This is a genomic window from Shewanella sp. 1CM18E (genome assembly GCF_023161665.1).
Lineage (GTDB): Bacteria > Pseudomonadota > Gammaproteobacteria > Enterobacterales > Shewanellaceae > Shewanella.
In genome coordinates this window covers 1-57,671 of sequence record NZ_JALNTW010000011.1, presented here as the reverse complement: position 1 = coordinate 57,671, position 57,671 = coordinate 1, and the positions used below count along the sequence as shown (strand labels likewise).

Genomic DNA, 57,671 nt, shown 5'->3' with positions numbered 1-57,671 from the left:
CTAAGTGATAAGAACAATAAAAGGATCCCCATGAGCGACAATAAAGACCCGCAACTGCCAGATTCAGTAAACATAGATCCCATAGAGGATAGCCACCATACGCCCGCTACATTGTTTGATGCACTCATACCTATTATCGCCCTGGTGATGATGCTTACCGCAGCTGTTTATCTATTCTCTTCTGATAGCTCTTTTGGTGCTAACCAAATCGCACTGATCATGGCGGGCTGCATTGCGCTATTAATCGGTTGGAAAAATGGTTACAGCTGGGCTGAGATGGAGCAGGGCATAGTTCGCAGTATTGGTGTCGCGACAGGGGCGATATTGATTCTGCTATCAGTTGGCTCACTTATCGGCACTTGGGTGTTAGCGGGCACTGTGCCGACCATGATTTATTACGGTATGTTGATCCTTAATCCCGAGTATTTCTACGCTGCCTGTTGCCTATTATGTGCAGTAGTTGCCATCAGTATTGGTAGCTCTTGGACTGTGGCTGGTACCTTAGGTATTGCCTTGGTTGGCGTCGCCTCAGCAATGGGGTTAAGCATTGAAATCACTGCCGGTGCGATTATTAGTGGTGCTTACTTTGGCGATAAAATGTCGCCTATGTCAGATACCACCAACTTAGCGCCAGCGGTCGCCGGTACTGATATTTTTAGCCACATTCGCCATATGGTGTGGACCACAACACCGAGTATTATTATCGCCATGATAGGCTTTATAATTCTTGGTTTTAACAGCGAAACTACCATTGATAACAATAGCTTTGAAGCCACATTATCGCTGATAGATGTTCAGTTTAATCCAGGCGTTCACTTATTATTACCACTGCTGGTGGTATTGATTTTGGCCTATAAAAAGTTACCCGCTTTTCCAACTGTGATTATCGGCACGATTGCTGGCGCAGTGTGCGCGGCATTGTTCCAATTCGATAATGTGGTGGCCTTTGCTGATGATGAAAGCCTAATGCCGTTAGTGGCATTAGTTAAAGGCATTTGGGTCGCTATGTTTAATGGTTATACCGCCGCTACGGGCGATGAAGTATTGGATAACTTATTAAGTCGCGGCGGTATGAGCAGTATGATTAACACTGTGTGGCTTATTCTCTGCGCAATGGCATTTGGCGGGATCATGGAGGTTACAGGTCTACTTAAACGTATTTTGAAGAGCATTCTTGGTCTCGTTAAATCAAGCGGCAGTTTGATTATGACAACCCTTGCTAGTTGTATTGGCGCCAATTTAATTACCGCTGACCAGTTTATTGCCATTGTACTACCGGGGCGTATGCTAAAAGTTGAGTATGCTAAGCGCGGCCTTGCACCAGTTAACTTAAGTCGCGCGTTAGAAGATTCTGCCACTATTACTAGCCCACTTATTCCGTGGAATACTTGTGGCGCCTATATGGCGAGTACCTTAGGTGTGGCAACGGTAGCGTATCTGCCTTACGCGTTTTTCAATTTGGTCTGCCCGTTGATCAGTGCTGCTTATGCAAAGTATGACTTTAAAATTGAGCGTATAGCTGAGCAAGAGCAGGCATTCGCATAAATTATTGGTATAAGGCAAAAAAAAGCCTTGTCGGTCAGGGAAGACAAGGCTGGTTGGCGTAGTGATTAATATTGTTTTCAATATAACTATCAAACAGGCATTAACGAAGCCAAAGATCACCATGGAGAGGTGAAAATCATAACCCACCGAAATGGGCGTTTAGCGAGGAAAACAGGATTAAAATCATTTCAGGACCTAGAACCTAGGACCTAGAACCTAGAACCTAGAACCTAGGACCTAGGACCTAGAACCTAGGATTAACGCTGAGCATACTTAGCGGTAAGCTTCTCAAGGTATGGTTGCACCTCTTTGTCGCCCCAGTCTAAATAACCGCGTAAAAAGCCGACAAGGTTGCCTGAACCATCAAATACATAAGTGGCAGGCACTACATCAGCAGGCATAATTTGGTCGATAGTTTTCTTCGGGTCTAACCAAGTTTGGTAGTGACCTAAATCATGGCGCTCTAAAAACGCTTGTACCTTGTCGCTCTCTTCATCAATAGAAATCGGTACTACCACTAAATTTTTATCTTTGTTTACCTGACGGATATTCTCCATCTGTGGGATCTCTTTAATACAAGGTGCACACCAAGTCGCCCATAGGTTAACCAGCACTAACTTACCCTTGTATTGTTTCAGGCTGATCTGTTCGCCTTTGGTGTCAGTAAACATTACTTCAGGTACTGAACGAGCCGATTGCATTTCAATAAAGCGCGACATAATCAATGGTTTTTCAATTGCTTTACCAGTGTTGTACACCTTGGTTGAAGCGACCTGAGCATGGGCTGGTATAAGTAAAGATGAGAGAACCAATAAGCCGCTCAGTAGATATGTTTTATTCATAGGTATTAGCCTTAGTGTTTACAGGTTTACGTTGTTCGCGGATAAATACGGCTGCAAAGCCGACAATGCCGATTAAAAGTAGAATTGGCCCAAACCAAAGGATTGCGGTGGCACCAGAAAAGCTCGGTTGATAACGGATTTTTTCACCATAACGCTGCACTAAAAAGTCGATGATTTCAGCTTTTGATTCACCTTGCTCCAGCATTAAAAAGATTTGCCCTTTAAGCTCGCTGGCAATAGGGGCGCCTGAGTCAAAAAGATTCTGATTGACCGACATAGGGCAGCGCAGTTCGTGGGCGATTTCAAAACCCAAGTCACGAATTTGATCTGGGGTGTAATGGATTTTATCGCTTGCTGCTTGTGCAGCCCCTTGCAGTGAAAGGCTAATGCATAGCAACACGGCAAACCCGGCTAATAAACGCATTAGCGTTGAGGTGTAAGCTTGACTCATGCTGGCTCCTTAACCGCAAATTGCGCTGTAGTGAGCGGCTTAGTTGCAGCGACTTGTTGGCGGCGTAAGTTATACAGCCCAGACATCGCCGCAATGAAGCCACCTAACATCATCATTAAGCCGCCAATCCAAATCCAACACGCTAATGGTTTATGACTAATACGTACTAAATATTCTGTGTCACTTAACTGCTGACCACTTGATACATAAAGGTCGCGCACTAAGTTACGTATAATGCCTGCTTGGGTTGTCTCCATGGCATTGGTCTTAAAGGTTTGGCGCTGCGGCGTGATGTAACCAACAAAGTTATCGTCACTGTCAGTTACTCGAATATTGGCTTGAATCGCAGTGTAGCTTTTAGCGTCTACATCCACAGTGTCTTCATAGACAAAGGTGTAACCGGCTACTACTTTGCCTTGCCCCGGTCCCATTCTTAATAGTTCTTGGGTTTCAAAGTTAGACACCGCTGTTGCGCCAATAATGCTGATAGCTACGCCAAAATGGGCGATTAACATGGCGGTTTTTTTAGCGATAAAACCAGCGCCTTGAGAGCGTAAGCTAAACACCAAGTAGCTTAAGCTTAAAAATATCCAGCTAGCGGATGTTGCGCCAATCCATACCCAAGGGTCAAAGCCGTCTCGGGTTTGCAGCGCGACTAGTACGCCAATTACCGCTGACGCAGCAAACAACACTGCGAGTGGGTATAAGCGATTTGATGATTCATGTTGCCATTTAACTAGCGGCGCAGCGCCCATCAGCAATACAGCGACAAAAGTCAGTGGTACAAAGATACTGTTAAAGTAAGGCGCACCAACTGAGAGAGTGCCTAAATCTAATAGCTCAAACAATAGTGGGTAGAAGGTGCCTAATAGTACAGATATTGCTGCAACCACTAACACGATATTACCCAGTAGCATGACAGTATCGCGCGACACGAGTGAGAACTCTGATTTAGATTTAATCAAGCCCGCTTTTAGGGCGAACAAGGTGAGTGCGCCGCACACAAATACCCCAAGCAAGAATAAAATCGACATGCCGCGAGTAGGATCTGAGGCAAAAGCATGTACCGATTGCACAATGCCAGAGCGGACTAAAAAGGTGCCCAATAAACTTAACGAGAAAGCTAATAAACACAGTAATAAGGTGGTGACCTTAAAGCTGCTGCGCTGCTGACTCAGTACAACGCTGTGCAACAAGGCTGTTGCCACTAACCAAGGGATAAACGACGCGTTTTCAACCGGGTCCCAGAACCACCAACCGCCCCAGCCAAGTTCGTTATAAGCCCACCAAGAGCCAAAAGCATTACCGCCAGTTAAAAATACCCATGCCATTAATATCCAAGGACGTAAGTAGCTCGCGTGCTGCTGGGTAAACTTGCCACCGATTAATGCGGCAATAGCGGCAGCAAAAGTCACTGTTAAGCCCACATAACCTAAAAACAGCATAGGTGGGTGGAAGATAAGCCCTATGTCTTGCAAGATGGGGTTAAGGTCGCGGCCTTCAATCGGAAAGTTAGGTAACAGGCGTGCAAACGGGTTAGAAGTAAACAGCATAAACAAGTTAAAGCCGGCAATCACAAAGGCCAAAATGGCGATCATGCGGCCGATATAAAGCTGATCTTCATAGCGCGATGAGAACACAATCATGCAGCCCCAAATCGCAATCGACACCACCCAAAACAGCATCGAGCCCTCATGACTACCCCAAACAGCGGCCACTTTATATAAGGTCGCGAGTTGGGTATTGGAGTGGTTGGCTACGTAAGCAACTGAAAAGTCGTCAACAAGAAATGAAATAAGCAAACATAAAATAGAGGCGCTAATAGTAAATGTCATTAATGCAGTTAATGTTTTTACATAGCTAAATAAATAGTGATTCTTTGAGTAAGAAGCATAGAGTGGAATAAAAGAAAGTAACACAGCGGTAACTGTGCTTATTATAAGGAAAATAAGTCCGAGCTCTGGAATCATCTATTAACTCTCTATTTATTAACTTATCTACGTTTAAAATTTATTTTAAATTAGTTATTCACTTGCAAATGAATTGCCTATTATTTAAACCAGCATATTGTTTCTTTATATATAAGTTTTATGCTGTCTACTAAACGTTTTAATCTATGCTTTGCTTGAACATGAATTGCTTATCAAGCTGTTTCGCCTAAGGGTAGGTTATATTAGTAATCTATTTTGTGACCTCTCTAGCCTTTATCAAACCTAGTCTTCCTACTGATATTTTTTCACGTCTAAATCGGTTGTTTTTAGGTTCTTTTAGATATCAAAAAACGCCATTACAAGTGAAAAACAAAACTGCTAATCCTTCTCAAGTTGTTGTTTTAATTTTGATTTCACTGATTTTTTACTATCTGTGTTTTTCTAGATCTCATTTCTTGCAGTGCTTCATATTTTTCGCAAAAAAGATGTGGAAAATAGCTGCAACTCAATTGTTCAGTGCATATGTGCAACAAGCGAGTGGCTTAAGAGAATGATGATAAAAATACTATAACTAGATATTTCTAGGAGTGATGATGAAAAGTTGGAAACTTAAAACAGTCGCGAGCGTACTGTTTTGTTTCGGCGCAATAGGTAACGCTAGTGCTGCTGGTGATAAGTACAATAGTATCCCAGAAATGGGTGCATCTGCTAAGAACGCAATTGCAAACTATCAAGGTACAGAACAAACTAAAGGTGTTAAGTCACTACACGATTATATTGTTCAAGAAGATGAGTTATTTGATTTCTTATTTCAAAACCATCCAATGTTCAAATACCAAGAAGAAGGTAACCTAATTGGTGATTACCATATTAGTGACCGTGGTGAAGAATATTTAGATACCGGCGGAAGCCAGGCATACAGTAAGCGTGTTGGTCGTCCAAGTGCTGTTCAGTACCGTTTAGGTGCTAAATCAACACTGGATTTCCCAAACAACTTCGTAGGTCCAGAGAAGTGTGCTGAATGTCACGCGACTCAATATGAGAAATGGCAACGTTCGCGTCACGCTAACGTAGTTCGTTTCCCAAGTGAAATTACAGATAAAGAAGTACCAAACGGCGACTTGAACGCGCCACTATACGGTAGTGAAGCATCAATGCTACCTGATGGTGTTCGTGCAAACGACGTATACGCAATCATCGGTACTCCACGTACTAAGTATGGTTTCTTAGATTCATGGCTAGTTCGTGGTACTTACCACATTCGTGACGGTCTACTATCAGAAGGCACCGGTAAAATGGTTGCTGGTGGTAACCAGTTCTCACGTGGTTGGGCTGAATGGTTAACGCCAGAAATGGCTAAGAAAATCAACAAAGCTATCCCTGAGTTCCCAGTAACACTAGAAGAGTTTGGTGATACAGGTTCACACAAGTGGGGTATGACTTCATACGGTGCTAAGTACGAAAAAGAGATGCTATTCCAACCAGGTAGCTCTTACTGTGAAATGTGCCACACCTACAAGTTCGACTTCCAAAACCAGCAAGAGTTCTTTGATGCACTTGGCGACGCTGAGAAGCTACAGAAGCACACTATCTCTAAAGGTATTGCTTGTGAAGAATGTCACGGCGCGGGCGGTCACTTAGATGGCGGTACTGGCGGCATGCAGTCTAACTGTGAACGTTGTCACCAGCGTTTCTTCTTCGTGGACTCACTAGCTGATACTGAGCAAGCTCAAGAGAAAATGGAATACGCATTCGGCGTATACATGAAGTCTGCTTGTCCATCTTGTGGTACTGAAGGTTCACAAATGTATGCTTCTGCTCACTACGAGAAAGGTATGCGTTGTACAACTTGTCACGATCCGCATGAAGTAACAGATGGCGATTTCCTATCTGGTTTCTCTACGCCAAAGCTGAAGAAAGACTGTGTTGACTGTCACGAAGCGCAAGCGCACATCGCTGACAACACTGACACTCACAGCAACCAAACTTGTCAAAGCTGTCACATGCCAAACATGGGTAGCTGTGAGAACTTCGCTGCGATTCAGTTCCCAGACAACGCAGGTTTTGACGCGGTTCGTCGTACTCACATGTGGAAGATTGATATCCACCCAGAGCGTAAGACACTTAACCCACCTGAAGGCAAGCCACGTGATTCAAGCGTGAAAGGCTGGACTGTTGCTAAGAACGAAGAAGATCACAACTACCTAGACCTTATGTGGACTTGTGCTCGTACCGCGATTTCTGACAAAGACGTAGTGGATAACAAGGGTTGTCACAGCCCATTCCAGTCTGAGCTAGAAACTGGCCTACATTACGACGACCAGATGGAAATCTACGGTGAAGTAATGAAGATGCAAAAGCCTGTTAAAGAGGTGTTTGCACAAGTTGAACAAGCTCTTGAGCGCATCGATATGCTACTTGAAGTGACTAAGCTGTCTACTGCAGACAAGACTGAAGTCCTAATGCTAGCTGAGAAAGCACAAGAAACGATTGAGCTAATCAAAGAAGACGGCTCATGGGGTGTTCATGGCTTCCGTTACAGCCAGAAGCGTCTAGACGCTGCACTAACTTATGTTACCCAAGCTCAAAATATTCTTGATGGTGTTGGTTACAGCGCTGCAAAAATGTAATTGAGTTGATATCGACCTCAACTTAGGTACGCCTAAGTTGAGGTAACTAAGAGAGAAATTATGAATAGAGTACTGGGAAGTGTCGTTTTCACCGTCTTGTTGTCAATGCTATCAACCAGCAGTCATGCCGGTGGTGGTCAAGAGATGGGCCCGGCTACATATTATGCTGAAACGTTAAAAACGATCACCATGATGGAAGCACAAACCTTAGTGGGCAAAGAGGGAGTTTACTTCTTTGATGTCAACACCTTGGAACTATGGGCTGAAGGATTCATTCCAGGCGCTGTTTATTTCAACGTAAAAAATTGGAAAGACTTGCTGCCAAAAAACAAAGACGCACTCATGGTTTTCTACTGTGCAAACCGTCTTTGTAATGCCAGTGAAATTGCTGCTCGACACGTGATGAAGTTGGGTTACACCAACGTTCTACAAATGCCTGATGGGATCTACGGATGGCGTTTAGCGAATCGAGTAACAGAAAAGCCATAACGGATTATGTAAATTTATTTTTAGTGAGATTGATAGTATGAAAAAGCTTAAAAAAAGTGTCTTGGCCGTTGTGTCTTGTCTAACCATGTCAGTGTCTATGTTTAGCTTCGCAAGTGGCGACTTAACTACTGATGTTGAAAAGGAATCGTACAGTATTGGTGCGTCATTTGGTCATCATATCTCTAGTCAGGTATATAACCAGTCTCAGCTAGGTGCTGAAGTAGACATGGGTCAAGTTGTTAACGGCTTACTAGACGCGTTAAAAGACGAAACCAAAATGTCTAAAGAAGACATCTTAACCTACCTTAATCAACGCGCTGAAACATTAAACGCTGCTAAGCAAGCTAAGTTAGATGCACTAACTGCAAAGAACATTGCAGCGGGTGAAGCTTTCATGGCTGAAAACGCTAAGAACAGCGATGTGAAGCAAACTGAATCAGGTCTGCAATATGAAGTGATCACCATGGGTGACGGCGAAATGCCAGAAGGCAATGACGTGGTAACCGTGCACTACAAAGGCACCCTGATTGATGGTACTGAGTTTGATAGCACTTATGACCGCGACGAACCTAACCGTTTCTCTTTAGTTACCGTTATTGAAGGCTGGCAAGAAGCACTTGCTCTTATGCCTCAAGGGTCAAAATTCAAGTTAACTATTCCACCTGCACTTGCTTATGGCGACCGTGTAGTTGGCATGATCCAACCTCACTCGACATTGGTATTCGAGGTTGAGCTTGTCAAAGTTGAGCAGCCTGGTGAAGGTTCTCACGGCATGGGCCTAAGTGGTATGGGCATGGGTGGAATGATGGGCGGCATGATGGGCGCCAATCCACACAATTAAATTTGATATTAATTATTGATATAGAGCCAAAATGAATACGCTACTTATTTGTATCTCACTTATCTTATTTTGTTCGCTGGCATTTCTTTTTTGTCATCATTACCGATACGACAATGAAGTTGCCAGTCTCGAAAAAGAAGTGGGGCACTTTTTTGGCTCTAATATAAGTATCGACAGCAATGATACTCAACAACACAATAATTATTATTTTGGATCAATTGGCTTATTTATTATCAGTGTTTCGGCATTACTTTATTTAACAATTGGCAGTTATGAAAAGTTGGACTCAGCGCAAGTTGATTACAACATTGATTACCTGTTAGTTGCCGATATCAATAAAGGCCTTAAGCTTGCTGAAGATAATCCCGGTGATCCAGTCGTGCTATTAGGGCTAGCCCAGTCGTATATCGATGGTGGCTTATACAATGATGCACTTGCAACGTTAGAGCTGTTATTGGCTATCGATGCTCAAAATACAGAAGCTTTAGGGCTTAAAGCAACGTCTATGTACTACCGCGATGACCGGGTAATGAACATGGACACTTCTTTAGTGATCGCGAGGGCGCTAACTCTACATCATGAAGAATTAAATACCCGTTTATTACTGGCTAACGATGCTTACCTAAATGGTGATTATCAAAAAGCGATTAATAACTGGGAGATTGTTTTAACCAATAAAAAGCAAATATTTAATCGAGACGCCATTAATTATGCAATTAACAAGTCCAAGGGCTTATTAATTAAAGCTAAATCTGCAGTGGATTATTAATCCTAATTTCAGCGCAATAAAAATATTAAATTAAAAAAATAACGTGTCGGTTTTAAACCGACAATCGGAGGATGCTGTGAGTGAAAATCTAGAGAGACGGAGGTTCCTTAAAGGTCTGGGAGCCAGCTCTTTGATATTGGCACCACTAGGGTGCAGCTCGGTCAAAGAAAAGGAAAATGCCTACACACCGCATTACGTAATGGTTTTCGACCAAAACAAATGTGTTGGTTGTGGTGAGTGTAAGGAAGCTTGTAACAAGGCTAACCACTTACCAGAAGGCAAGTCTCGACTGTTAATGGAACAGCAATCAGGTGCCGTTGAAGGTCAACCTTGTCCACACTGCGGCAAAACTACAGGCTGTGGTTGTGAACGTAAGTTTGTTCGTGTTTCTTGTCAGCAATGTAAAAACGCACCTTGTGTAACAGTATGTCCTACGGGCGCGGCTCATCGCGATCCTAAGACTGGTATTGTGACCATGGATGCGGCGAAATGTGCTGGTTGTAAGTACTGTATTGGTGCTTGTCCGTACGATGCACGTTTCATCAACAAAGAAACCGATGTAGCCGATAACTGTGACTTCTGCTTAAACAGCAAGCTTGCCATTGGCGAGTTACCTGCATGTGTGCAGCAGTGCCGTTACGATGCATTGATTTTCGGTGATGCTAACGATCCAACTTCTTATGTCAGCAAGTTATTAGCTGTTAAGGATTCGGTAAGAATTAAGCCTGGTTTCGGTACTGAACCTAGCTTGCGTTACATACCTATTGTTAAGCTGGGAGTGTAATCATGGACGGTAATATTGAATTTACAATGGGCCTTTCACAAGGCATCGCGTGGCCTTGGCCAATCGCGGTTTACCTGTTCTTTGCTGGTATTTCTGGTGGTGCATTAGCTGTTGCCCTGTTCATTCGTTTCTACAAAAAACAAACTGAAAACACACCTTTTTTAAAGGCGGCGTCTTTAGTGTCGTTGGTAACGATTGCACTGGGTATGATCTGTCTGGTTTTAGACTTAACTAATCCGCTGTTCTTCTGGCGTATTTTGGTGTTCTACAACCTAAACTCAGTGATGTCAGTGGGTGTTATTGCGCTATCTGCATACATTCCATTAGTTGCGCTAGTAACCTTGTTCGCAATGGAAGAAGAGATCAAAGCTTACAAGCCTTTGAACTTCTTACTACCCATTATCGACAAGTTACGTGGTCTACGTTCACCATCTGAAAAGCTAGTACTTGTACTTGCTATGTCAGTGTGTGCTTACACCGGCTTCTTGATCTCTGCGTTAATTCGTTTCCCAATTATCAATACTTCTGTATTACCTGCGCTATTCGTTGCGTCTGGTCTTTCAGCGGGTGCTGCATCAGCAAAAATGATTGCAGTATCAGTATTTAAAGAAGACCTACACAGCAAAGATATGCACACATTACACGGCCTAGAATGGCCAGTAATGGCTGCAGAAGCGCTGTTCCTATTCATGATTATCATGTCTTTGGCAACAGGTAATGCTGGTGCACAAGCAGCATTCGCTGGTTTCCATACTGGTGTGTGGGCTAACGTGTTCTGGATTGGTGTTGTTGGTATTGGTTTTGTTGGTCCATTGCTACTTAACTTTGCAACAGGTAAAGCCTTTAGCCACTCAGCTAAAGCCTTCTACATGTCAGGTATGTGTGCAGTGGTTGGCATGATGTGTCTGCGTTTGTTCATCATTTACGCAGGTCAATTGAATGCCATCTAGTCGATATTAGTCGTTTAAACTTACGCTTCCCCGAGCAAGTGATAACGACTGATAAGACTGAAATAAGTGGCGAACCTGCGGTGGAGTCTCGATAGGAAGAGAGGCGTCGCCAAAGGTTCAACACTAATGATGTTAATTAAGATCTCAATTGTCATGACTGGCGAGTCTTTGAAGGCTTTCCCTATGAGCATTCAGTGGCGCTGAGTAATTAATTAACTACGAGTAAGCTAGCCCTTAAAGATGCCGCCCTGCAAGGCTATTTAAGGGCTAGCAGAAAGTACTATAGAGACTGAATTACTATGAAAAAGTTAATCGCTTTACTGCTTCTTATCCCATTTTTAACTGCCTGCGGCGAAAGCAACGCTGAAAAAGCGCAAGTTACAGCGCAAGCGATCCATGAGCATGATCGCTGCCATCTTTGCGGCATGATGATCACCAAATATCCGGGTCCTAAAGGCCAAGTTCATCTTAAAGGCCAAACGGTCGTGCCTAAGTTCTGTTCTACGCGCGACATGTTTAACTTTGCGCTACAGCCAGAAAACAAGCGCCAAATTGACGCTTTATTTGTTCACGACGCAGGTGCAACTGATTGGGAAAAACCAACAGACGATGCATTTGTTGATGCTAAAACGGCTTGGTATGTATATGGCACCAGTAAAAAGGCGGTAATGGGGCCTGCAGTTGCTAGCTTTAAAACTCAAGAGGCAGCTAAGCAATTTGCCCAAGACTTTGGCGGTGCAGTGCTTACCTATGAGCAGATTGATATTAGTTTGTTAGCTGGCGAATAAGCCAACTACTCACTTAGTCACTAATCTCAGCCAATAACTCAATCACTAATAAAATTTGCGTTTGATGATGTGAGCTAAGGCTCACATCTTGAGTGTGTATATGAAAAGAGTCACCCACAGCCCAATGCTTCCCTTATTTAATTGCCCCGCAAAGTGTATCGCTGCATTAACCTTGCTGTTTAGTCCACTTAGTTTGGCGGCTAACTATTCAGTTACCAGTGCTGACGCATTAAAAGCGCAGCTATCACAGGTTGCTGCGGGTGACACGATTACCCTTAAACCGGGTGTGTACCTAGGTAATTTTGAGGTGCAACAGGCAATTCACTTAACCGGTGAAAATGGCGCTGTTATTGACGCTCAAGGTGTTGGTAGCGCATTAAGTATCCATAGTAGCGACACCAAAATTAGTAATCTGCAGATCCAAAACTGGGGCGCTGACCTATACGAGCTTAACGCCGGTATCTTAGTGAAAGACAACGCCAATAGCGTGCGTATAGAGGGTTGCCGCTTAAAAGGCGATGGCTTTGGGATCTACTCTGAAAACTCACGCAAAATTACTGTGGCAAATAACGTCATTTCAGGTAATCCAGAGCTATACAAGCTTGATCGCGGTGACGGCGTTTATCTCAAAGGCGTTGATGAACCTGTGGTCTTTGAAAACAAAATTTCAGATGTGAGAGACGGGGTTTATCTTGAAACCAGCACTAATAGCTTAGTGTTTAATAATCGTTTCCACTCACAGCAGTACGGCATTCATTACATGTACACCAAGTACGATGAAGCCTACGGCAACGAAGTGGATAACGTTGATGGCGGTTATGCCATTATGAGTTCTCACTTTGTAAACCTACACCAAAATCAAGCCTCTAACGCCCTCGATTTTGGCGTTTTGCTCAATATCAGCAATAACTCCATTGTTAGCAATAATCGCATCTCATTAGCGCACAATCCCCAAGGTAAGTCTGAATTAGGTAATGAGGGCAAAGGGATTTTCATCTATGGCGCGCGAGATAACGAAATTACCCATAACCTATTTGCGACCAGTGACATTGGCATTTATATGGCCATGGGCGGCGAGGGCAACAAGGTTTATGGCAACCAGTTTGTAAATAATCAAATTCAAGTCAAATACGTTGGCGACTCGCTTTTAGAGTGGAGCCATGAAGGCAAAGGTAACTACTGGAGTGGCTATATGGGCTGGGACGCTAACCATGACGGTATAGCTGACGCGCCATATCGCCCTAACGACAGTCTCGACAAGTTATTTTGGCTTTACCCTGAAGCCGAATTTTTAATGAACAGCCCTGTAGTTGCAGTACTTCGCTGGGTGCAGAGCCAGTTTGCGTTTGGTCCATCGACAGGCATTGTCGATAGCTTTCCTTTGCTTAACCTTGAAAGAGCCTTGTAAAAATGGGGACTTACATCGAGTTAACAGCCCCTTTAGAGTCGGATGATAAAGAGAACGTAATGGTGACACCCTCAGTAAAGCTAACCGATGTTAGCCTTAAATATAACGATTTTACTGCACTTAACCATGTCAGTTTTGAGGTTAATGCGGGGCAAACTATGGCGCTGCTAGGCCATAACGGTGCCGGTAAATCTAGTCTGATTAAAGTTATTCTAGGTTTGATTACACCAACAGCGGGCAAGGCTGAAGTGATGGGGCAGTGCGCCCACACTAATCATCAAAAACGCAGTATTAATTTGGGCTATTTGCCAGAGGATGTGAGCTTTTACGACAAGCTAAGTGGACGAGAAGTGCTGTGTTACTTCGCCGCGTTAAAGGGCGTAGGTCTAGCACGTATCGAATCACTGATTGAAGAGTTTGGTCTAGGGTACGCTCAGCATCGGCAGTTAAAAACCTACTCAAAAGGCATGAAGCAACGCCTTGGTGTGGCGCAAGCTATTTTGTCAGAGCCAAAAATTCTACTGCTCGACGAGCCCACCGTTGGCCTCGATCCACAAGCCTCACAGTTTCTCTACGGCAAAATCAACGAGCTAAAAAATGCAGGTTGTGCAGTGGTGATTTCAACCCATGAGTTGTCGCTAGTTGAGTCCCACCTAGATACCGCACTGATTATGGCGCGGGGCAAGCGCAGAGCTCTAGGCACTTGCGCCGAGCTAAGCCGAGCTAGCGCACTGAAATCTAGCATCCAATTTGATGAGTTAACCGAGCAAGTCAAAAGTAACGCTTACCTACAGCAGTTCTATCATCAAGGCATATTGCAATTTGACTCAGAGGATAAAGCAGAGATCGTCAAGCACTTGGTATCTCAGTGCCAAGTATTCGATTTTGAGATTAAAGAGCCAAGGCTCGAAGATATATATCATGAATTAATGGGGCAATCTTTGTGCTCCCCAGTGGAGCAGGCTTAACATGTTCATCACTCGACTCACTTCGCCAATTCTAATTATCGCCTACAAAGAGATCTGCGACAGTTCGCGTAATCGCTGGCTGACCTTTATGGGCAGCATGTTCCTGTTATTGTCGTTAAGCGTTAGCTTTGCGGGCAGTGCGGTTACAGGTAGCTTGTACCTACCAGAGCTTGATAGCTTGATGAGCAGCCTATCGACTATCTCAGTATTTATCATCCCATTAGCGGCCATTTTACTGTGTTACGACAGTTTTGTAGGTGAAGATGAATCCGGTACCTTGCTGTTATTACTGTCTTACCCGCTGACACGGATGCAAATTCTGTTTGGTAAGCTGTTAGGCCATGTCACAGTAATGCTAGTGGCTACTGGCGCAGCGTTTGGTCTTACTGCAGTGTTGTTGCTAATGCTTGGCGAGCACTACCAAAAGGGCGAGTTAATTAGTGCCTTCGTACAGTTTTTAATTAGCAGTAATTTGCTAGCACTCACGTTTATTTTAATCAGTTACATAGTGAGCCTAAAAAGCACAGAAAAGGCCAAAGCCATAGGCGGCTTACTGCTAATTTGGTTCCTGTTTGTGCTGATTTACGACCTATTACTGCTAACCATATTAGTGTCTGACTTTTCATTTGCGAACCAGTATGTGATTAACGCGCTTATCGCCATGAGCCCAACGGATCTGTATCGCGCCATCAACTTAGTTGCAATAGATGGCAATCAAGCTAGTGGTAGTTTAGCTATGTTAGCCAATTCAGATTGGGGACTACCTGGCATGTATGGCTTACTCTTGCTTTGGATTGGCTCATTAACAGCTATATCTCATCGCATTTTTAAATATAAGCCATTGTAACGACGTTATTTTAGTCATAAGAGCATAAAGCGATTAGAGAAAGCTCATTTAGGTAACGCAGCTAATATTATTCAGTTCTTAAATTGTGAACATTAGCTGCAAATACCCATCTTAACTACCTAATTTGAGTTAATTATCACATTCTACTTAAGCACTTAACGGTAGAATTTATCCGCTTGTACGCTTGCCCCCAAACGACCTTATCCGTGTTTTACCTGCCTTTTGAGGTTGCTTAGGGATACAACAATTACGCAAAAGAATTAAAAGAGGTTAATTGTGTTGAAAATCACTCCTTATTTGGAGTTAGATACTGAGGCTAACCAGCTCGTTGATCACGTTAGTGGCAAAAAAGTCAGTTTAACGTTCTCAGAATCCGCAGTACTGCACCGACTTTTGTTGTCGTCAAAGCCAGTGTGTTCCAAAGAGGAATTACTCAGCGCAGGCTGGCCCGATCGTGTTGTTGCCGTAACCTCCTTAACTCAATGTATTAGTACCTTGCGTAAAAAGCTCGATCCTTATCGAGAAGTGCAGCTAAAAACCATCGCTCGCCGTGGTTATCAATTACATATCTCAACCCAATCCCATGTAAAAATGCTTGCGGTAAATGACGCCGAGTCGATGAAAGCCGCCATATTTGATGTTTCACTATTAGTGAAAATATCAGGCATAGTCGTGTTACTGGCATTAGCCTTATGGGCTTGGTATTGCAGCGATTATCATAAAATAAAGCAGAACCTCTCTCGCTGGAGCGCCGACACTCAAGTTGAGTTACAAATCGGTGGTTTGAAGGGCAATGCCCAGCTGCTTTATAAAGACGAAGCCCAGCATTTGCATCCGTTTATGTGGGAAAAGCATCTAGAGCCAGACAATAACTTTATGACCTGTCATAAAGGTTTTAATGCATTTGCCGCTACCGACGGTGAAAACTACTCGATGGCGATTTGCCCGGGGACCGACCAAGAGCAATGTGCAGGTAAGGGCTTAATTAACATCACTTCAGTAGACTCAGAGCCGGCGAATCTAAACATGCCAGAGTTTATGGAGTTATCGACAGCCATGGAGCAGCGCATTCGTTATAACCGCGTGATGCTGCCAGAAAGTACTGACACCAGTGGCGCACTCCTTGAACATAACTACCAAGCTGACGTGTATTTTCCAGTTAAAGACGAGCTGTTAATTCGCGCCGATATCAATATGTCGCTGATTTATGATTCAGACGATACCGGCGAGTTTCACTCATCGACCTGTATTACCGATGAGGACTGTTTAACCACGCCGATTAAGTACAAGGTGCGCGGTAAGTTCAAGCAATACTCAGGTATGGTTGATGGTTTAAAGGCTGATATCTTCCAAGTGCGAGTACAGCAAAAAGACCTGATTAAACCGGATAAATTGAATGACTCAGCGGTACGTTTTTATCGCGATTTACGTAAACGCGATATTAAGGATGAAGAGTTGTATTTTATTCGAGTACATCAAGATCATAAAACCGCGGTGTGGACTATCCCACTGTTTGGCCAAGTTACGGCTTGGTACCATTATGAGAGATTCGATATCTAACTTGATATCGAGGTTAAGTTTGGTGATGAGTTCTGAGTGTATGGTTTAGCTCTGAGTATCACTTTAGAAGCCCACGGTTATGTGGGCTTTTTTGTGCGTTTTGTTTGATTGTGGTGCTCCACACTAAGGGCATCAGGCTGGGCCTGACTTCTCAGTTAGACTGCGTCTAACAATCAACGTCGTGGCGCTTCGCCCACACCCGAGTCAAGGGGGAAAGCGCTTGTCCCCCTTAACAAACCCTCAGCGCCCCAAGCGAAGTTGTTGATCCTCATACTCCAATGAAAATCGCCTAACGGCTCAGATGGGACATCCATGTCCCCCCGAGCCTGAACCATCATCCATGATGGTTCCACGGCATTTTTATTTCCGTATTTCGGCAACTTCGATGGGGAAATGGTGTTTTCTGTGAGTTCTGCATTACATCAAGGTCATCACCAAATTAGTGGCTATAAAAGAACATTGTGCTGTATGGATAATGTGTTTGTTTTTATTTTTTTTGCGCTTTAAAACGATGAGTTGTAGTTTGCTGGGGAACATTATCAAGACGCATCGACAATATTTTAAAATGTAGCATCGATAACAATGTTATCGCAGCTGCTGTTTAATAAGCCGTTAACCACTATTGATTGAGCTATATCATCTTTCATTTATAAGTATAGGTATATCATCGTTGGCGAAAATATTTGTATAGGTTACGTAATTGATGAGTACTGAAGTTGTTCTGTTATTGGAGCGTTTGGTTGAAGTTAATGAGAGAGTTTTAGAATCGTTGGACGATATAAAACATGAGTTGTCAGAAATCAAAACTGAGTTGAATTGGACTGACAAATATTCTTTTGCCCGCATGATTAAAAATGAACTTAACTGGACTGAAGAGCATTCTTTTGCTCGCATGATTAAAGATGAGTTTGATTGGACAAATCCACTTTCCCATAGCGGAATGCTATCGGAACGTCTAGAAGCTATAGAGTCTAAGTTGTCGGATATAGACATAAATACGACCCCTTAAATTCCCGCATATAACGAATAAGGATAGGCCGCGCGCAGCCGCGTCCTTATCCCGAGTGTTGAACAAGCCCGGGTTTGTAGGAAGTGATACCTTTATATAGTAAATAGCGGCGTGAGAGATCACGCTGGTTTAGGTCAGGGAACTTAATTTACACTTTTGCTAGCCATAGAAATCCCTTAGCACCGACAGCCAATAAGTAAGTCTATATTTTCAAAGTTTAATCACCTCCTGCGTTTCACTTCTAGAGATCTAAAATTTCAAAATTCTGCTATCTTACCGCTTAAACAGTGGCGTTAGATTGCTAAGTGCTCCGGCTATGAAAAGTTGGGTCAGAGTAAGATAATTATTCTGAGCTAATTCAACACGCAAAACTCACAGAAAACATCATTTCCCCATCGGAGTTGCCGAGGTCATTGAAGATAAATCGCGTGAGCGAGGCATGGATGCCGAGATAGCCTTAGGTGAGCCATGGACGGCGAATATGAGGCGATAGTGATTTTCGAAAATGACTGAGGATCAACAACTTCGTCGGGGCGGCAGGGGGGATCCAAGAGGGGATTGCTGTTGATCCCCTCTTGGCCGAGTGTGAGCTGGAAGCTCATGACTTTGGTCAGGCGCAGCCTGATGCATTACTAATGTAGCGCGAAGCACTACGACTTTCCTCGGCCGATAGGCCGCATTTTGAGGCGTTGCCTCAGCATATATTTGAGTAAAAACATGATCGATCACGTTACTATTGCCGTTAGTGATTTAGAGAAAAGCCGACAATTTTATGAGCAAGCTTTTAAGCCATTAGGCTTTAAATTGGCATTTGGTGAAAAAGAAAAGTTTTGGGCTTTTGACCTTGGTAAGGGCTTTTTATTTGAGATCTGTAGTGCCAAGAATACCGCTGCAATAACCAGTTTCCATGTGGCTTTTCGTGTTGAAAACCACCAAAAAGTGCATGAGTTTTATGACGCCGCTATTCTCGCTGGCGCGTCTGATAACGGTGCTCCTGGGCCTCGTCCTCACTATACCGAAAACTATTATGCCTGTTTTGTTCATGATCCTGATGGGCATAACATTGAGGCGGTTTTTGATACATGGAAATCTTGATTTAGCTTGCTAGAAAAGTGGCGTCGAAGTCTGATTATAATCTTGCTCAGGCGCTGCCAACTGCATTACCAATCGCTGCAATCGCAATGACTTGCCTTTACCGATATAACTCGAACTCTGGCTGATAATTAAATGATTAATGAAGAATATTACGTTTGGACTGAAGACTGTCAGTTTGGCTTGCTTGATGCCGTGAATGAGTTGACTGAAACCGTGCAAAATAAAAGAGAGTTGCTGTCGGTTGATGAGACTTTAGCGTACAGGATAACAACTCAAGGCGACTGTAAGTCGTTAGCCGATGTTTACTACTCGCCCAAATTTTTATTGAGTGAAAAATTGTACGCTCTGCTGCACCCGCTTGATTTGCCGTATGTGCAATTTATTCCTGCCAATATTGAACAGCTATCAGCAAAATTTTACCTATTAAAAGTCATCAATTTTATCTCGTTGATTGATGAGAAAAAATCAAAAGTGACCATCAGAAGAGGTAATATCAAAAATGTTGATCGGTTTTTATTATCAAGCGAGCTGGCCAATATCAATCTTACTGATAGGTTGATATTTAAGGTTGGTCATAGTCCTGTGACTGTAGTGCACAAATCCATAGTCGACTCTTTAAACGCAGATAACCTGCAAGGCGTACACTTTGTTCCTGTGACAGCTTGGAGCGCTTGGGCTGGTGCAAGATAAGCTGCATCTTTGAGCGTAGCTTAATGATTTTAGCTGTTAAGTTAATCCATTCTTATTCATTCAGCGTATAGCAAGCCACTGTACAAAATTGGCTGCGATCGGCAAGTGCTGCAATATCTAAGCTGTCGATTAAATGCGACAATGAATGGAGATAAGCTGTGTTTTCAATATTTAAACGAGACCCCGCCAAGAAACTTAAAAAGCAGTATTTTGCCAAGCTTGAGCAAGCGATGCTTGCGCAGAGGAAAGGCGATATAAGAACCTATTCTTTGCTCACAGCTGAAGCTGGTGAAATCGATAAACAAATAACCAACCTTAATCATTCTGCAAATTAGTTAAGTTGCAGACAGCAAATACTCAGTTTGTTGTTACGGCATTTTGATTTTTTCTAATCTTTTGATTTCTATCAGTGTAATACTTGTTTTAATGCTCAATATTATGTCCTGAACAAGCTTTATCTAACGGCAGATAGCCCTTATAGTCTCAGGGGCAAGTTGTTGGCCGCAGAAAAATCAGGGTTTTAGTGATAAAACCCGACAAGGAATAATATGCGTTATTACATAGAACAGTCAGTTAGAGACCCAAGCCCGGGGTTAAGGATTATTGAGCGTAATCCTGATGGTAGTGAGACAGTTATCTGGTATCTGCAAACTCAGCATAGCCATCTTATATTGCAAGAGATCCGTGGCGATTATCTGCTATTGGGAGATTGGGACGGCAAGTTCAGTCGTTTTCATATTCCGAGCCAAACATTGACCCACACTCAGCGCTTGGCGGGTGAAGTGAGTATTGGTGCTGTTGTTTCTAGTGGTGGTTTTACCATTATGGTGACCATGAATAACGAGAATGACTATAACCTCCCGACCTTAGTTCGCTTAGATTGCAATAACCTGTCTATTCTCAGTGACTTTAGATTGCCGTTCGAACTCAACAATGAAGATGACGAAGAAGATGAAGATAGCGAACTAGACACTGATGAAGAGTTTGAGCCGCAAATCGACTGCTACAAACTTGATGTCTATCGTCCGAGAGAGCCTATAGCTGGGCAATTGTGGTTATATGCCTGTAATACCAATAGCAGCTGGGATAAGCCTAAACCCCATGAGTTTTATCGACTGGATATGCTGGCGCAGCAAGAGTCTTTACTTGCACTGCCTGGGGTAGGTAACGCTGATAATGAGTTGTGCATGCCAGCGCTGAATTTCGCTGCCAATCTAGGCGTTATGCTGAGTTGGGATGCTGCACCAATGATAGCCCAAAGTGCAGAGCATAATGGTGAGCCAGCTATTCAACTGCAGTTAGAATTGTTTGATATCGAGCAGTGCGAGATTATTCGCAAGTTACCGCTACGCTGCTATAGCTTTGAGCAATTACAAAATTTTCGAGTCGATATTGATGTATTGCAGGAAGGCCCTGATGAGGATGCTGAGCAATATTTCGAGGAGTTATCTGATCTCTACAAAGAGCTTAAAGACATGTGTTGGCAGGATGACAAGCTGCTGCTGACCTTTGAAGATCAAAGTCTGTTACTCGATATTAACGGCCATGCAGAGCCATTTACTGCTGCAAGCAAAGCTGCGAATAGTCATCCAGACATAAAGCGCAGTTACTTGCCTGAGGCAATATTGGCTGAACAGTTGGCAGGTTGTCATCTGATTAAAACTGATGACATTCCTCAGGCTATGCAACAAATGCTGGCGTTATGTAAAGATGTTGGTTCAGCCCGCTATGGCAATCGGTTCTCATTCGCGCTAGTTGACAATGCCGGTAATCGAGTGGAACCAACAGCTTTCTATCAGCAAGCTGTGCAACAACATGCTGAAGTCATGCAGGAGATGGTGACTGCCTATTGCGATTATCTCGACACCACTAGATTAAAAAACAATTTGTGGGAAAGGGATTATTGTACGGGTTCCTTATGCCATGTTGTTTATGCGCTTGTGTCCACAGGTGACGAAGCTAAGCTGCCTTTAATTGATCGTTTTATCAGTTACATTGACCCCGATCATGAGAGTTTTGTTAGAGATGATTTGCTGCCTAAGTTAGCTGTTGTATTTGATGAAAACTTGCCTTTAGTGCAGAACATCAGAGGCTGGTATGAGGATGACTGGGAAGACGATTGGCAACAAGAATAAGCGAGTTTTAAAGGGCGTTATATCACCATTTTATCTGTACCGGGAGGGCTTGTTTAGCCCTCCATTGTTCTTCCGTTGGCAGTTAAATCAGTTGTTATTGTTAGTGCTGAGCATTCATCCATGCTGTCACTCGGTCAATCTCTTGCCTGTATAGGCTTTACACTGATTGGTATTAACTCATCTCGCATTAGCTAGAGCCACATTCAAAGTGTCTATTAAGCCAGTATTCAACCATGCACTGGCAGCCATTTTCATAAGAATTATTCGCAATTATTTTAATGGCGCGCTAACCTGCGGTCGCTTTATCTATTTGTTTTCTTATTCTATTCAACCGCCAAGGATGTTGTATGGCTCAGTTTGATAAGCATGTTTCTATCGTTGTAGATCCTAAATCTCCTCAAAGTATTACCGCAGCACTTGCTGAGTATCGTCAGCGCTTACAAGATGGCTCAGCGCTGCGCTTAACCATGAATTTGATGCTAAATGTGCAGTTTGTTAAGGCGGATGGCACAGTGTTAACTCTGGACGATGCCGGTGATAATCGTGCTTTGGTAGAGCAGGCGATTAACGCTTGCCGCTTTGATGAGCAACATGCCTTTATTACTGAACCCGTGGTGTTTGCCGCGGCGTTAAACTTGCCAGAGTTAATGCCAGAAGTGGTTGAAACTATTGAGGCTTTGGTGGCGTTCTCTCGTAGCCGCAATGACTCCAACGATCTTTGGTTAGATGATTACAACGCTTTTGGTGTCGAAGCGATTTATATGCTGATTGAGACTGATGCAGCTTATAGCTCTATGCTTACTCGCTTCCTTGTGCCGTATTGGGATACGCAAACCATGACGGCGCCGCTTTGTTTACTGAGTGGTTTAGTTGCTAAACATGGCTGGACGCGAGATTTGATTAAGGCTTATGTTTACTGTGATAGTGCTGAAGTGCGACGTTATTTTTATGAAGACGCTTTTGTTGAAGAGCAGGGCTGTGATGCCGTGCAAGCAGACTTGTTATCACATCTGAAATCTCACCATGATGACTATCTTTATTTTAAAAGCGAGCTAATAGCGCGGCTGCAATCCACGCCTATTTTACAAATGCCAGATGAGCCTAGCTCAGTAACGCAGCTACTGGTTGAGTATTACAGCAGCATGGGTGCGTGGCCTGTGGGATGTGAGCGCTGGGAACTTGAAGATGAGCCTGATGAGTGGAATGACCGAGTTAAGCAGCAGCTAATTTGTGGCGTTAAGGTTGAAGATGAAATCACAGCTTTAGCGGCAACGCTTACCGAGACTCGTGATGAGTCCACATACTTCTCGGTTGCTGAATCGCAGTGTGGCGAAGTCGAGGATAGTTATAAGAGCTGGAGAGATCTTGAAGCAACAGAGATAGCTGCCGCTCCAGTTATTGAAGACCAGAATGCAGATAAACCTGAGCCTGAAGTTGAACCAGAGCTTGTAGTTGAACCTGAACCTGAAATTGAACCTGAGCAAGAACTGCCTGCTATTGCTTGGAATGAAGCAACAGCGCGTAAGATCTTTAGCTGCCTAAATCCAAGAACGGATTTAATCACCCAAAGTCGACTTGAGCACCTTAACAATGAGCTTGGCTATCGTGACGGCCAAGAGCTTATTTATGCGCTGCCATTTATGCCATTGCATTTAGGTAGCAGTACTTATTTAGCCCTGCGCCTACACCAAGATCCAAGCGATGATGAACTGACGGCAATTGGCCAGTGGTTTGAACAGCATATAAGCCAGCTGCTGAGTGATTTTGTGCTTAAGTTTTGCAAGGTTGCCGATGAAGATAGTGAGCCGCTGCGCCAGTGGCTTTGTGCTACAGAACCTGATTTAGAGCAAACTCTTGCCGCCGATATTGACGTCAAAATGATTGAACTAGTACGCAGCAGATTGGCAAAAGATGGTGGTAAGTCAGGGCCTGAAATCAGTGCTAAACAAGCAGCCTACTGGAACTTGTTTACCCATGATGCAGGTCAGCGCTGCATGTTAACCTGCTTGCTGCTGCAAAGCGCTAGTCGATTAACTCAATGCCAGAGCACAGATCTGCTTACGCCGTCGAGCCCTGTTGTTCAACTTGCAAAACGTCACTGGCAACTGTGGTTAGCCATCGCACCGCAGCGAGCGATTAATCGCATCGTTAAATTTAAAGCCAACTATGGCTTATATGCGGCGATTGATGATCAAGGTGCTGAGGCATCGTTATTCGATTTATTGCAGCAATTCGGCGTAACAGACTCTATGTTGGAAGCCTTCACATTAATGGCTGATCAGCAAGTTGCCGATTATCGCCCTGCTGCTCCTCGCTTTGCCCAGCGTTACGCTGCAAAGGTGATGCAATATGCCGACTTAGATCCAGCTGATACTTCTATGATTGGCCGCCAGCAACTCAAGCAGTTCGATGCCTTATTACAAGCGCTTGAGTATTGCCGAGAAGATCAAGTATTGGAGTTTTTCCAACACCTTAAAGCATTCAACCCTGAGCTTGAGTTACCGATTATGCCTATGTTTGAACAAGCTTTACTCAATACGCTGAAAGAAGGTTTTGACGACGCTAGCGCGCAAACTCTGTATGGCAAAATCATGGCGTACCTTGCTAGCGGTGAAGGCTTAGATAGCTTGAGCCCAAAGGCGCTGAATAAACCAAAGTTGCAGGGCTGGAATCCTTACCCTATGTATCGCAGTAAGGTGGGGCCGGCAGACTTTGTCTGGTTGTTGCCGCCAGAAATGGCTCAGCGTTTAGTACTGTTTTTAGCGCAATTGGGTAAACGTGGTTTACATTGGTTAGGGCGTTCTTCGATGGAAGAAGCTTATGTGGCTAGTCGTATGCAAGCGGGTGAGATCACCATGGCCGATCGTTGGCATCACCCAGAAGTTGGTAATGAGCGTCACGGCGACAGTGATATACGCGATGTGCTCGATATCGCTAAGCAAAGCTGGGCACTCAATTGGCTTGATAACGCCGGTGTACCTGAGGCTGCATTAGTGTATTTCGCAGTGCATGAGGGTTATGAGCAGCAACAATTTGTGTGTAAGTTAGCCGCTGAAAACCGTTTGCCAGATCTGCAAGATTGGTTAACAGCCAATGAGCGAGTGCAGTTACTTGAGATGCTCCAAGGGGCTGAATCATTGCCTGAGGCGACCACACATAGCTTTTTACAGGATTGCTCCAGCGCGGTAAAAAGCCTAGCTAATAAGTTATTTGCCAATCGCCAATAGACTAATCTTATAGCCTTTTGAATAAGGGGATTGTGGATAATCCTCTTATCACCCTATAGTGACCAACTAGCTATTATTCCACCTAATTTCCAGCCTTTTATCCCCCGCAGGCTAATCACCTCGGGGGATTTTTTTATGTCTGAGCCTTAGCTAAGCTCGGTTAAATCGAGTCTAGTCTACGAGGCTATCTACCGGATTTTCTATGGCGTTTTCTGTGGGAGAGGTTATAGGGCTTGGAGGAGGATTTTAACCTGTCGATATTTATCTGTTTAACCATCTAAATAGGCGCTGTAAAACGCCATAGAAAGCTTCTAAAGCATTACTAAGCTATCAAGCTCCGCCAAACTTACCTTTTTGCTGTCAGCCATGCTCTTGTTTCTATCTCTTAATCGTTAGCCCGCCACAAACCCTTAGCACGACTCGCTTTGCGTTAATGACTGCAATCACTCCGTGGTTGTTCGTCCATTGTTTTTGTAAATTTTTTGCGCTTAAAAAAACGTAAAAGGATGGTTTTTATATCTAAAAAGATCTTTTTGTAGCTGCTTATCTCGTTGTTTTTAAATGCTTATATGTTTTTTATATCTAATCGGTTCTGATGGTTTTTTAAGTGTGCTGCAGCGCAGATTTTTAGTGTTTTTTATGTGGAGAATAGTCCTTGCTCAGTTGTTTAGCTCAATCGGTGAACGGTTAGTTTTTAAAAAAGTGTGCTTATAAAAGCACGCAAAAACAGTGAAAAAATAAAATAATATAAGTAGGAGTGAATGATGAGACGGTGGAAACACAAGGTAGCATTAAGCGTGCTGTTTTGTTTTGGTGCCATTGCCAATGCGAACGCTGCTGGAAAATATGACAGTATTCCTCAAATGGGTAAAACCGCTAAAGGGGCTATAGCTGAATACAACGGTATGCAACAAGTCAACGGCGTTAAAACGCTTCAAGACTATATCGTTCAAGAAGAAGAGTTATTCGATTATTTATTTGAGAACCACCCAGTATTTAAATATCAGCAAGCCGGTAACTTGATTGGTGATTACCATATCAGTGACCGTGGTGAAGAGTATTTAGATACCGGCCATAGCCCTAACTACAGTGAGCGCGTTGGTGCGCCTCGTGCAGTTCAGTACCGTTTAGGTGCTAAATCAATTTTAGATTATCCAAACAATTTCGTTGGTCCTGAAAAGTGTGCTGAATGTCATGCGACTCAATATGAGAAATGGCAGCGTTCGCGTCACGCTAAAACAATTCGTTTCCCTGGTGAACACCCAGAAGTGGACAACGACATTGAAAAGACCATGTATAACACTAAAGACACTTCAATCTTGCCTGACGGTATTACCCCAGACATGATCTATGCAACTGTTGGTACTCCACGTACTAAATACGGTTTCATCGATGCATGGCTAGTACGTGGTACTTACCACATCAGAGACGGTTTGTTACGCGACGGTACCGGTAAAATGGTAGCGGGTGCTAACCAGTTCTCTCGTGGTTGGGCTGAATGGTTAACCCCAGAAATGTCTAAGAAAATTAACGACGTTATCCCAGAATTCCCAACAACCTTAGCGGGTTTCGGTGGTTCAGGTTCGCACCAGCAAGGTATGAGTTCATACGGTGCTAAGTACGAAAAAGAGATGTTGTTCCAACCTGCAAGTTCTTACTGTGAAGTTTGTCATACGTTCAAGTTTGACTTCCAAAACAAGCAAGAGTTCTTCGATGCGTTAGGTGACCCTAAGAAGCTACAAGAGCACACGATTTCTCGTGGTATCGCTTGTGAAGAGTGTCATGGCGCGGGTGGTCACTTAGATGGCGGTACTGGCGGTATGCAGTCTAACTGTGAACGTTGTCACCAGCGCTTCCAGTACGACCCAACACTTGCTGACACGCCTCAAGCACAAGAAAAGCGTGAATACGCTTTCGGTGTGAAGATGAAGTCACTATGTCCATCATGTGGTACTGAAGGTTCTCAGATGTATAACTCTGAGCACTACGAGAAGGGCATGCGTTGTACTACATGTCACGATCCACACGAAGTGACTGACGGTGATTGGCAGTCAGGTTTCACTACTCCAAAGCTGAAGAAAGACTGTAAAGACTGTCACGAAGCGCAAACTTTGATTGCTGAAAACTCTGATACTCACAGCAACCAAACTTGTCAAAGCTGTCACATGCCTAACATGGGTAGCTGTGAAAACTTCAAGGCACTGCAGTTCCCTGACCAAGCTGGTTTCGATGCAGTACGTAAGTCTCACATGTGGAAGATCCAAGTTGATCCAACACTGAAGACACTAAACCCACCAGAAGGTGAGCCACGTACTCAAGGTCCTAAGGCTGGTAAAGGCTGGACTGTTGCTAAGAACGAAGAAGGTCGTAACTACTTAGACTTAATGTGGTCTTGTGCTCGTACCTCTATCTCTGACCACGACGTGGTTGAGAACAAAGGTTGTCACAGCCAGTTCCAGTCTGAGCTTGAAAAAGGCCTACATTACGAAGACCAGTTAGAGATCTACGGTGAAGTAATGAAGATGCAAACACCAGTTAAAGAAGTGTTCTCGAAAGTTGAACAAGCTCTTGTACGCATCGACCAACTATTAGAAGTCACTAAGCTGTCTACTGAAGACAAGACTCAGGTACTTATGTTGGCTGAGAAAGCGGCAGAAACTGTTGAACTAATCAAGAAAGACGGTTCTTGGGGGGTGCATGGCTTCCGTTATAGCCAGAAGCGTCTAGATGCTGCACTAACTTATGTTACGCAAGCACAAAACATTCTAGATGGAACAGGTTACGCAGCTAAATAAGCCGCATAACTAGTTAACCGCCTCGGCATGAATTGCGTAGCAATGATTGCCGAGGCAATAAAGAGAAAGATTATGAAAAAAGCACTGGGTCAAATTCTGTTAAGCCTGACGTTAATTGCAAGTTCTGCTAGCTGTCTAGCAGGTGGTGGTTCTGAGATGGCACCCGCTCATCGCTATGAGCACCAGCTAACCACAATCAGCATGATGGAAGCTGAGTCCTTAATCGGCAAGGAAGGGGTTTATTTCTTTGATGTGAATACGCTTGAACTTTGGGCTGAAGGTTTCATTCCAGGTGCTATTTACTTCAACGTTAAAGATTGGAAAAAGTTACTGCCAGCTAAGAAAGATGCAGTGATGGTGTTTTATTGTGCTAACCGCCTATGTAATGCCAGCGAAATTGCGGCACATGAGGCGTTGAAAATGGGTTACACCAACGTTTTACAAATGCCTGATGGAATTTACGGATGGCGCTTGTCGAATCGAGTAACTGAAAAACCATAACAGCAGGATGTTAGGTCATAAACCTAGTTCGTACAGAATTGATTTAAAGAGATAATTATTATGAAAACATTTACAAAAACTACCCTAGCTGTTGTGACAGGTTTCACCCTGTTTATGTCTGCCAATTCAATGGCCGCAACCGATTTAACTTCTGACGTACAGAAAGAGTCATACAGTATCGGTGCTTCTTTAGGTAAATACATCTCAGGCCAAATCTATAGCCAAACAGAGCTTGGTGCTGAAGTGGATGTAAACCTTGTTATTGAAGGCGTGGTGGATGCACTTAAAAACAACCCACAGTTTTCAGATGAAGAAATTCTGACTTACCTCAACCAGCGTGCAGAGCAACTCAACACTGCTCGTGAAGCAGCTGAAGCTAAGATCGCCTTAGCAAACGTTACTGCTGGCAATGAATACCTAGCTGAAAACAAAAAGAAAGATGGCGTAAAAGAGACTGAGTCTGGCCTGCAATACCAAGTGATTAGCGAAGGTGAAGGCCGTAAGCCTAACCCACAAGATGTGGTCACTGTGCACTACAAAGGTTTCTTAATCGACGGCACAGAGTTTGACGACTCTCATAAGCGTAACGAGCCAAACCGCTTTGCACTAATGAGTGTGATTGAAGGCTGGCAAGAAGGCATTCCGTTGATGAACGAAGGCTCAACTTACAAGTTCGCTATTCCTGCGGCCCTTGCCTATGGCGACAAGCAAGTTGGCATCATTCCACCAAGCTCAACGTTGGTATTTGAAGTTGAACTAGTAAAAGTTGAAGCACCAGGTGAAAACGCTCATGGCATGGGCCTAAGCGGTATGGGCATGGGCGGCATGATGGGCGGCGGTCACTAGTCGCTGCGCTTAACTGATACATAGAAAAGATTTTAAGTTTTTGTTTGAGTTAGTTTCGTTTGTAGAGAGTCACTATGAATAGTTTAGCTATCGGCATTGCTGTCACCTTATGTGCAGTTATCACCTTTATTTGGCGTCATCATCACTCTAGTCAAAAACATGGTGTAACCCCGATAGTTAAGTCTAGTGACGACGGATTAAATGAGCACTCCGTCAACGCTAAGGTACCTATGGTGCTATCTGTAGTGCTCTTTACAACGACGCTAATGATTTACTCACAACTAGGCCATTTCGATGGCTGGAACAAAGGAGTAGTAGACAGCAATATTGATTATCTGATCACCGCAGAAATCAATAAAAACGCTAAGAAAGTCAGCGAGCAACCTAGCAATGAAATTGCATTATTAAATCTGGCTCAATCCTACGTGGATGGCGGCCTATATAGCGAGTCGGTGCAAACACTTGATGAACTACTCAGCCTTTCTGGCGACAGTGCAAGCGTACTTGGCATGAAAGCCAATGCCATGTACTACCGCGATCAGAGACAGATGAGTTTAGACATTGATTTGGTTATCGCTAGAGCCCTAGCGCTTGACCAATACGAACCGCAATCTCGTCTATTACTTGCTACCCACGCTTACCTTAATGGCGAGTTTGAAAAAGCCATCGAGCAATGGCTGAAACTACTCGAAAGCGACAAGCCCAACATTAATCGAGCTGCAATTAATAATGCAATTTTACGAGCAGAGCAAAAATTAGCTAATCGTTCAGTGGCTGCATCTGAGTAAAGTCACGTAAAACCTAATAAGTATAAATATGTCAGCTAAATAGCTGACAGCTGGAGGATGCTGTGAGTGAAAATATAGAGAGACGGAGGTTCCTTAAGTGCTTAGGAGCCAGCTCTTTGATAATAGCGCCCCTAGGGTGCAGTTCCGTCAAAGAGGGTGAGTCAGATGCAAACAAGCCCCATTATGCGATGGTGTTTGATCAAAATAAATGTACTGGCTGCGGCGAGTGTAAAGAGGCATGTAATCTAGCCAACAACTTACCAGCAGGTAAGTCGAGACTGCTTATGGAGCAGCACTCAGGTGGGTTAGAAGGGCAGCCTTGTCCACACTGCGGTAAAACCACTGAATGTGGTTGTGAACGTAAGTTTGTCCGTGTCTCATGTCAGCAATGTAAGAATGCCCCTTGTGTTACCGTTTGCCCTACAGGCGCGGCGCATAGAGATGAGAAGACCGGCATTGTTACTATGGACGCGGCTAAGTGTGCAGGTTGTAAGTACTGTATTGCAGCTTGTCCTTATGACGCACGTTTTATCAATAAAGAAACTGATGTCGCCGACAACTGTGACTTCTGCCTAAACAGCAAACTTGCCATTGGTGAGCTACCTGCTTGTGTACAGAAGTGCCGTTACGATGCACTGATTTTTGGTGATATTAACGACCCGACATCCTATATCAGTAAGCTACTACGAGTAAAAGATTCTGTGCGTATTAAGCCAGGGTTTGGTACTGAGCCAAGCTTACGTTACATACCTATTGTTAAGCTAGGAGTATAGATATGGACGGCAATATTGAATTTACAATGGGTCTGTCTGAGGGACTTGCTTGGCCTTGGCCGATTGCTGTGTACTTGTTCTTTGCGGGTATTTCCGGTGGTGCGCTAGCCACTGCGTTATTCTTGCGATTCTACAAGAAGCAGACAACCAACACGCCATTTTATAAAGCTGCAGCATTAATCTCATTTGTGACGATTAGCTTAGGTATGTTGTGTCTGGTTTTAGACTTAACTAACCCGCTATTCTTCTGGCGAATTTTGGTTTACTACAACCTAAATTCAGTGATGTCGATTGGTGTTATCGCGCTATCGGTTTATATCCCGTTAGTAGCGTTAATCTGCCTATTCGCATTCGAAGAAGAGATCCGCGAGATCCCAGCACTGAAAGTATTAGTGCCAGTAGTTGAAAAGCTACAAGGTATCCGTCGTCCATGTGAAGTAACCGTATTAGTACTGGCTTTAGCTGTGTGTGCTTATACCGGTTTCCTTATCTCTGCTTTGGTACGTTTTCCTATCATCAATACCTCTGTATTACCGGCGCTATTTATTGCTTCTGGTATTTCAGCAGGTGCTGCAGCAGCCAAAATGGTTGCAGTATCGATGTTTAAAGAAGACCTACATAGCCAAGATATGAAGATCCTTCATGGCGCTGAGTGGCCAATTATGATTGCTGAAATGCTATTTATTTTCATGATTGTGACTTCGCTAATGACAGGCAACGCTGGTGCACAAGGTGCATTCGAAGCTTTCCATACTGGTGAGTGGGCTGCGGTGTTCTGGTTTGGTGTTGTGGGTATCGGTTTTGGTGGTCCATTACTGCTTAACTTTGCCACAGGTAAAACCTTTAGCCACAGCGCTAAAGCCTTCTACCTATCAGGTGTTTGTGCCGTGGCAGGCATGATGTGCTTACGTATGTTTATCCTTTACGCAGGCCAAATCTTTGCAGTTTAACCAGCAGGTTATATCGCAAAGCTAGCAAGATATTCGCTCCTAATACCCCGTCCCTGCAAGGCCAGTATTAGGAGTTGAACTGACGGCTAAGCAACTAAGCTCACGCCTTGCCACACTAGCTGGCAAGGCAGTGAGTGCCTCTTTAAATTCGTATTCTTTCCAGTTGGGTTCGCTATGAAAAAATTACTACTCACCTTGTTATTTATTCCGCTTATGTATGCTTGTAGCCAAGGTGATGCAGCGTCGCAATCGACCGAAGCGCAACCTATTCACGACCACGACCGCTGTCATTTATGCGGCATGATGATCACTAAATACCCGGGACCCAAAGGCCAGTTAGGCTTGAAGGGTGAAACCATAGTGCCAAAGTTCTGCTCTACGCGAGATATGTTTAATTTTGCGCTGCAACCTGAGAATAAGCGTCAGATCACGCATTTAAAGGTGCATGATATGTCGGTTACAGATTGGGAACATCCTGATGATAAGAGCTTTATTGATGCAGCCTCGGCTTGGTATGTTTATGGCACCAGTAAAAAAGCAGTTATGGGCCCAGCTGTCGCTTCGTTTGCAACTCAAGATGGCGCAACCCAGTTTGCTACCGAGTTTGGCGGTGCAGTACTGACTTATGATCAAATTACTATTGAACTACTTGCTGGAGAGTAGTGGCGTTTCACTTTATATAAAGTGAGGTGTGGAGCGTATCAAAGCAGATGAGTAAATTAACCTTATCTAGTTTCCAACCCGCGAGCAGAGTTAGCTTATTGCGCTTGGCATTGCTGACTCTGTCGCTTGGTTTTGGCACGATGTGCCAAGCCGAGATCATAGACGTTGAAAATACTGAAGAACTGACTCAGGCCTTAACTAAAGCTAAAGCGGGCGACCGAATCGCTTTGGCTGCTGGGCGCTATCAAGGTCCGCTGCAAATCCACCAATCTATTATTCTTTCCAGTCGCGGCGACAGTATTATTGATGCCAATGGCGTAGGCAGTGCCATTCAGGTATTTGCCGCCAATGTCGAAATTGCCGGGCTTAAAATTGAAAATTGGGGCAACGATCATTACGAGCGTGATGCGGGAGTATTGGTTGAGCCGGGTAATGATGGCGTTGTTATTCATAACAACCACTTTCGCGGTGACGGCTTTGGTATTCGTGCTGACGAGCTGCAAAACATTACTATCCATGACAACGTGATTATAGGCAATAACAGCTTATACACCTTAGATCGCGGCGACGGCATTCATCTAATGCGCGTTAAAGGCTCTGAAATATACGGCAATACCATTTCTCAAGTACGCGACGGCGTTTACCTCGAATCAAGCAGCCACAGCCGCGTGTACGGCAATCGTTTATTCGATCAGCAGTACGGTATCCATTATATGTACACCTCTGATGACGAAGGGTTTAATAACCAGAGTTATCAAGTTGATGGCGGTTACGCTGTGATGAATGCCAAGCGGGTTTACCTGCATCGTAATCAAGTGTGGGACGCCATAGATTTCGGTATTTTGCTCAACATGACCGAAGACTCAATTGTAGAGTCTAATCGCGTCGAGCATATTGTTAACCGCAGTGAAAACCAAGTCCAGGGCCAAGAAGGCAAAGGGCTCTTTGTGTATGGCGCTCGAAATAATACTATTATTAACAATCACTTTGCCTATTGTGACATCGGCTTTTATATGGCGATGGGTGGCGAGGGCAATCAAGTTTATCAAAACCAGTTTATCGACAATTTCTCCCAGGTTAAGTACGTCGGCGATGCCCTTTTAGAATGGAGTCATAACGGCCGTGGTAACTACTGGAGCGGTTATTTAGGCTGGGATCATAACGCCGACGGGGTAGGTAACAGTGCATACCAACCGAATGACAATATCGATAAGTTATTTTGGCTTTATCCTGAAGCGAATTTCTTAATGGATAGCCCTATTGTGGTGGTATTACGTTGGGTCCAGCGCCAATTTGAAATAAGCGCTGCTAGCGGCATTATCGACAGTTATCCATTACTTAATAGCAACCCGGCTTTTCTTGATTAATCTTTTTCTTGATTAATCAACGCCGATTATTTTGCGGTGCACAGTGTAGCGATTGCTTACAAAAGTAATCAGTTTGGAGAGTAAATGAATTCTTGTTTAGCTGTTTCTGCCAGCCATATACATCATCAGTTCGCTGATTTCGTCGCTTTAAAAGATGTTAGTTTTGATGTTATGCGTGGCCAAACTATGGCATTGCTAGGCCATAATGGTGCAGGTAAATCTACGCTGATTAAAATTCTGTTAGGCCTGATTAACCCAAGTAGCGGTAATGTGAGTGTGCTGGGTAAACAGCTCACAGCAGTAAAAAATCGCGCCGAACTTAAAATTGGCTATTTGCCTGAAAACGTCAGTTTTTACGACAAGTTAACCGGCAAAGAGATTTTAAATTATTTTGCAGCCCTTAAGGGGATTGGCAAGGTTCGAGTTGCACAGCTCTTGGAAGAGTTTGGTTTAGAGTACGCCCAAGACCGAGCCTTAAAAACTTACTCTAAAGGTATGAAGCAACGCCTGGGTTTTGCCCAAGCGATATTGTGCCGCCCTGAGCTATTGCTGCTCGACGAGCCAACTGTGGGCTTAGACCCAGTGGCTTCGCAATTTATGTATAGCAAGATTGATGAGCTTAAACAGCAAGGCTGTGGCGTTATTGTGTGTACCCATGAGCTTTCATTGATTGAAAACAACATCGACATTGCGTTGATTTTAGCTAAAGGCCAAGCGCTGGCATCGGGCACGTTGGCGGACTTACGTCTTGCGAGCGGCTTAAAAACTCGCTTAACCTCGCCGCAATTAACAGAGGCGATTGCACTGGAGCCTCAGTTAGCTGCGTTACTGCAGGGCGATGGTTTATTGGTAGATAAGCAGTCTAAGTCTGAGGTGGTTAAGTTATTAACTGGCGAGTGTCAGGTATTTGATTTTAGTCTTAAAGAGCCTGCTTTAGCTGAGATCTATCATTTTTACATGGGCCAATGCGCTCAACTTGATGAGGTAAGTTAAGGCTATGCGGATATCTCCTGTGTGTGTGATTGCGAAAAAAGAGATCCAAGATAGCCTGCGTAACCGCTGGGTGTTATTTATTTCGTTAATCTTCCTAATCTTGTCTTTGAGTGTCACCTTTGCGGGCAGTGCTGTGGCGGGCAGCTTATCGTTACCGACACTGGACGCATTGATCTCAAGCCTATCAACTATCTCGGTGTTTATTATTCCGCTCGCTGCCATGCTGGTGAGTTATGACGCGTTTGTTGGTGAGGATGAGTCCGGCACTTTGTTGCTGTTGCTGTCTTACCCTATTAGCCGCTGGCAGATTTTAATGGGGAAGTTATTGGGCCATAGCCTAATCATGATCGTCACCATTGGTTTTGCATTTGGCTTAACCGCAATTTTGTTATTGGCAGTTGGTGGGCAATATGAGCCACAGGTGCTATTGAGCCAGTTTGGTCAATTCATTCTGAGTAGCATTATGTTGGCCATTGCTTTCATTTTATTGGGTTATATCGTTAGTTTAAAGTCGACTGAAAAAGCCAAGGCTGTTGCCAGTATTTTGTTTGTTTGGTTTGTGTTTGTGCTTATTTACGACTTGATATTGCTAACGATATTAGTTGCAGACTTGGCCTTTTTTAATCAATATATTATCAATGTCTTAATTGCGCTAAATCCGACGGATCTCTACCGCGCGATTAATTTAATAGGTATGGAATCAACTAAGGGCAGTTTAGCTATGTTCTCTGCAGTAGCGTGGGGCAAGCTGGCACTTTATGCAGTCATGTTGTTGTGGATTAGCGTTTTAGTGTTTATTGCTAGTCAGATATTTAAACGCAGAACCTTATAATTAATACCCGATTATTTTTGGATTAATTGAGTTAGCTGTTTAGCGTTTGGTTGTTGATTTAAAAGCTATTTTATATGTTCTTTTTACAGTTTTAAGTTTGATTTGAGCTTTTTTAAACTATAAAAATGTAAGATATGTGAGCACTAACGTACAGATTTTAAATGGCTGATTTGATTTCAGGACAAAATCACGTTTTTAATAAATTATTTTAGTAAACTGAGGTTAAGTTTTGTTAATCATCGATTTGAAGATAATTTAGAGGGAGCTAAAGGTGCTGAAAGTTACTCCTTATTTGGAGTTAGATGAAGAGGCTAAGCAATTAGTCGATCATGCCAATAATAAAACCATCACACTGACAGTCTCTGAGTCTGCGGTTTTACATCAACTGATTTTGGCGCTCAGTGCGGTTTGCTCTAAAGAAGATCTGCTGGCGGCAGGTTGGCCCGATCGCGTCGTTGCGGCTACATCACTAACTCAATGTGTTAGTACGCTAAGAAAGAAGCTCGAACCCTACCCAGAAGTCATGTTGCGCACCATAGCCGGTCGCGGTTATCAGCTTAACGTTTCTACTCGCTCCCACATTAAAATGCTTGCGGTTAACGATGCCGAATCGGTACGTGCCGCGCTGGTGGATGTGTCGTTACTGGTCAAACTTAGCGGCATTATTATTGCGACCTTAATCGGTTTATCTTTTTGGTATTTCAGCGACTACCACGGCGTAGTCAAAGCGAAAAATAGCTGGGATGCCAATAAACACATTCCGATTAACATTGGTGGTACCAAACAAGATATTCAACTGATCCATAAAGATGATGTTAGCCATTTGCATGCCTCTATGTGGCAAAAGCATTTAGCGCCAGAATCTAACCATTTAGCTAATTTGAATAAGTTTAATGGTTTTGCGGTGACAGACGGTAACTATTACTCGATGGCGGTTTGTCCTGAAGCGGATAAACAAAAATGTTCCGGGAATGGCTTAATCAATATCACAGCCATTGATTTAACGCCTGCGGGTTTGAATATGCAAACCTTCACCGATTTAACCCGCAGAATGGAACAACGCATTCGTTATAACCGGGTGATCATTCCTCATGATGAGCCGGGTACCAGTGGCTTTATCGAGCATCATTACCATGCCGATGTTTATTATCCGGTTAAAGACAATATGCTGGTGCGCTCTGATATCAGTTTGTCGTTAATTTATGATGGTGAGAACACTGGTAAGTTTTACTCTGCTGCGTGTGTGACCGATGAAGAGTGTGAAACCACGCCAATCAAATACAAGATCAAGGGTGACTTTACCCAGTATCAGGAAAAGATAGATGATCTTGATGTGGATGTATTCCACGTTAAAGTGTTGCAAAAAGAGCTAATGAAGCCTGAGCAAGTGAGCTCGTCGGCGATGCACTTTTATCGCGAGATTCGTAAACATGAAATTATTGATAGCGACCTGTACTTTTATCGCATATACAAAGATGCTGATACTGCAGTTTGGATTGTACCTATCTTAGGTAATCTAGTGGCTTGGTATGAGTACGATAAGGTTAAGCTTTAATAAGTGCAGGCTAAAGCTAACATGTCATTATAGGTCGGCATTTATGCCGTCAAACTCGGTTAAAGCAAAAGTGAATAAGCAGCAAAGGTGCTGCTTTGGCTTTTGCTGTTCCTAGCAGGGCGTAGCTCGTTCTTGCAGCGAAGCGCTCTAGGAACTAGGTACTTCTTTTCAAAAATTCTTTTCTTCCCCAGCATCCGCAACTGTTTTTGTTAGTTAGATCACAATTAAATACTGATCATCATGCATGATCGAAACGTTTCGATTAGTCTTGCCTCGTGTTATCGAAACGTTTCGATAGCTCGTTCTATAAATTTTAGCTCTGTAATGTTTTAGCTCAAGGTTTTCTGTTAATGGGCAAGTTACAGGGCATGACGTCAATACTTTGGGTCTTTAGATGAATAAGCACGCTTTAATCAATGCTGATATGAACTACCTTGCGGCAACGTTGGGTCATACCGATGAAGTTACTATTTGTGACGCTGGTTTACCGATCCCTGCAGAGGTTAAGCGTATTGATTTAGCCCTGACTCATGGCGTACCTAGCTTTATTGCAACAGTGAAAGTGTGGCTAGCATCGTCGCAAATTGAAGGCGTTATAGTGGCAGAGGAGTTCGCTAAGGTGAGCCCTGAATGCCATCAAGCATTGCTGGCAGAAATTGATGCCGAGCAGCAAGCAACCGGTCGCACATTCAGTATTGAGTACATCTCTCATGAAGCGTTTAAACAGCGTACTCATAACAGCCGCGCGGTGATCCGCACAGGCGAATGTACGCCTTACGCCAACGTTATTTTTAAAACCGGTGTTGTATTTTAAGCGTCGCGGAGTCTGTTATGACCGAAGCTATTTTGCAGTTACAAGCCATTGAAAAAGCTTTCCCCGGGGTTAAAGCCCTAGATAAAGCTAGCCTGAATGTTTATCCCGGCCAAGTAATGGCACTCATGGGAGAAAACGGTGCAGGTAAGTCAACCTTAATGAAGGTGCTTACCGGTATTTACTCATTAGATGCAGGACGGATTGTTTACCAAGGTGAAACGCGCAGCTTTAACGGCCCTCGTGATTCGCAAGCTGCTGGTATTAGTATTATTCATCAGGAGCTTAACTTACTGCCTGAGCTGACCATCGCAGAGAATATCTTTTTAGGTCGTGAAATGACCTCACGCTTTGGGCGCATTTTATGGGATGAAATGAATGCAAAGGCGGCGGCACTGCTTAACCGTCTTAAAATTTCCCACGCGCCTACAACTTTGGTTGGCAGTTTGAGTTTAGGCGAGCAGCAAATGGTAGAAATCGCCAAGGCTATCTCGTTTGACTCAAAAGTTATCATTATGGATGAGCCAACAGACGCGTTAACGGATGTTGAAACTCAGTCACTGTTTAGTGTTATCAATGAGCTGCGCGATCAAGGCTGCGGCATTGTTTATATCTCTCATCGCATGCAAGAGATCTTTACCATTTGTGATGCGGTTACAGTATTGCGTGACGGCAGCTTTGTTGACGAGTGCATGGTCAGCGAGATTGATGAAGATCAGCTGATTGAGCGCATGGTTGGCCGTAAACTGGCAGACCAATACCCGCGTATAGCCATTACCCACAAAGGTTGCCGCTTGGCGGTGAATAACCTATCGGGTCCGGGGGTTGATGACGTTAGCTTTAACCTCAATCAAGGTGAGATTTTAGGCTTCTCTGGGCTTATGGGCGCAGGGCGTACCGAGCTGATGAAAATTATCTTTGGCGCAGCAGCAAAAGCTCAAGGGCAAGTTGAGCTAAATGGTCAAAGCGTCAATCTTAATAATCCTCAGCAAGCACTCGCAGCAGGTATTGCTTATATCTCTGAAGATCGCAAAGGCGATGGTTTATTGCTGGAGCTGTCAGTTAAAGAAAACATGTCTATTAGCGCGCTTGCTAAGTTAAGTCGCGGTGTGCAACTGCGCCATAACGATGAAGTAAGCGAAGTTGAAAAGTTCATCGAAGCTTTCAATATCAAAACCCCGAGCCGTGATGCGCGCATTGGTAACTTGTCTGGTGGTAACCAGCAAAAGGTGGCCATTGCCAAAGGGTTAATGACCTTGCCACAAGTACTTATTCTTGATGAGCCGACTCGCGGTGTCGATGTGGGCGCAAAGAAAGAGATTTACGACCTAATCAACCGTTTTAAAGCTCAAGGTATGAGCATTATTTTGGTGTCATCAGATATGCCTGAATTGCTTGGCATGTCAGACCGTATTTTAGTTATGCATCAAGGCCAAATCAGTGGCGAGTTTGATGCGCTAGAGGCAGATCAAGAAACCATTCTTGCCTGCGCCGTTGGTAAAACATTACACAAGGATATTGCATGAGCCAGTCAATTACAGCGCAGCCATTTTATAAGCGCATCAATAAAGCGTGGTTGATTGAGAACAAGTCTCTCATCGCCTTGTTTAGCCTTATTTTTGTGGTGTCTTTGCTGAGCCCAAACTTTTTAACGGTCGATAACTTACTTAATATTTTGCGTCAGACATCCATCAACGCCATTATCGCCGTGGGTATGACGATTGTCATTTTAACCGCGGGCATCGACTTAAGCGTTGGTTCTGTTTTAGCGTTAAGCGGCGCAATTGTAGCGACTTTAATCGGTATGGATGTGCCGGTTGTGGTGGCTTTGCCGGTAGCGTTAATTGCTGGTGCTGCGCTTGGCTCGATCAGCGGTATTATCGTGGCCAAAGGCAAGGTGCAGGCATTTATTGCCACGTTAGTGACCATGACACTGCTGCGCGGCGTGACGATGGTGTATACCGACGGCCGCCCGGTAGCAACCGGTTTTAGTGACACCGCAGACAGCTTTACTTGGCTAGGTACAGGCTATGTGCTGGGGATTCCTGTGCCAGTATGGTTAATGGCAATGGTGTTTATTGGCGCTTGGTATCTGCTTAATCACACTCGTTTTGGCCGTTACATTTACGCGGTCGGTGGTAATGAATCAGCGGCGCGTTTATCGGGTATTGCAGTAGACAAAGTGAAGATTGCTGCTTATGCCATTTGTGGCTCAATGGCAGCGCTAGCTGGCATTATCGTTACTGCGCGTTTGTCATCGGCGCAGCCAACAGCGGGTATGGGCTACGAGCTAGACGCCATTGCGGCGGTAGTGCTTGGCGGCACCAGTTTGATGGGCGGTAAAGGCCGGATTGTCGGCACCTTAATTGGCGCTCTGATTATTGGCTTTTTGAATAACGCGTTAAACCTGCTGGATGTGTCGTCGTATTACCAGATGATTGCTAAAGCGAGCGTGATTTTGCTAGCAGTGTTAATCGACACCAAACAAAAAGCATAACTCGATATAGGCAGTACGCGTAGCGTGCTGCCTTGTTGTATTTCCCGAATTGAAAAGGTTTACCATGAAGCGACTTGCTAATTTTAAAGCCTCTGCTCTGTTATCGGTGGCCCTGCTGTTTGCCTGTGCGCCTTTTAGCGCTAGCGCACAAGATGCAATTGCAATTGTGTTATCGACAATGAATAACCCGTTCTTTGTGACCATGAAAGATGGCGCAGAAGCCAAAGCCAAAGAGCTGGGTTATAAGTTGATTGCACTGGACTCGCAAAACGATCCAAGCAAAGAGCTAGCTAATGTTGAAGACTTAACCATGCGCGGCGTTAAGGCCATTTTGATTAATCCAACCGACGCCCTAGCGGTCACCAATGCCATTCGCACAGCTAACCGGGCTAACATTCCGGTACTGACGCTCGATAGAACCGCCGAGCATGGCGACATTGTTAGCCATATAGCCTCAGACAACATTGCTGGTGGTGAGCTTGCTGGGGAGTTTATTGCCAAAACACTTGGCGCAAATGCCAAAGTGATTCAGCTTGAGGGCATTGCTGGTACTTCTGCTGCCCGCGAACGTGGCACTGGTTTTATTAACGCGGTTAACGCCGAAAACTTAGAGATGCTGTCGAGCCAGCCAGCGGATTTTGACCGTTCAAAGGGCTTAAACGTCATGGAAAACATGCTGTCCGCTAATGGCGATGTGCAAGCTGTGTTTGCCCAAAACGATGAAATGGCGTTAGGCGCACTGCGTGCAATTGAAGCCTCTGGCAAGCAAGTCATGGTGGTTGGTTTTGATGGTACCGATGAAGGCATTGCTGCAGTAAGACGTAAACAGCTTGCAGCAACCATAGCGCAGCAACCTGAGTTACTCGGCGCTACTGGAATTGTTATCGCGGATAAGATTTTAAAAGGCCAAGTGGTTGAAAAATCGATACCTGTGGCGTTAAAAATCATTACTCAAACACAGTAATGTAAGCCGCATTTTGTCACACTAGTATTTGGCGCCAGTAGAGATAATATCTAGGCGCATTTTCCTCTGAGGCCAACCACAAGCTAAGTTGGCTGCGAGTCAGAGAACATCAAGGAATATGTAAATGTCTCAGTTAATTGTTTTAGGCAGTGTTAATGCCGACCATGTATTACAAGTGCCTTCTTTTCCACGTCCAGGTGAAACTTTGCATGGGCGTAATTACCAAATTATCCCTGGCGGCAAAGGTGCTAACCAAGCGGTTGCGGCTGCACGCTTAAATGCAGATATTGGTTTTATTGCCTGTGTGGGTGATGATGGTTTTGGGCAAAGCATTCGTGGCACGTTTGCGGACGATGGCATGGATATTTCTGCGGTGCACATGGTTGAAAATACTCCAACGGGTATTGCGATGATCCAAGTAAGCGATTGCGGCGAAAACAGCATTTGTATTGCTGCAGCAGCCAACGATGCACTAACAGCTGATATTGTTAACCAACATAGTGCGCAAATTGCAGCGGCCAAATATTTATTGATGCAGCTAGAAACACCACTTGCGGGTATTGAGCAGGCTGCAAGTATAGCTAAAGCAAATGGCACCCAAGTGATTTTAAATCCAGCACCTGCGCGTGCTTTACCTGATGCGTTGTTGGCAATGGTTGATATAATCACCCCTAACGAAACTGAAGCCGAAGTATTAACCGGCGTTGCAATTACCGATGAAGCCAGCGCGGCAGAAGCTGCGACGATTTTACATGCTAAAGGCATCGCAACTGTGATGATTACTTTAGGCTCGAAGGGCGTTTACTTAAGCCAGCAAGAGATGGGTAAAATTATCCCGGGCTTTAAAGTAAAAGCCACCGATACAACGGCTGCAGGTGATACCTTTAATGGCGCGCTTGTGACAGGGTTACTTGAAGGCCAACCAATTGACAATGCGATTGTATTTGCCCATGGCGCTGCAGCGATTTCAGTTACCCGTTTTGGCGCACAAACCTCTATTCCTACTCGAGCTGAAGTCGAGCAGTTTTTAGCGGCGCAGTAATTAATATAACTGACAAGACAGGAAATTAGCCCACATGGCCACCATGAAAGATGTTGCCAAACTTGCAAGCGTATCCACTTCTACAGTGAGCCATGTAATGAATGGCACCCGCTTTGTAAGTGATGATATTGCTAAGCGGGTGCAAGATGCCGCTCTGCAATTGAATTATCATGGCCCGTCAGCGGTGGCGCGTAGCCTAAAACAAAACTGCACTAAAACTATCGGCATGTTGGTCACCACATCTACCAACCCATTTTATGCTGAAGTGGTGCGCAGTGTTGAGCAAGCCTGTTACCAACAAGGTTACAACCTAATTCTGTGTAATACTGAAGGTGATGCCCAGCGATTGAAGCGCTCGTTAACGACCTTAATTGAGCGCCGCGTTGATGGCTTAATCATGATGTGCGCCATGCTCGAAGGTGAGGATGCATTGCTGTATCGCCGCTTAGGTGGCTTACCTGTGGTAGTGATGGATTGGGGCCAAGTGGATTTTTCTTGTGACAAAATTCAAGGTCATTCGCGTCAAGGCGGCATTCTTGCAACCCAATACCTGATTGATAACGGCCACACAGAAATTGGTTGTATTACCGGCCCGCGTAATCGCCAGCAGGCCGATTTACGCTATCAAGGTTTTGTTGATGCGATGAATGCTGCTAACTTACCGATAAACCCTGCTTGGGTGATTGAAGGTAACTTTGAAACCGAGGGTGGTAAGGCGGCATTTGCTCGGTTGCAAGCCAAAGGCGAGTTACCGAGCGCACTGTTTGTGTGTAACGACATGATGGCGATTGGTGTGCTGCATGAAGCCCAGCGCACTGGCGTGCAAATTCCACAGCAGCTATCGGTCATTGGTTACGACAATATCCAGCTGGCTAAATTTATGACACCCGCGCTTACCAGTATTCATCAGTCAAAAGCGCGCTTAGGTGCTGCGGCGGTGAATGCGCTTATTGCGCGTTTACATGATCCAAGCTTACCACCGCAGTTTATGGACATTGAGCCAAGGGTGACAGAGCGCGCCAGTGTGAGTAGAAAATAAACCAATAAAAAAGGCGAGTGGATTATGCATCCTCTCGCCTTTGCTGATTTTACGCTCTGCGTAATCTTACTTAATAAATGCGAAGGCATCACCGTAGAGGTGTTCTTCTTCAACGCCCATAGTGCGGAACACTTCACGCGCTGCACCAACCATATCAAAACGACCAGCAATATAGATGTCGTAACCGTTTAGGCTATCGAAGTCGTTTTTGATCTGCTCTAGCAGGTTAGCTTCTTTGCCTTTCCAGTCTGCAGTGGCTTCTTCAATCACAGGAATAAAGTTCAACCATGGGTGAGCGTCATGCCATTCACGGGCAATTGTTTCGTAATACATGGCATCTTGGTTGCGACAACCCCAGTAAAGGGTGGTTTCAATCTCTTGGCCAAGGGCAATTTTCTGCTCAACGATGCTCTTGATATAAGAGAAACCAGTACCGCCAGCAATCAGTAGGCGAGGGCGCTGGCTGTCAGCACGCAGGTGAGCGTCACCGCCTGGTACTTCAATCTCAATGCTGCTACCTGTGGTTAGGCATTCTTTTAAACGCTCAACCACCTGCATTGGGTAGCTTTCGCTAACGGCTGCACCGATATGTAGCTCAATATGCTCAGCATCTGGTGCTGAAGCGATAGAGAATGGGCGTTTGTCTTTTTCACCCATTACTACGCAAAGATATTGTCCCGCTTTAAAGTCAAACGGTTTACTCGGTTTTAAGATAACCTGAAATACCGCGTTATTAAACGGCGCTACTTTTTCAATTGTACAGCTAATGGTGTTCATCTTTGTTCCTTGATGAGCCCCTCTTTGGAGGCTTATTAAGTCTAAGTTTATCTGCCTACTAAAGGGCTGTAGGCAATATAATGATTAACTAATGCAAAGTACATTATTGTTATAGGGTTGGCGCATCGTCAATGCCAAGTTCATCCCAAATAGCATCAACTTTTTGCTTAACGGCTTCATCCATAACAATAGGTGTGCCCCATTCGCGGTCGGTTTCACCTTCCCACTTGTTGGTGGCATCCATCCCCATTTTTGACCCTAGACCTGCCACTGGTGAGGCAAAGTCGAGATAGTCGATTGGGGTGTTTTCTATCATTACCGTGTCACGCTTAGGATCCATGCGAGTGGTAATAGCCCAAATCACATCGTTCCAATCGCGGCAATTAACGTCTTCGTCGACCACCACAATAAACTTGGTATACATAAACTGGCGTAAGAACGACCAAGCACCCATCATCACCCGTTTAGCATGTCCTGGATATTGTTTACGGATCGAAATAACCGCCATACGGTACGAGCAGCCTTCAGGCGGCAGGTAAAAATCGATGATCTCTGGATATTGCTTACGCAAAATTGGCACGAAGACTTCGTTCAGTGCCACACCTAACATAGCTGGCTCATCAGGTGGACGGCCGGTATAGGTGCTATGGTAAATGGCATCTTTTCTGTGAGTAATGTGAGTCACAGTAAACACTGGGAATGAATCGGTTTCGTTGTAGTAACCTGTGTGATCGCCATAAGGGCCTTCTTCAGCCATCTCGTCTGGGTCGATATAACCTTCTAAGATGATTTCGCTGGTTGCAGGCACTTCTAAGTCACAGCTCAGTGCTTTACATACTTCGGTGCGCTCACCTCTGAGTAGACCAGCAAAAGCATATTCGCTCATGGCATCTGGCACTGGAGTTACTGCACCTAAAATAGTCACAGGATCTGCACCTAGAGCTACGACTACTGGGTAGCGCTCGCCTGGATGCTTCTCTTTGAAATCTTTAAAGTCTAACGCGCCGCCGCGATGGTCAAGCCAACGCATAATCAACTTGTCTTTACCGAGTAATTGCTGGCGGTAAATACCCAAGTTTTGACGTTTTTGGCGTGGACCTTTAGTGATGGTTAAGCCCCAAGTTACCAGCGGTGCAACATCACCCGGCCAGCAATGCTGGATTGGTAGCTTAGTTAAATCGACATCTTCGCCGGTTTTAACCACTTCTTGGCAAGGAGGATTACGTACAGTTTTAGGGGGCATGTTTAAGGCTTGCTTAAACATAGGAATTTTTGAAATAGCGTCTTTAAAACCACGTGGTGGCTCTGGCTCTTTTAGAAACGCTAGTAGTTCACCTACATCGCGCAGTGCCAGTGGATCTTCTTTACCCAATGCCATGGCTACCCGTTTTGGGGTTCCAAAAAGGTTAGCCAATACCGCCATGTCGTTGCCGACTGGATTTTCGAATAACAGAGCTGGACCTTTGGCGCGTAATACGCGATCAGCAATCTCTGTCATTTCCAAATGAGGATCAACGGGATGACTAATACGCTTAAGCTCACCATTGGTTTCTAAGTGGTCTATAAAGCTGCGCAAATCCTTAAAACTCATAGGGGAATTCTCATCGCTATAAACTGTGATATGGCGCGCACTATAGCATCATTCGAACGTGCGTTAAACGCTTGTTCATCAAAGCGTGGCATCAATATATTTCAGGTTTTACTGAAGCTATTGTCTTTATTGCTAAGGGGTTAGCGACTGACATTGGTTTACGGCTTATTTGAGCGTAAACTGAACTATATGATTCTACATTTGTTGGCGTGAAACAACATTGGAGGATAGCGATGCAAAGTTTTAAATTAAGCGGCTATGTTACGGCGTTTACAGGCTTATTATTGTTGGTGCCTGCAGCGGCAAATACAGCGCCTATAGCGGCGGTGTCATCGTCGCTAATTCTCAGTAACGTCAGTGTTGGCCTTGGCTGGAGTAATCACAACTACCGTGACCCGTGGCGCTGGAATGTTGGCGTATCTAACGGTTGGTATGGTTACCCCTATGGCAGTCGTTATTATCGTCCTGGCTGGCGACCCGGTTATAACTGGGGAGTTGGTTCACGTTGGCGTTATCCTTATGGCTACGACAAGCGTTATTACTCACCTTACCGGTACGAGAGACCAGTATATAAAGCACCTGAACCGAAAGTGATTGCGCCGCCTGAACGAGTGACAACTAGCGTGAGTTACTCCTCTGGTTTAAATCGTCTGCCAGACAACGCGCGGGTTATTCAACGTGATGGTCGCACCATCTATGAGTGGCAAGGTGTTGAGTATGTGTTTGATTGGCAAACGAGTACTTATCAGAAGATTAATTAACGGGTTTTATTTAGCGCTGTAAACTTGTTACCCTAAAAAATTAAGTCCTAAGTAAGGGGCTACTATAAAGGGCTAACGCAAGCGATAAGGGAATGCCATGGACTGGATGCAATTTACAATAGCGTTAATCGACAAGCTGATCTGGCCGTTGGTATTGGTGTTTGCGGTAATGAATTTAAAGCGCCCTTTATCAAAGCTGATCCCTTTGGCTAAAAAACTGAAGTTTAAAGACTTAGAGGTCGAATTTGGCCAAGGGTTGAAGGCGGTGACCGAGCAAGCAGAAGGGGTGTTTCCTGAGTTAAAAACCGATAAGAAATCCTTACTGATAGCTTCTGCCAATAACTTGCCCAATTCAGCGGTGTTAGAAACATGGGAGCAAGTGGATTTAGCGGCTGAGCGACTGATTAAACTGCATTGCGACAATATCACTTTAGATAAAAACACCCGTTACAAACATATTGAAAATATCTTGATAAGCGAAGCTTTGATTAATACCAAACAAGGCAAGTTGTTTAGCGAGTTACGTCAGTTACGTAATCGGGTTGCCCATGCGGTTAACTATGAGGTGGGCAAGGCTGAGGCGATTCAATATATTGAGTTATGTTTTAAGCTTATCGAACATTTAAACAGCTTAACCCCAGCGGGCGCTCATGCGTGTAATGCTGGAGTGGAAAGTATTGCTAGCTAGTCTTTGCAGCCAGCAGAAACCGTTAACAGTAAAAAGCCCAATCATTGATTGGGCTTTTTGTTAGTGTTCTCTTAGTTCTTTGAAGTTAGAGCTTTATTAAGTAGCTGTTTACAATAAGCCTTAGGCTTTGCTTTTGAGGTACATATCGTAGCGCTGAATCATAAAACCTAGGTTTTGAAACTTTTTATTGAAGGTCATACCAAGCTTTTTGAGTACATTGATTGATGCGTGGTTGCGGTCAACTACGTCGCCGACAATATAGTCGAGATCCATATGGGCTTTAGCGTATTCAATGCAGGCTTGATTCGCTTCAGTAGCAAAACCTTGGCCCCAATATTCAGGCGCAAAACGGTAGCCAATATCGGTTTCATCGATACGGTAATCGTTTTTAAAGCCGCAAAAACCTATAACACAGTTGGTTTCTTTTAGGACTACTGCCCAGCGCGCGTAGCCAAATTGCAAATACTCATTAAGCCAAATATCGCGAATAATTCGTTCGGCATCGGCAAGGGACTTAACTACGCCGGCATCGCCTGTGTATAGGTTTACTCTTTCGTCAGCATTAAAATCATATACAGCTTGTACGTCATCGAGATTAAACTCTCTGATAATAAGCCTTGGTGTTTCGGTGATGATTTTGCTCATACTCTTCTTTCTCTCTCCTTTGGCACCAATCGCTATTACCACACGATTTCTGTTATTGGGTTGTCTGTTTCACCAATAATCGTTTTAACCACTCTATTATCAGCATCTAACAAGATCAATCGTGGGATCCCTGCATTAGCAAATTGCGAGTAGATACTGCGATCTTCATCAGCGACTAAGGCAAAATTGAGTTCGTATTCAGCAGCAAAGGTATTAAGGGCGGCTACGGATTCTTCACGGCCAATACCAATAATGTCGATATTGGGACTTAGGTGGATATTGGAGTTTACTAAGTGTTTCATCGTGCGTTGTGAGTCGTGACACCAGGTTGCAAACAAGATGAGTAGCTTATTGTTGTTTGATTGAGCTAAATCAATATGCTTGCCTTGAGTGTCGACAAACTGACTAACTGGCACATTATCGCCAGCTTTGACATAGGTCAGATATTCGGGCTGTTTGGCGCTATTAGCGCAGCCGCTTATGGCAATAATAAGCAGGCTTAATATCAGGGATGGAAAGGTTTTCATTGCGGTCCTTTTTTATTATAAAGCTAGAAAAACAAGCGACTAGCTAAGCTTTTGTATCAGGCGAAATGGTAAAATCAGTTTTATCTAAACTATCTTGTAACCTATCAAAACTGTCTGTAAATGCATAATGAGAGTATGTAACTAAGTTTTAAGCAAAACGTTTGGTGTCTATTTATTAACAATTAAACGAATATGTTTGTTGACAGCAGAACAAGGACATCCTATCGTGGAGTCTCATCTAACTTGCTGTTATATAAGTATTTGATTAACAGAATCGATTAAGGAAAGTCACGTGTTATTAACACCCGTTCAGGCTTACTACTATCTATAGCCACAATGGCGTAGATAGAGGTTTTTCACTCCCCCTCATGTTTTAAATCACTCCATTGTGGCAATTCCATTTTTCGGAAATCGGCCACTTATCAATGCCTGTTCCGAAGCCTTTTTAATTAATTTGGAACACCATAAATGAACAAAAGTAAAATTTTCGGCAGCATGCTTATTATTGCTGGTACCACTATTGGTGCTGGAATGTTGGCATTACCTCTTGCGGCATCGGGTTTAGGTTTTGGCATGGCCACTTTGGTTATGTTATTGATTTGGTCGTTGATGACGTACACCGCCCTACTGATGATTGAAGTTCATCAGCACGCACCAGAAGATGCCACCTTACATACCTTGGCGCATAAGTTACTAGGGCGCAAAGGCCAAGTCGTTGCTAGCTTTTCGATGATGTTTCTGTTTTACGCGCTGTGTTCGGCTTACATTGCCGGAGGGGGCGAGCAGATCAATAGTAAATTAACCAATTGGTTTGATTTGCAATTGCCGATGCAAGCGGGAGCGATAATCTTTACCTTATTAATCGGTACTGTTGTGGCGATTGGTACGCGCTCAGTGGATATGATTAACCGTAGCTTATTCACCTTAAAGCTGATCGCGCTGGTGGTTATGCTGTTCTTATTGTTGCCTCATGTGTCGGTTGAAAACCTAGTCGCATTACCTGTGCATCAAGGGCTGGTATTGGCATCTTTGCCGGTTATTTTTACCTCGTTTGGCTTTCACGGCTCTATTCCATCAATCGTGCGTTACTTAGGTAGAGACACTAAGGCGCTGCGTTGGATTATTGTTGTAGGTTCATCTTTGCCACTTATGGTGTATGTACTGTGGATGCTAGCCAGTCAGGGGGTGTTGTCGCAGCCAGACTTAATGGCGAGTCAAAGCTTAAATGGCTTTATCGATTCACTAAGCCGCCTGTTACATAATCCTATGATTGCCAATGCAGTTTCTGTATTTGCTGATCTTGCGTTGGCGACATCATTTTTAGGGGTTAGCTTAGGTTTATACGACTTTATTGCTGACTTGCTGAAACGCGGCTCAACGCCTAGCCACAGAATTCAGGTTGGCTTAGTCACCTTTATGCCACCACTAGGCTTTGCATTGTTCTACCCACAAGGCTTTATCACAGCTTTAGGATACGCAGCATTTGCATTGGTTATTTTGGCTATTTTCTTGCCAGTTGCTATGGTCAGCGCCCAGCGTAAGCAGCTGGGAATAGAGGGTTACCAAGTAAAAGGCGGTAAGCTTGGCTTAACGGTAGCGACTTTAGCCGGTGTGCTGATTATTAGTGTGCAATTACTGCAGATGTTTAACCTGCTGCCTGCGGTAGGTTAAGGTTAGCCGGATATTTGGGGCTAATTAAAGGGCTGACGGGCTCTGAAATGAGTTACAGCTCTTTAGTTATTAGGCTGAATGAAAACTGGGGAGCTCAGAGATATTAGCGACATAGTGGTAATGAATAGCTTGAAATTGACTGAAAAATAGCTAAAACAGCATTATTTTCAATGTTTGGTCTGTTTTTTAGTCATTTGAATCAAAATGCTCTTTACATTACCGCGGACTCCCCCTATTATCTGCGGCGTTCGGAGGGATGGCAGAGTGGTCGAATGCACCGGTCTTGAAAACCGGCATGGGTTTATAGCCCATCTAGGGTTCAAATCCCTATCCCTCCGCCACATTTAGATGAGGCCCCAGCAGAAATGCTGGGGCCTTTTCGCATTCTGGAAGTAGCACTTTTTCGTATATCCCAAAAAAGCTGATTAGAACCCCAGGTTCCTATTGTTTAGAACCGGCTACCCCAGCGCCATATTTAGAAAAGCCTGCTATTTATAGCGGGCTTTTTGCTATCTGCGATTTATAAAGTTGAACCCTAGGGTTCCTATTGCTTAGAGCCTGCTATCCCAGCGCCACATTTAGAGAAAGGGCTTCCATTCTTGTAATAAAGAGCGGAAGCCCTTTTTCGTATCTGTAATCAAATGGGTTTATAGTGCAGATATATAGTGTTCAAGCCTCTAGCCCACAGCGCCACATTTAGATGAGGCCCCAGCAGAAATGCTGGGGCCTTTTCGCATTTAGGAAGTTCCACTTTGAACCCTAGGATTCCTATCGTTTAGACTCTTTACTAAGAATTGGCTACCCCTGCGCCACATTTAGAGAAAGGGTTTCCATTCTTGTAATAAAGAGCGGAAGCCCTTTTTTGTATCTATAATCCAATGGGTTCATAGCGCAGTTATATAGGGTTCAAACTTTCCCTCTATGCAACATACAGAAGAGCCAGCTATTTATAGCGGGTTTTATTTTGGTGTTCTGAGGTGCAAAACTGAAGTTTAACCTTAGAGCTACAGATTAGAACTACAGGTTAAAATGGGCTTTCAAAGCTCGGTTTGGCCGTAATTACAGCAACTAGGCACTAAAAATAACGCTTCTCGCTGCGTTTTTGTGCAAACAAGCATTTTTAGTAAAATTAGGCTTTACAATCGAGCCGAACGCCCCTATTATTTGCGGCGTTCGGAGGGATGGCAGAGTGGTCGAATGCACCGGTCTTGAAAACCGGCATGGGTTTATAGCCCATCTAGGGTTCAAATCCCTATCCCTCCGCCACATTTAGAAAAGCCCGCTATTTATAGCGGGCTTTTTGCTATCTGCGATTTATAAAGTTGAACCCTAGGGTTCCCATTGTTTAAAGTCAGCTATCCCTCCACCATATTCAAGATGAAGGGCTACTCGAAAGAGTAGCCCTTTTTCGTATTTAAGAAGTTGTGCTTTGAACTCTTAGCCTTCTATTACCGCTAGACTTGCTATTAACTACTGTCTATTTTGATATTACGGTTGAAATTTACACAAACAAAAAGTGTTTCTAATTAAGTTTGAAGATTTCTCTTTTTAATCGAGGTTTTATTGGTGAATTCTCATCAGCGGGCGAGAATTTTTGATTTTCTTGAGATATCACACAGGATCAATAAAGTCTTGTATTCATTAACTATCAAATACTGATATAAACCATTCCACAATATAAGCTGCGGGCATGCCTAGCGCACCTTAAGCAGCAGCTACCTCAATTCTTTGTATACCCTGGAGCACCAAAATGAGCTGCGATATGACTCTTGATAGTTTTCTTTCGACCGTTGCTGAGCGTAACCCTAACCAGCCTGAGTTTTTACAAGCGGTAAAAGAAGTACTGACTTCTATTTGGCCTTTCGTTGCTGCGCGTCCAGAATACTTAAATGCCGGCATTTTAGAGCGTCTAGTTGAGCCTGAGCGTCTAATTCAATTTCGTGTTTCTTGGGTAGATGATAGCGGTAAGGTACAAGTTAACCGCGCTTTCCGTATCCAGCACAACTCATCTATTGGCCCATTTAAAGGTGGTATGCGTTTCCATCCGTCAGTTAACCAGTCGGTACTAAAGTTTTTAGCGTTTGAGCAAACATTCAAAAATGCATTGACGACTTTGCCAATGGGCGGCGGTAAAGGCGGTAGTGACTTTGATCCTAAAGGTAAGAGCGAAGGCGAAGTGATGCGCTTCTGCCAAGCATTGATGTTAGAGCTTCACCGTCATTTAGGTGCGGATACTGACGTCCCTGCAGGCGATATTGGTGTTGGTGCTCGTGAAGTCGGCTATATGACAGGCATGATGAAGAAGCTAACTAATAGTGCTGAATGTGTGTTTACAGGTAAAGGGCTAACATTCGGTGGCAGTTTGATCCGCCCTGAAGCCACTGGTTATGGTTTGCTATATTTCGTTGAAGCCATGCTAAAAGCTAAAGGTGAAAGCTTAGAAGGTAAAACGGTTACAGTTTCTGGCTCGGGTAACGTGGCGCAGTACGCAATTGAAAAAGCGATGGAGATGGGCGGTAAAGTGATTACTGCATCTGATTCAAGTGGCGTGGTATTTGATCCTGAGGGCTTTACGCCGGAGAAACTCGCTAAGCTGATGGAAGTTAAAAATGAACGTCGCGGCCGTGTTGCTGATTACGCCCATGAAATGGGTCTAGAGTATGTGACTGGCGGTACGCCTTGGCAGTTTGCTACTGATGTGGCGTTACCTTGTGCGACTCAAAATGAGTTAGATGCAGAACATGCTGCAATGCTAATTGAAAATGGCGTGCAGATTGTTGCTGAGGGTGCCAACATGCCAAGTACTGCTGAAGCCATCATGTTAATGCATGAGGCTAAAGTATTGTTTGCACCTGGTAAAGCTGCCAATGCGGGTGGTGTAGCAACATCTGGTTTAGAGATGAGCCAAAACGCCTTGCGTTTAAGCTGGAGTCGTGAAGAAGTTGATATGCGCTTGCGCGACATCATGTACTCAATCCACGCGACATGTGAGCAGTATGGTCGTGAAGATAGCCACATTAACTACGAGCTAGGCGCTAACGTAGCTGGCTTTGTTAAAGTCGCTGATGCGATGAAAGCACAAGGCGTTTACTAGTCTTTAGTGATACAAAAAGGGCCTTAAGGCCCTTTTTTGTTTCTAGAATATAAGATCTAGCTACAGGCTTTAAGCCGACTTAGAAGGTAAACGAGGTTTGAATTACCGCGCCTAATTCATTATCGCTGGCGTAGCTTGCTGACAGGTCAATATGGAAGGTATCGAAAGGAGATAGCCCAAGACCTGCAGTAAATTGATCTGCTAGGTTGTCAGATAAATCAGTTTGATAACCTGCACGTAATTGCGCCCAGTCAAATGCGTTAAACTCTACACCAATTCCGGCCATCTGTTTGTTATCTGATTTTGCATCTACCGCGTTTAAAGTGCCATCTATAGACTCATAGCCTTTGGTTTCATTAAGTTCGACATCAAGGCCTAAAGTAAATAGTCTATGGTTATAGCTCGCGCTAGCAATATAGCTCGGGTTAATAACGTATTCACCATGGATACCTTTAGTGATTGAGGTTTGGTAGCTATTTTCAATCAAGTTTTTACCAACTAAGCCAAAAGCGAAGCCGTTGTTCATGTGGTAAGCAAAACCTAGGTCTAGGTTAACGTTGCTTTCCTCAGTTTGGTACTTGTCATCATCCCAATCATCAAATTCATAATTTTCGATATCAGAGACATAGTTAATTGTGGTTACTTGTTGGTATTTGGGAGTGATACCATAGTAAAAAGTACCGTGGCTATGTTGATATGATTTAGCAAGGCTGACACCCATTTCGGCGATAACCACACCCATGGTAAGTGCTTGAGAAGTTAAAGCGCCATTTTCGATTAACTTGTTTGCATCTAAATCATCTTCAGCAATATCAGCAAAAATAAAAGCATCTGCGTAAGCTTTGATAAACATGTTTACTGAAACGTAATCATTTGGAATTGCAACCGCTAAGCTGACATTTGCCTGCACGTTTGCTCGATTGCTTTGTAACTCTTCTAAAGCATCAATGACAATTTGTGCATCTTGCTCTGTTGGATTTGTAATTGCTGAGAATTGATCATAAATATCAGAGAAGTTATCGGTTTTATCAATGATCTCTTCACTATCATCAATTTGAGCGCCAACTGATGGGAAAAGAACACCAATATCATCTTCTTCGTCGTATCTGGCACTTAGCGCTGGGTTATGAAATGCAGCAGTTAAATAATCTGCCGTTGAAGCGCCGATCCCCCCCATGGCAAATGAGCGTGCATCAAACGATTGCACAGCGGCATAAGAGTTTGCAGAGACCAATGTAGCAATTAGGGTTGGGAGTAACAGATGTTTACGTGCCATATCAAATCCTTGAATTTATTATTTTGATTTTTGAAACGGCAGGAAAATAGCACTATATGACAATAATGAACATGACATTGTTCAAAAAACAGCATTTAACAAGATAACGGATTGCTCTATTATCTTGTTAATTAATAAACATTTTTAATTGTTAGTTAGCGATACTAAGCACTATCTTTCCAACATGTTGCTTTTGTGCAAATGTCTCTTGAGCAGTAGCGATTTCATGTAATGGAAAAGATTGAGCAACTAAAGGTTTTATCTGGCCTTGCTCAATGCGTTTAACCAGATTACCAAATACCTCAGGTTGCAATACTGTGCAGCCAAAGAAACTTAGATCTTTAAGATAAAGTGTACGAATATCCAGTTCAACCAAGGCGCCACCAATTGCCCCAGATACCGCATAACGACCACCGGGGCGTAACACTTCTAAAAACACAGGCCACTTTTCACCGGCAACTAAATCGATAACCACATCGACACTGTTATGCCCTAGAGACTGAATCAAGTCATCGTTGCGGGTAACCGCTTGATCAGCTCCTAAATCTAATATTTGTTGGCGTTTGCTTTCACTGGTAATAGCGATAACGTTTGCACCGCGGGCCTTAGCTAACTGAATCGCCGCAGATCCGACCCCGCCAGATGCCCCCGAAATCAGTACTGTATCTTGCTCGCCGACATTCGCTTTAGTCAGCATGTTTTCAGCTGTTGAATATGAACAAGGAAAAGAGGCCAGTTCAATATTTGAAAGTGAAGATTGAATTGCATAGGCATGCCTTGCATCAACACGAGTATATTGCGCAAAGCCACCATCACATTCAGAACCCAAATACCAAGCAGGCTTTTTTACTTCGCCTTCGGCATAACTAAGGCAAGGCTCGACTAATACTCGCTCACCAATGCGTTTTGAACTGACATTAGCACCAACCGCGACAATCTCACCGCACACGTCGGCACCTTGAATGCGAGGGAGTGCAAGCGCATTGCCAGACCAGCCTGCATCATCACTATCGTTATCGCCTTTGGAATACCAGCCTGTTCGGGTATTAATGTCAGTATTATTAACGCCAGCAGCAAATACGCGAATTAACACGTCATTATCTAGAACGGTGGGGACCGGAGCATCTTGGGTATATTGTAAATTATCCGGGCCGCCATGGCCGTTGAGTAAAACTGCAAGCATATGTGTAGGGAGCGAGTTCATGATTTATCTCTATAGGGGTTAATTTAAGAGGGCTCGTACTGCGGTGTTGGCAGCGATAACCGATTCTTGTCCAAGCACAGGCCAGCTACTGGAGATCCCTTCGTGGAGAACATAAAGGGCTGTTGCTAGTTCAGCTCGATTACTGTGTTGACCTAAAAACTCCTGCACATCTTGCTTATGAGTATTGACCGCATCTTGGATCTGTTGATTCTCAGGAAACGCGGCTAATGCTTGCATCGACATGCAACCGTTTGGTGCGGTATGAGTCATCCAGTATTGTAATTTTTCGAAGATATGAATAATGGCATCTGCACCTGGAGCTGGAATGTTAGTCATCAATATGCTCAGGTAACGTTGGTGGCGATTTTCCAAAGCGCCAATAATCATCGCCTCTTTTGACGGATAGTATTTATAAAGGGTACGTAAGCTAACGCCACTGGCTTTTTGTAGCTGAGCGACACTCGACTCAGCGAAGCCGTATAGGCCAAACTCAGTTTCCAGCTTTGCTGCGATTTTATCTTTTAGTGAAGTTTGATTGGTCATAGTTGTCTAGGTAGAGCACTTGTTCTACCAATAAGGTAGAGCGAACACTCTACCTTTGTCAATTGAATTACACTTAGTGCGCATGAGTTACAGTGATATACACAGTGATAGCTATTAGAGATTGAAAAGCATCACAGGCCTATTCCCAACTTGACGTCATTTACCTAATATCATTGTGTATCGGCTTAGTGAGCTGTTAGAGGAAGTGGTTATATGAAAACAATTGGCATGTTAGGTGGAATGAGCTGGGAGTCTACAGCGAGTTATTACAAAGCACTCAATCAAGGGGTGAAATCTAAGCTCGGCGGACTGCATTCGGCAAAGGTGCACTTATATAGTGTCGATTTTGCTGAGATAGAAGCATTACAGCATAAAGGTGAATGGCATCAAACCGCCGAGATTTTAAGTTCAGCAGCTAAATCGGTTGAAGCCGCTGGTGCAGACTTTCTACTTATATGCACTAATACCATGCATAAGGTCGCAGATGACATACAGGCTAGTATCAATATTCCAATCCTGCATATAGCCGATGCGACAGCAAGTCAGCTTATCGCTGACGGTGTGCAAAAGGTTGGTTTGTTAGGAACCGCCTTTACTATGGAGCAGGACTTTTATAAAGGTCGCTTAAAGGATAAGTTTGCCATTGATGTGCTGGTACCTGCTAAGCAAGATCGCGACATAGTGCATCGCATTATCTATGATGAACTATGCCGCGGTGTGATCTCACCTGCTTCTCGTGAGCAATATTTAGCGATTATTGCAGCATTAGCAGAGCAGGGAGCGGAAGCTGTGATTCTAGGTTGTACAGAAATAGCATTGCTAGTTCAGCAGCAAGATACCCATGTACCTTTATATGACACTACCGAGATACACGCCGCGAAAGCAGTTGAGCTAGCTTTAATGGATAGGTAATTAAAGAGGGCTCCCCATCTAGAGTGCCTTCACTTAATAGTGTATCGATGACTAATCCCATATTGTAGCGGCTAAGATGCTATCGTTGCACCGAGCCTCAGTAGAGAGTTAGGGGCAGTTAAAGCACTCTAGATATTGTTTATAGAGCATGCTTGAGCATAAATATGCCGCTAAGTGGTCATAATTAAGTTTCCCTCACATGCTTTAGTTACCTAACGCGGTAATTAACACAGAGGCATGAAAGTCGATATGCTTGGTTCTATTGGCCTCTAGCGCATGTTTTTTATACTTACAAAGGCATTGTTGTGTATAACTCTGTGGGTATTTGGTGAGTATGGTGTGCTTAAAAAAGCTTTTTCAAAAAAGCGTAATTTTCTTTAAAAAAGCGCTTGCGCTCTTTTAAAATCTCCCTATAATGCGACCCCACTGACACGGCGAAGCAGGCCACCTACCAAGCGTTAAGCGAGATAGAATGGGACTTGCAGCAGAGTTAGAGAGATTAACTTCTACGGAATTTAGCCTCTGGTGACAAGCGGTTTAAGAGCTTCAAGTAGCGACTTCTGATTAAGAAATCAACGCTTGAAAAACTTCTTAAAATAAACGCTTG

At 44.0% G+C, this 57,671-nt stretch carries 50 protein-coding genes and 2 tRNA genes; 42 read left to right on the top strand and 10 right to left on the bottom strand.

Translation table 11 applies throughout. From position 1 onward, the window contains the following. Positions 1-30 precede the first annotated feature (30 nt). Positions 31-1,545 (top strand): Na+/H+ antiporter NhaC, encoded by a 1,515-nt coding sequence (gene nhaC / locus MSG37_RS14595; protein ID WP_248471385.1) that lies wholly within the window; start codon positions 31-33, stop codon positions 1,543-1,545. Positions 1,546-1,802: 257 nt separating this feature from the next. Here nhaC and MSG37_RS14590 read toward each other — a convergent pair whose 3' ends face one another. The 3 genes from MSG37_RS14590 to MSG37_RS14580 are packed head-to-tail and all read right to left on the bottom strand — an operon-like array spanning position 1,803 to position 4,808. Then, on the bottom strand, positions 1,803-2,387 hold the full coding sequence (locus tag MSG37_RS14590) for a TlpA disulfide reductase family protein (RefSeq protein ID WP_248471384.1): 585 nt from the start codon (positions 2,385-2,387) through the stop codon (positions 1,803-1,805). Continuing rightward, complete coding sequence (locus MSG37_RS14585; protein ID WP_248471383.1) at positions 2,380-2,838, bottom strand: cytochrome c-type biogenesis protein; 459 nt, start codon at positions 2,836-2,838, stop codon at positions 2,380-2,382. Before MSG37_RS14585 ends, MSG37_RS14590 begins: the two co-directional genes overlap by 8 nt. After that, entirely contained in the window at positions 2,835-4,808 is a 1,974-nt protein-coding gene (locus tag MSG37_RS14580; RefSeq protein ID WP_248471382.1) for a heme lyase CcmF/NrfE family subunit, read from the bottom strand. Before MSG37_RS14580 ends, MSG37_RS14585 begins: the two co-directional genes overlap by 4 nt. A 554-nt stretch (positions 4,809-5,362) precedes the next feature. Here MSG37_RS14580 and MSG37_RS14575 point away from each other — a divergent pair. The 34 genes from MSG37_RS14575 (at position 5,363) to MSG37_RS14410 (ending at position 43,375) form a co-directional block, all read left to right on the top strand. Continuing rightward, positions 5,363-7,399 (top strand): multiheme c-type cytochrome, encoded by a 2,037-nt coding sequence (locus tag MSG37_RS14575; protein ID WP_248471381.1) that lies wholly within the window; start codon positions 5,363-5,365, stop codon positions 7,397-7,399. A 60-nt stretch (positions 7,400-7,459) separates the two neighbouring features. Continuing rightward, positions 7,460-7,888 (top strand): rhodanese-like domain-containing protein, encoded by a 429-nt coding sequence (locus tag MSG37_RS14570; RefSeq protein WP_248471380.1) that lies wholly within the window; start codon positions 7,460-7,462, stop codon positions 7,886-7,888. A 37-nt stretch (positions 7,889-7,925) separates the two neighbouring features. Then, positions 7,926-8,729, top strand: coding sequence for an FKBP-type peptidyl-prolyl cis-trans isomerase (locus MSG37_RS14565; protein WP_248471379.1), 804 nt, complete (start codon positions 7,926-7,928; stop codon positions 8,727-8,729). Between the two features lie 31 nt (positions 8,730-8,760). Continuing rightward, entirely contained in the window at positions 8,761-9,498 is a 738-nt protein-coding gene (locus MSG37_RS14560) for a tetratricopeptide repeat protein (protein WP_248471378.1), read from the top strand. A gap of 76 nt (positions 9,499-9,574) precedes the next feature. Next, on the top strand, positions 9,575-10,282 hold the full coding sequence (locus MSG37_RS14555; protein WP_248471377.1) for a 4Fe-4S dicluster domain-containing protein: 708 nt from the start codon (positions 9,575-9,577) through the stop codon (positions 10,280-10,282). Between the two features lie 2 nt (positions 10,283-10,284). Next, complete coding sequence (gene nrfD, locus MSG37_RS14550) at positions 10,285-11,232, top strand: NrfD/PsrC family molybdoenzyme membrane anchor subunit (protein ID WP_248471376.1); 948 nt, start codon at positions 10,285-10,287, stop codon at positions 11,230-11,232. A gap of 299 nt (positions 11,233-11,531) precedes the next feature. Next, a complete protein-coding gene (locus tag MSG37_RS14545; protein WP_248471375.1) occupies positions 11,532-12,020 on the top strand; it encodes a nitrous oxide reductase accessory protein NosL in 489 nt (162 codons plus the stop codon). A 100-nt stretch (positions 12,021-12,120) separates the two neighbouring features. Continuing rightward, positions 12,121-13,428, top strand: a complete 1,308-nt coding sequence (nosD, locus tag MSG37_RS14540) for a nitrous oxide reductase family maturation protein NosD (RefSeq protein ID WP_248471374.1) — start codon at positions 12,121-12,123, stop codon at positions 13,426-13,428. Positions 13,429-13,487: 59 nt separating this feature from the next. Beyond that, entirely contained in the window at positions 13,488-14,396 is a 909-nt protein-coding gene (locus tag MSG37_RS14535) for an ABC transporter ATP-binding protein (protein WP_248471450.1), read from the top strand. A gap of 1 nt (position 14,397) precedes the next feature. After that, positions 14,398-15,243: an ABC transporter permease subunit gene (locus MSG37_RS14530; protein ID WP_248471373.1), complete on the top strand. Its 846-nt coding sequence runs from the start codon at positions 14,398-14,400 to the stop codon at positions 15,241-15,243. 276 nt (positions 15,244-15,519) lie between these two features. Continuing rightward, positions 15,520-16,803: a winged helix-turn-helix domain-containing protein gene (locus MSG37_RS14525; RefSeq protein ID WP_248471372.1), complete on the top strand. Its 1,284-nt coding sequence runs from the start codon at positions 15,520-15,522 to the stop codon at positions 16,801-16,803. Between the two features lie 703 nt (positions 16,804-17,506). Continuing rightward, positions 17,507-17,812: a hypothetical protein gene (locus MSG37_RS14520; protein WP_248471371.1), complete on the top strand. Its 306-nt coding sequence runs from the start codon at positions 17,507-17,509 to the stop codon at positions 17,810-17,812. 717 nt (positions 17,813-18,529) lie between these two features. Then, a complete protein-coding gene (locus tag MSG37_RS14515; RefSeq protein ID WP_248471370.1) occupies positions 18,530-18,907 on the top strand; it encodes a VOC family protein in 378 nt (125 codons plus the stop codon). A 132-nt stretch (positions 18,908-19,039) separates the two neighbouring features. Next, a complete protein-coding gene (locus MSG37_RS14510; RefSeq protein ID WP_248471369.1) occupies positions 19,040-19,597 on the top strand; it encodes a DUF1629 domain-containing protein in 558 nt (185 codons plus the stop codon). A gap of 158 nt (positions 19,598-19,755) precedes the next feature. Continuing rightward, positions 19,756-19,932, top strand: coding sequence for a DUF6435 family protein (locus tag MSG37_RS14505; protein WP_248471368.1), 177 nt, complete (start codon positions 19,756-19,758; stop codon positions 19,930-19,932). A 213-nt stretch (positions 19,933-20,145) separates the two neighbouring features. Next, complete coding sequence (locus tag MSG37_RS14500; protein ID WP_248471367.1) at positions 20,146-21,732, top strand: hypothetical protein; 1,587 nt, start codon at positions 20,146-20,148, stop codon at positions 21,730-21,732. Positions 21,733-22,079: 347 nt separating this feature from the next. Beyond that, entirely contained in the window at positions 22,080-24,959 is a 2,880-nt protein-coding gene (locus MSG37_RS14495; protein ID WP_248471366.1) for a hypothetical protein, read from the top strand. Between the two features lie 764 nt (positions 24,960-25,723). Next, on the top strand, positions 25,724-27,754 hold the full coding sequence (locus MSG37_RS14490; RefSeq protein ID WP_248471365.1) for a cytochrome c3 family protein: 2,031 nt from the start codon (positions 25,724-25,726) through the stop codon (positions 27,752-27,754). Positions 27,755-27,826: 72 nt separating this feature from the next. Beyond that, complete coding sequence (locus MSG37_RS14485) at positions 27,827-28,255, top strand: rhodanese-like domain-containing protein (RefSeq protein ID WP_248471364.1); 429 nt, start codon at positions 27,827-27,829, stop codon at positions 28,253-28,255. 60 nt (positions 28,256-28,315) lie between these two features. Further along, positions 28,316-29,101 carry an FKBP-type peptidyl-prolyl cis-trans isomerase gene (locus MSG37_RS14480; RefSeq protein ID WP_248471363.1) on the top strand — a complete coding sequence of 262 codons (786 nt, stop codon included), beginning with the start codon at positions 28,316-28,318 and terminating at the stop codon, positions 29,099-29,101. A 74-nt stretch (positions 29,102-29,175) separates the two neighbouring features. Beyond that, positions 29,176-29,889 (top strand): nitrite reductase, encoded by a 714-nt coding sequence (locus MSG37_RS14475; RefSeq protein ID WP_248471362.1) that lies wholly within the window; start codon positions 29,176-29,178, stop codon positions 29,887-29,889. 62 nt (positions 29,890-29,951) lie between these two features. Further along, entirely contained in the window at positions 29,952-30,662 is a 711-nt protein-coding gene (locus tag MSG37_RS14470; protein WP_028767714.1) for a 4Fe-4S dicluster domain-containing protein, read from the top strand. A gap of 2 nt (positions 30,663-30,664) precedes the next feature. Next, positions 30,665-31,612, top strand: a complete 948-nt coding sequence (gene nrfD / locus MSG37_RS14465; RefSeq protein ID WP_248471361.1) for an NrfD/PsrC family molybdoenzyme membrane anchor subunit — start codon at positions 30,665-30,667, stop codon at positions 31,610-31,612. 174 nt (positions 31,613-31,786) lie between these two features. Beyond that, complete coding sequence (locus tag MSG37_RS14460) at positions 31,787-32,275, top strand: nitrous oxide reductase accessory protein NosL (protein ID WP_248471360.1); 489 nt, start codon at positions 31,787-31,789, stop codon at positions 32,273-32,275. Between the two features lie 47 nt (positions 32,276-32,322). After that, a complete protein-coding gene (nosD, locus tag MSG37_RS14455; protein ID WP_248471359.1) occupies positions 32,323-33,642 on the top strand; it encodes a nitrous oxide reductase family maturation protein NosD in 1,320 nt (439 codons plus the stop codon). 84 nt (positions 33,643-33,726) lie between these two features. Continuing rightward, positions 33,727-34,635 carry an ABC transporter ATP-binding protein gene (locus MSG37_RS14450; RefSeq protein WP_248471358.1) on the top strand — a complete coding sequence of 303 codons (909 nt, stop codon included), beginning with the start codon at positions 33,727-33,729 and terminating at the stop codon, positions 34,633-34,635. Between the two features lie 4 nt (positions 34,636-34,639). Beyond that, positions 34,640-35,467, top strand: a complete 828-nt coding sequence (locus MSG37_RS14445) for an ABC transporter permease subunit (RefSeq protein WP_248471357.1) — start codon at positions 34,640-34,642, stop codon at positions 35,465-35,467. A gap of 271 nt (positions 35,468-35,738) precedes the next feature. Further along, entirely contained in the window at positions 35,739-37,022 is a 1,284-nt protein-coding gene (locus MSG37_RS14440; RefSeq protein WP_248471356.1) for a winged helix-turn-helix domain-containing protein, read from the top strand. Positions 37,023-37,416: 394 nt separating this feature from the next. Next, a complete protein-coding gene (gene rbsD, locus MSG37_RS14435; RefSeq protein ID WP_248471355.1) occupies positions 37,417-37,836 on the top strand; it encodes a D-ribose pyranase in 420 nt (139 codons plus the stop codon). A gap of 17 nt (positions 37,837-37,853) precedes the next feature. After that, a complete protein-coding gene (gene rbsA, locus MSG37_RS14430; RefSeq protein ID WP_248471354.1) occupies positions 37,854-39,359 on the top strand; it encodes a ribose ABC transporter ATP-binding protein RbsA in 1,506 nt (501 codons plus the stop codon). Continuing rightward, positions 39,356-40,330, top strand: a complete 975-nt coding sequence (gene rbsC / locus MSG37_RS14425) for a ribose ABC transporter permease (RefSeq protein WP_248471353.1) — start codon at positions 39,356-39,358, stop codon at positions 40,328-40,330. Before rbsA ends, rbsC begins: the two co-directional genes overlap by 4 nt. 64 nt (positions 40,331-40,394) lie before the next feature. Beyond that, entirely contained in the window at positions 40,395-41,294 is a 900-nt protein-coding gene (gene rbsB, locus MSG37_RS14420; protein ID WP_248471352.1) for a ribose ABC transporter substrate-binding protein RbsB, read from the top strand. 124 nt (positions 41,295-41,418) lie between these two features. Continuing rightward, on the top strand, positions 41,419-42,336 hold the full coding sequence (gene rbsK / locus MSG37_RS14415; protein ID WP_248471351.1) for a ribokinase: 918 nt from the start codon (positions 41,419-41,421) through the stop codon (positions 42,334-42,336). Between the two features lie 34 nt (positions 42,337-42,370). After that, complete coding sequence (locus tag MSG37_RS14410; RefSeq protein WP_248471350.1) at positions 42,371-43,375, top strand: substrate-binding domain-containing protein; 1,005 nt, start codon at positions 42,371-42,373, stop codon at positions 43,373-43,375. Positions 43,376-43,441: 66 nt separating this feature from the next. Here MSG37_RS14410 and fre read toward each other — a convergent pair whose 3' ends face one another. Continuing rightward, positions 43,442-44,152, bottom strand: a complete 711-nt coding sequence (gene fre / locus MSG37_RS14405; RefSeq protein WP_248471349.1) for an NAD(P)H-flavin reductase — start codon at positions 44,150-44,152, stop codon at positions 43,442-43,444. A gap of 109 nt (positions 44,153-44,261) precedes the next feature. Further along, on the bottom strand, positions 44,262-45,743 hold the full coding sequence (gene ubiD, locus MSG37_RS14400) for a 4-hydroxy-3-polyprenylbenzoate decarboxylase (protein ID WP_248471348.1): 1,482 nt from the start codon (positions 45,741-45,743) through the stop codon (positions 44,262-44,264). 233 nt (positions 45,744-45,976) lie between these two features. Between ubiD and MSG37_RS14395 the strand changes: the two genes are divergently transcribed. Continuing rightward, the gene (locus MSG37_RS14395) at positions 45,977-46,504 is read left to right on the top strand and encodes a hypothetical protein (RefSeq protein ID WP_248471347.1); all 528 of its coding nucleotides are present in this window, start codon (positions 45,977-45,979) and stop codon (positions 46,502-46,504) included. A 97-nt stretch (positions 46,505-46,601) separates the two neighbouring features. Beyond that, the gene (locus tag MSG37_RS14390; RefSeq protein ID WP_248471346.1) at positions 46,602-47,192 is read left to right on the top strand and encodes a hypothetical protein; all 591 of its coding nucleotides are present in this window, start codon (positions 46,602-46,604) and stop codon (positions 47,190-47,192) included. Between the two features lie 120 nt (positions 47,193-47,312). Here the strand turns inward: MSG37_RS14390 and MSG37_RS14385 are convergent, their stop codons facing one another. Together MSG37_RS14385 and MSG37_RS14380 are read right to left on the bottom strand one after the other, a co-directional pair. Continuing rightward, on the bottom strand, positions 47,313-47,837 hold the full coding sequence (locus MSG37_RS14385) for a GNAT family N-acetyltransferase (protein ID WP_248471345.1): 525 nt from the start codon (positions 47,835-47,837) through the stop codon (positions 47,313-47,315). Positions 47,838-47,872: 35 nt separating this feature from the next. Further along, a complete protein-coding gene (locus MSG37_RS14380; RefSeq protein WP_248471344.1) occupies positions 47,873-48,364 on the bottom strand; it encodes a TlpA disulfide reductase family protein in 492 nt (163 codons plus the stop codon). A 468-nt stretch (positions 48,365-48,832) separates the two neighbouring features. Here MSG37_RS14380 and tyrP point away from each other — a divergent pair, with 468 nt between their 5' ends. From tyrP to gdhA, 4 genes are all read left to right on the top strand, one after another. Beyond that, positions 48,833-50,035, top strand: a complete 1,203-nt coding sequence (gene tyrP, locus MSG37_RS14375; protein WP_248471343.1) for a tyrosine transporter TyrP — start codon at positions 48,833-48,835, stop codon at positions 50,033-50,035. Positions 50,036-50,285: 250 nt separating this feature from the next. Beyond that, positions 50,286-50,376: transfer RNA gene (locus MSG37_RS14370), tRNA-Ser, on the top strand. Between the two features lie 834 nt (positions 50,377-51,210). Further along, positions 51,211-51,301: transfer RNA gene (locus MSG37_RS14365), tRNA-Ser, on the top strand. 484 nt (positions 51,302-51,785) lie between these two features. Next, on the top strand, positions 51,786-53,129 hold the full coding sequence (gene gdhA / locus MSG37_RS14360; protein WP_348984462.1) for an NADP-specific glutamate dehydrogenase: 1,344 nt from the start codon (positions 51,786-51,788) through the stop codon (positions 53,127-53,129). Positions 53,130-53,208: 79 nt separating this feature from the next. On the opposite strand, the gene traF is transcribed toward gdhA, so the two are convergent. The 3 genes from traF to MSG37_RS14345 form a co-directional block, all read right to left on the bottom strand. Next, positions 53,209-54,405, bottom strand: a complete 1,197-nt coding sequence (traF, locus tag MSG37_RS14355; protein WP_248471342.1) for a conjugal transfer protein TraF — start codon at positions 54,403-54,405, stop codon at positions 53,209-53,211. Positions 54,406-54,556: 151 nt separating this feature from the next. Then, a complete protein-coding gene (locus tag MSG37_RS14350; RefSeq protein ID WP_248471341.1) occupies positions 54,557-55,609 on the bottom strand; it encodes an alcohol dehydrogenase family protein in 1,053 nt (350 codons plus the stop codon). An 18-nt stretch (positions 55,610-55,627) separates the two neighbouring features. After that, positions 55,628-56,152 carry a TetR/AcrR family transcriptional regulator gene (locus MSG37_RS14345; protein WP_248471340.1) on the bottom strand — a complete coding sequence of 175 codons (525 nt, stop codon included), beginning with the start codon at positions 56,150-56,152 and terminating at the stop codon, positions 55,628-55,630. Between the two features lie 213 nt (positions 56,153-56,365). Between MSG37_RS14345 and MSG37_RS14340 the strand changes: the two genes are divergently transcribed. Beyond that, complete coding sequence (locus MSG37_RS14340) at positions 56,366-57,064, top strand: aspartate/glutamate racemase family protein (protein WP_248471339.1); 699 nt, start codon at positions 56,366-56,368, stop codon at positions 57,062-57,064. The last annotated feature ends 607 nt before the right edge of the window (positions 57,065-57,671 follow it).

Bases quoted from the DNA above. Each gene is read 5' to 3' on its own strand.
- nhaC (WP_248471385.1), top strand. From the start codon at position 31: ATGAGCGACAATAAAGACCCGCAACTGCCAGATTCAGTAAACATAGAT.
- MSG37_RS14590 (WP_248471384.1), bottom strand. From the start codon at position 2,387: ATGAATAAAACATATCTACTGAGCGGCTTATTGGTTCTCTCATCTTTA.
- MSG37_RS14585 (WP_248471383.1), bottom strand. From the start codon at position 2,838: ATGAGTCAAGCTTACACCTCAACGCTAATGCGTTTATTAGCCGGGTTT.
- MSG37_RS14580 (WP_248471382.1), bottom strand. From the start codon at position 4,808: ATGATTCCAGAGCTCGGACTTATTTTCCTTATAATAAGCACAGTTACC.
- MSG37_RS14575 (WP_248471381.1), top strand. From the start codon at position 5,363: ATGAAAAGTTGGAAACTTAAAACAGTCGCGAGCGTACTGTTTTGTTTC.
- MSG37_RS14570 (WP_248471380.1), top strand. From the start codon at position 7,460: ATGAATAGAGTACTGGGAAGTGTCGTTTTCACCGTCTTGTTGTCAATG.
- MSG37_RS14565 (WP_248471379.1), top strand. From the start codon at position 7,926: ATGAAAAAGCTTAAAAAAAGTGTCTTGGCCGTTGTGTCTTGTCTAACC.
- MSG37_RS14560 (WP_248471378.1), top strand. From the start codon at position 8,761: ATGAATACGCTACTTATTTGTATCTCACTTATCTTATTTTGTTCGCTG.
- nrfD (WP_248471376.1), top strand. From the start codon at position 10,285: ATGGACGGTAATATTGAATTTACAATGGGCCTTTCACAAGGCATCGCG.
- MSG37_RS14545 (WP_248471375.1), top strand. From the start codon at position 11,532: ATGAAAAAGTTAATCGCTTTACTGCTTCTTATCCCATTTTTAACTGCC.
- nosD (WP_248471374.1), top strand. From the start codon at position 12,121: ATGAAAAGAGTCACCCACAGCCCAATGCTTCCCTTATTTAATTGCCCC.
- MSG37_RS14535 (WP_248471450.1), top strand. From the start codon at position 13,488: ATGGTGACACCCTCAGTAAAGCTAACCGATGTTAGCCTTAAATATAAC.
- MSG37_RS14530 (WP_248471373.1), top strand. From the start codon at position 14,398: ATGTTCATCACTCGACTCACTTCGCCAATTCTAATTATCGCCTACAAA.
- MSG37_RS14520 (WP_248471371.1), top strand. From the start codon at position 17,507: ATGAGTACTGAAGTTGTTCTGTTATTGGAGCGTTTGGTTGAAGTTAAT.
- MSG37_RS14515 (WP_248471370.1), top strand. From the start codon at position 18,530: ATGATCGATCACGTTACTATTGCCGTTAGTGATTTAGAGAAAAGCCGA.
- MSG37_RS14510 (WP_248471369.1), top strand. From the start codon at position 19,040: ATGATTAATGAAGAATATTACGTTTGGACTGAAGACTGTCAGTTTGGC.
- MSG37_RS14500 (WP_248471367.1), top strand. From the start codon at position 20,146: ATGCGTTATTACATAGAACAGTCAGTTAGAGACCCAAGCCCGGGGTTA.
- MSG37_RS14495 (WP_248471366.1), top strand. From the start codon at position 22,080: ATGGCTCAGTTTGATAAGCATGTTTCTATCGTTGTAGATCCTAAATCT.
- MSG37_RS14490 (WP_248471365.1), top strand. From the start codon at position 25,724: ATGAGACGGTGGAAACACAAGGTAGCATTAAGCGTGCTGTTTTGTTTT.
- MSG37_RS14485 (WP_248471364.1), top strand. From the start codon at position 27,827: ATGAAAAAAGCACTGGGTCAAATTCTGTTAAGCCTGACGTTAATTGCA.
- MSG37_RS14480 (WP_248471363.1), top strand. From the start codon at position 28,316: ATGAAAACATTTACAAAAACTACCCTAGCTGTTGTGACAGGTTTCACC.
- MSG37_RS14475 (WP_248471362.1), top strand. From the start codon at position 29,176: ATGAATAGTTTAGCTATCGGCATTGCTGTCACCTTATGTGCAGTTATC.
- nrfD (WP_248471361.1), top strand. From the start codon at position 30,665: ATGGACGGCAATATTGAATTTACAATGGGTCTGTCTGAGGGACTTGCT.
- MSG37_RS14460 (WP_248471360.1), top strand. From the start codon at position 31,787: ATGAAAAAATTACTACTCACCTTGTTATTTATTCCGCTTATGTATGCT.
- nosD (WP_248471359.1), top strand. From the start codon at position 32,323: ATGAGTAAATTAACCTTATCTAGTTTCCAACCCGCGAGCAGAGTTAGC.
- MSG37_RS14450 (WP_248471358.1), top strand. From the start codon at position 33,727: ATGAATTCTTGTTTAGCTGTTTCTGCCAGCCATATACATCATCAGTTC.
- MSG37_RS14445 (WP_248471357.1), top strand. From the start codon at position 34,640: ATGCGGATATCTCCTGTGTGTGTGATTGCGAAAAAAGAGATCCAAGAT.
- rbsD (WP_248471355.1), top strand. From the start codon at position 37,417: ATGAATAAGCACGCTTTAATCAATGCTGATATGAACTACCTTGCGGCA.
- rbsA (WP_248471354.1), top strand. From the start codon at position 37,854: ATGACCGAAGCTATTTTGCAGTTACAAGCCATTGAAAAAGCTTTCCCC.
- rbsC (WP_248471353.1), top strand. From the start codon at position 39,356: ATGAGCCAGTCAATTACAGCGCAGCCATTTTATAAGCGCATCAATAAA.
- rbsB (WP_248471352.1), top strand. From the start codon at position 40,395: ATGAAGCGACTTGCTAATTTTAAAGCCTCTGCTCTGTTATCGGTGGCC.
- rbsK (WP_248471351.1), top strand. From the start codon at position 41,419: ATGTCTCAGTTAATTGTTTTAGGCAGTGTTAATGCCGACCATGTATTA.
- MSG37_RS14410 (WP_248471350.1), top strand. From the start codon at position 42,371: ATGGCCACCATGAAAGATGTTGCCAAACTTGCAAGCGTATCCACTTCT.
- fre (WP_248471349.1), bottom strand. From the start codon at position 44,152: ATGAACACCATTAGCTGTACAATTGAAAAAGTAGCGCCGTTTAATAAC.
- ubiD (WP_248471348.1), bottom strand. From the start codon at position 45,743: ATGAGTTTTAAGGATTTGCGCAGCTTTATAGACCACTTAGAAACCAAT.
- MSG37_RS14395 (WP_248471347.1), top strand. From the start codon at position 45,977: ATGCAAAGTTTTAAATTAAGCGGCTATGTTACGGCGTTTACAGGCTTA.
- MSG37_RS14390 (WP_248471346.1), top strand. From the start codon at position 46,602: ATGGACTGGATGCAATTTACAATAGCGTTAATCGACAAGCTGATCTGG.
- MSG37_RS14385 (WP_248471345.1), bottom strand. From the start codon at position 47,837: ATGAGCAAAATCATCACCGAAACACCAAGGCTTATTATCAGAGAGTTT.
- MSG37_RS14380 (WP_248471344.1), bottom strand. From the start codon at position 48,364: ATGAAAACCTTTCCATCCCTGATATTAAGCCTGCTTATTATTGCCATA.
- tyrP (WP_248471343.1), top strand. From the start codon at position 48,833: ATGAACAAAAGTAAAATTTTCGGCAGCATGCTTATTATTGCTGGTACC.
- gdhA (WP_348984462.1), top strand. From the start codon at position 51,786: ATGAGCTGCGATATGACTCTTGATAGTTTTCTTTCGACCGTTGCTGAG.
- traF (WP_248471342.1), bottom strand. From the start codon at position 54,405: ATGGCACGTAAACATCTGTTACTCCCAACCCTAATTGCTACATTGGTC.
- MSG37_RS14350 (WP_248471341.1), bottom strand. From the start codon at position 55,609: ATGAACTCGCTCCCTACACATATGCTTGCAGTTTTACTCAACGGCCAT.
- MSG37_RS14345 (WP_248471340.1), bottom strand. From the start codon at position 56,152: ATGACCAATCAAACTTCACTAAAAGATAAAATCGCAGCAAAGCTGGAA.
- MSG37_RS14340 (WP_248471339.1), top strand. From the start codon at position 56,366: ATGAAAACAATTGGCATGTTAGGTGGAATGAGCTGGGAGTCTACAGCG.